The sequence below is a fragment of the Paenibacillus algorifonticola genome, from assembly GCF_050481745.1.
GTDB lineage: Bacteria > Bacillota > Bacilli > Paenibacillales > Paenibacillaceae > Pristimantibacillus > Pristimantibacillus algorifonticola_A.
In genome coordinates this window covers 1-57671 of sequence record NZ_JBCNGR010000012.1, presented here as the reverse complement: position 1 = coordinate 57671, position 57671 = coordinate 1, and the positions used below count along the sequence as shown (strand labels likewise).

The window sequence follows — 57671 nt, the reverse complement described above, 5'->3', positions numbered from 1 at the left end:
GCTAGCCTTGAATAATCGCAACGGCAAGAATGGCCCAGCCGATCAAAAAACAAAGTCCGCCCAGCGGAGTAATCGCGCCCAGCTTCTTCACACCACTCAAGCTAAGGGCGTAAAGGCTGCCGCTGAACAAAATAATGCCGGCAAAGAGAAACCAGCCTGCGGTTACGACGAGTCCGCTCGTCAATACCCCGCCCGCTAAAATACCGGCAAGCAGCAAGCCCAGCGCGTGGGCAATCTGGTATTGCACCCCCGTCTGAAAAATAGCCAGCATGTCGGCAGAAAGCTTCTTCTTCAAAGCATGCGCGCCGAATGCGCCGAGCATTACAGATAAAAACATATTGATGCTGCCAAGCAGCAGTAAGGTCGTCATTTTATCCTCCCGCATCTTCCTATTATTCGCTATAGCTTTGACTATTGTATCATTATTACAAGTAACAACCTAGATTAAATATTATGCACAGGCGACTGGCATGGCCACGTATATGCGAGCAGCTCAAAGCCCCGCCTCGCCAAAATCGGACGGCTCATTGGACTTGCATCCACCGTCATCAAACGAAAGCCCGCCCGCCAGGCAGCCTGTGCCCTAACAGCCAACAGAGCTGAATAATGCCCTTTGCCGCGGTATTCCGCAAGCGTAGATCCGCCCCAAATGCTTGCGAAGGACGTTCCTTCGTGCAAATACATCCAGGCGGCGCTGACCATTTGGTCTCCGTCATAAGCTGCGTAGATGTGCAGTCCGATTTGCTTATCCTGCAGATCCTGCTTCAATCGCTCGCCATGCTCGGCATGCGGCACGCCCCACACCGTTTCTTCCAGCGCGACCAATGCATCAATGCCCGCCGCATCCGTGACAGGGCGAATCGAAGTCGGAATTTCATACTGAAGCAGTTCATGTCCATCTGCAAGCTGAATGACCATCATAGCCTCTTCTTCACCGATATTGAAGCCATGCGCCAGCAACCGTTCTTTGAGATTACTAGGCTTGTCATCGCTATACACCTTCCACTCAAACGATTGCTTCAGCTCGCGGAAATATGCCAATTGCTTTACAATGGCCTCATCAACATTATTTTCGTTCAAATCTGTATGCAGGACGAAGCCGCCTTCGCTCTCATTTTCGAGTGCGATTTGCCGAATGACTCCGCCTTCCTGCTCACGACGATAGCCCGGAAACGTAATCTCGATTCGCTGCTCCTTCGTGAATAAAGCTATCAGCTGTTCTTGGTTCATCGTCCACCCCTTCTTCTTGCCTTGTCTTTATGCCATCATTGTTCAAAATCAATGACTTCATGCTTTATATATATCGTCTTGCGTTGTTTTCCTTCTTGGCCCAGCCGTATGTTGAACGAATCTGTTTTGGCAAGCGCCGCATATTGCGGCTCGCTAATTGCCCTTGGAATGGCGCTGCGGATTAGCCCGACCGCAAACTGATGAAATAAAACAAGCTCTCCCCGCATCATATCCTCAATATCGCCGCCCAATATTTTTCCCCCATAAGCTTTGCGCTGCTCGTTCAGATTCGTCATCAGCTTCGGAATGAACTGATACAGCCAGGCGGTATTATAATTCTCGAAATAAGGCTCCGAATCGTCGTATCCTTGCTCGCCATAAGCCTCAACCCGATAAGCAAATAATTCGTCCGCGTTGGAATATGCCTGCAAGCTATATTCTATGATGCTAATGGCTCCGATCAGCCGCTCCTGCTGCCTGACATAAAGCCGATGGCATAACTGGCGAAAAGAAGACAAAAACAGCTCAATCAGCTGTTCTTGATGAATGTGGTAATAACGATTTTCCTGAAACACCGTTTGCTCAAGAGCAGGTATAAAACAGTTTTTATAAAAATGACGGAGCATCAGCGCTTTCCGGGTATCCTTCCGCTCTCGCCGCCTGCACGACTCTTCCCGTCCAAGCCCTGTTAGCCTGATCCACTGGAAAGCTGCCCCCTCGGCATCTTTGCTGCTGTGGCCTGTACCGCCCAAAAGCATTCCCTCCTCCAACCATTTTCCCACGCGCCCTTGTTTATCGTTCTATTTATATGTACACGGCGCAGCCCGTCTAAAATGACATCGCAATATATCTTTTAATTATATCGGTGGGAAATGTTGGATTGTTAAGAGGATTTTTCAACAGATGCCAAGAAACCTTGTGTGGCGCAAAATATAGCAGCTCCCGAAACGGTTAATTTTTCTCGATTAAAGCTTGCAAATGATGATTAATCCGCAGCAGCAGCGAAATCATCAGCTCGTACTCCTCTGCGGAAATAACCTTCTTCACTTCATCGTTTACCGACTCATTAATAGCGGTTGTTTCATTAATAAGCTGCCGTCCCTTGTCTGTAATATAAACAGCAAAGCTGCGGCGATCCTGAATGCCAGGACGCTTATGAATCAGCTGCTCCTTCTCCAGATGGTCGATGATCCGGGTAACGGTTGGATTTTCCTTGCTTGTCCGCAAAGCAATTTCCTTCTGAATCAAGCCATCCGACTTGCTGATTTGAATGAGTACCGACCACTGCTCTGGCGTAATCGCATAATCTCTCAACCGTTGCTGAAATAAATTAGTCAGCTTGCGATAGGTCATTCCCATTGTAAAGCCAATCGATTGCTCAAGTCCCTGATAGGGCATATACCTGTCCTCCCACTCTAAAATAACTCCAGCTGCTCTACCGCTGGCGGTTCTGGCTCATTGCGAACAAAATAAGGCCCTTCCCCATCCGGACAGTTCAGTCCAAGCAGGTCCATCAGTTCTTTGGCATTATCAGCCGCGTCCCCGCCGGAGTTATTGTTAAAAATAATGCAAATATGCTTGCTCTGCTGCTGCAGCTCCTTGATATGGTCTACCCATTCTCGAAGCTCAGCGCTGTTATAGCGATACAAATAGCGAACCTCGCGCCAATTCGGCGCTCCGCTCTGATTCCAGCCAGCTACATTTCGGCCATGCAGCCTAACGAGCGTCAGCTCCTGATCGGTTGCTTGCAGCACGGTCGGCACTGAGCCAACACCCGCCTGCGGCTCATCGCACACACTGTGGATCCAGCCCTCGCGCTTCATGAATGCCAGCGTCTTCGCACGAAACTCCGGCATAAACCAGCTCTGATGGCGGAACTCCAAAGCGCAGCGAATGCTGCCCATTCTTAGCTTCGTCTCGCGAAGCAGCCGGACATTGTCCTGCGTGCAATCAAACCATGGCGGATATTGAAATAGCACGGCAGTCAGCCGCCCAGCCTCCATTACCGGCTCAATGGATTCGCGAAAAGCGGCGAACATCTGGCCCGTGTCATTTAATACCGCCGCAGCTGCTGCTTCACCGCGCTGATGCCCTGTCATGCCCTGATACGCTTTTATCATAAAATGGAGCGAGTCCGGCGTTTCCGCCACCCATTTGGCGAACCGTTCCCGTGATTGAATCGCATAGAAGGAGCTGTCTACTTCGACGACGGGATAATACTTGGCATATTGGCCCAGCCTGTCCTTCGCCTTTGTACCGGGAATATACAGCGAATCATGGTCGCCCCAGCCCGTAAGTCCGATTTGAACAGCCATCATTCGGCTCCTTTCTTATGTTCTTGGCATGTTGTAGGTCTGTTGTAGATGTCCTATTTATGATAAAGCAACTATACTTGCTTTGACAACTTTTGCGCGTCCCGTTCGCCTTGATACCCTAATTTACAATATGTAAAACAAAAAAAAGCCTGATTGCTCAGGCTTCCTGTTACTTAAATCAATCTTATTTCCCGCGCTTTCTATAGCGACGATAAACGACCACTCCTACCGCTACAACAAGCACCAATATTGCGATACCTAACACAACCCTGTTTGATGAGCTGCTGTCCGCTAGATCGCGATTATTCTCTGGAGTCCCCCCAGACACCAGCATCGCTTGCTTCTTAACGACCGATTCTTGAGTCAGCAGAACCACTTCCTTATCCTTCAGAAAAGCCGCCATTTCCTTCTTTCAGAAAAAAGAGATACTCCACGTCCTCTTCACTCGGTCCATTTATAGCTCCCCAGGTCGGGTCCTCCGATACCGTCATACCAATCAAAAGCCTCAGCTGGCGTTTTCATTTGGGCGCAAGACAGCGCAGATGCCGGTGACGGGAGCAGCCATAATAGCAAGAGCGACAAAATCAGCCATTTTTTCAAAGAGTACACCGCCTTTATGCGACAGACGGAAAAACCAGCTAAAGGTTTCAAATATTGGTAAAAAAGACGTCAGGTCGCCATTGTGCGCTGCGAGCGCCATTTGAAGCGTTTCAGCTCTGGCAGCAAAATGCCCGCTAGGACGACGGCGACGCCCACCCATTGCAGCATGCTCACATGCTCATTCAATATAAGTGCCGACATTGTGACAGCTACAGGAAGCTCGGCTGCGCCTAATACGCCAGCCATGCCTTCACCAATGTGCGGCACTCCGATGGCGAACAGGACAGGCGGGATAAACGCACCGAACAACCCTAGCAGGAAACCGAATACGAGCAACTGCCCCCAAATCAAACCATTAAACAGAAATATGGGCGGGAATAAAATAAACACGAGCAGCAATCCGCCAGTAATCATCCACGCACTGCGGTAAGCCGGGTGTACAGCTGGCACTGCTTTGCCGCTGAACAAAATAAACAAGGAATAGCTCACGGCGGATAATAGGCCGAAAATAATGCCGATCCAGTTGAACTGGGCAGCGCCCTCCTCCATAATGCCAGCAGCTAGCAGCGTGCCTCCGAACAAAACTATCAAAGCCAGCATCATAATGCCTTTAGGACGTTGACGCTTGCTGAAAGCTTGAATCAATACGCTGATCCATGTGAATTGAAATAATAATATAATCGCCAACGAGGCTGGAATATAACGAAGCGAGTGATAATACAACAAGCCCGTTATAGCTGTGGGCATACCCGAAAGCATCAGCAACACTCTGCTTTTCCACGTCAGCTTAGAGGCAAGCGTTTTGGCAGCCTCTGCCGCTCGAGTAATAGAAGAAACTGTGTTTGGGACTGTACGGACTTTGCGCTTCTCCCGCCATTTTGTATAAAAAGCCAGCATCCAGGCCAATATAAATCCCGTCAGCAGCTGCGTTCCAACCACTTCACCTAATTGGTAGCCTTGACCATAGGCCAGCACTACGATTGTAGATAACACACCGTAACTAATCGCACCGAATAAAACCGATAATAAATACTTCATTTGTGCCTTTAAACCTCCTTGATTGTCTCTCTAAACGTGCCCAGACAACACAAAAAATCCTAACCACATAGCAACGACCAATACAGCTTGATCCTTGTTATCGTAGTTAGGAAGTAAAGGCTTCCTGTAGATACCCCCGACCTGTTCTTATATCCAGCTGCAGCTGAATACGGCTTACGAGGTTATACGAAAAAATATATGGTTTGATGCCCTGCTGTCATCTGATGTTAGATCGTAATTCATTTTACATGTTACATGACAAGTAAGGTCGTGTCAATTGTTTTTCATTGAAATATTTTGGGAGACCGCTTCTGGCTTGCTCCAGCCCCGCTTTTTATTTTTTGCAGCCGCCGCCATGCTAATGATCATGTATACGAGCAAAAAGATAATCATGACGCCAGCAGCGCAGCGATACATCGTTTCATAGCTCGTTGCTGAGGCAATAGCTCCTAACAAAATAGCACCTGTAGCTACGCCGAGATCGGTTGCGTTGTAGAACATGCTGTTCACGGCACCATGCTGCTCTGGAGCCGAGCTGCGCAGCATCCAAGCTTGAATCGTTGGCTGGACAGCTCCGAATCCGAGACCATACAGAAGGGCCGATACGATCAACAGCGAAATGGAAGTCGTAAACGACAGCACCGTCAAGCTTGCAATGACACATAACGCTCCAGGAATCAGCACCGCAGCATGCCCTTTGCTATCAAACAGTTTGCCAGAAATCGGACGAACGATAATAATCGTCACCGCATTAAACAAGAAAAACAAACCGATTTGATTGATCGCTAGCTTTTCTCCGTACAAGGCGATAAAGCTTAATATACCGCTGTATGTAATCGACAGCAGTATATTTAGTAACGCTGGAATCACGAGCTTGAAATTAAAAGGCGGCTTGCTCGCGGCAGCCCGTTTCCGCTCTTCCTGATTAAGGCGCGGAGGCTCTGGCGGAAGCGGACGAAACACCAAAAGAATCGGGATAATCAGCAATATCGCTGCCGTTCCCGTTATGCTTAACGCCCCGAATCCGAATTGCTTCAAAATATTAAGCCCTATCATGGGACCAATGGACATCGCAATGCTGGTGGACAAGCCAAAATAGCCAATTCCTTCGCCAATTCGCCCAGCGGGAATAATTTGCGATACGAGCGTCGGTATAATCGTACTGGCTATGCCAAAGCCAATGCCGTAAAATACACGCATGATGAGCAAGGAGCCGACGGAATCAGCCGCGATATACATAGCTGTAAAAAGGGCCGCAAGCACAATGCCTGTGTACAAAATGACCGAGCGCGGCACTCTTTTCATCACAAATGCCGTCATAAAACGCGTCAAAATTGCAGAAACAGCAAAAACGCTCGTCACGAGGCTGACCGATACGTCACTGGCCATAAAAGTGTTTTTCGTATAAGCCGTAAGCGGAGAAAGCAGAAGCTGTAAATTAAAGAAAACTAAAAAAGAGCAAACGGTAAGCGTAATAAATGCAGTAGTCCATAAGCGCGGGCGTTGTTCCTGAGACAGCATGCCGTTCCCCCTCGTTGATGAAAAGCTAAAATAGTTGTCATAAGCAATTATATTTCAGACAACTATTACTGTCAATGAAAGAAGCATGGCTGGCATCGCTTGGCTCGCTTGGTTCGCTTGGCTTCTAAAACTTTGGCATAAAAAAATGGACAGAAGTGTGATTTCCGCAGATATCTGTCGGTCACACGCCTATCCTCTTAAAACCGCTTGTGTTAATCACTGGCTTACACATGTTAATTGTCCAGTAATTAATTATGCACCGTTAACTTTTTCACAAACCGATAGCCTGTAATATCAAAGCCGCGGGCCTCATAAAAAGCATGGGCCTTCTTGCGCGATTCCTTTATTCCGCTCGTTAAATATAGCGCAATCGCACCCCGTTCCCTCGCCCATTGCTCTATATAAGCAACGAGCGCCGTACCAATTCCGCTCCCTTGCTCCGATTGCTTCGTTACAAGCAGGCTGATTTGGATGACCATGCCATCTTCCTCATAATAAAAAATATCACGGCAGCCAATCAGCCCGACTGCTTGCCCATCTCGAACTGCAACAAATGTAAAACAGGACTCTATAGACGCTATTTTTTCCATACGGGCGTTGAGCGCCTCTATATTCGTTGGGTAGCCGAGATCGGCCATTAGCTGGACGACCGACTCCACATCCTGATGCTCATATGGTCGTATGAACATATTTGATTCTCCCCCTTCGCTAGTCAATAAACGGTTAGGCAACATTTTGCATAAAAGCATTTTCCAGCGCCATATTACGCGCGTCTGTTGGAACCTTATGACGCCGTGATGGAAGGCGGCCAAGTTCACGCTGCGCCATGTGGACGGCCAGCTCTGGATCATTTTCGCTAAGCTGCATTAACGACGCAACTGCTTTCATATCGCCGGACAAATAAGTGGCGGCCAGCGCCCTTACATAGGTTTTCATATGCTCCTCCTGCGGCTGGGGCAGCCCATCCTGAAGCAACTGCTGGCGCACAGCTATAAGCGCTTGCCTGGCACGGTGAAGCGCCGCTTTTACCGCCCCATCCGTCATCCCCAATATTTCCGCAGCTTCGATGCTTGAGCAGCCGTATACATCCCGCAGCATGAAAACAGCCCTTTGCGCAGCTGTCATATGCTTCACCAGCACATGAAAAACAATTTCAAGCTCGCTAGCCTCTTGATTGTTTACTGCGTTTCCCTGCTGTTGCAAATGCAGCATTTCTCCGCTTATTTTTTGCCAAACCGCTTTTCTGCGGCCTTGGTCGATCCAGCTATTTTTGGCAATGCGCCGCAGCAGCGCTTCGGGATTTTGATGGCTCGCCGCATCTGCAGCGAGGCTCGCTTTAAGCCATGATTCCTGCGCCAAATCATCGGCATCCCAGCTTGAGCCTGTCAGCGAGAGGCTGTACTTGCGCAGGGATGCCAGCTGCTGACCGGCATATTCATACGGTAAGGCGGCTTTATTTTTCAAACGCATAGGACACGCTCCTCTTAACCGATTCCGGGCGAAGACGCGGCAGAACCGTTTATTTTAAAATATAGGAAAGGATATGATTTTCTCATCCTTTCTCTGTATTTCTCGGGCTGAAACGCACCGCGCCGCCAAAGGACGGAGACAGCCGTTTCACTCTGTAAACGAATGAAGCCCCTATTAAGATACGCAGATGAACAAAAAAAAGCTTACAGCGCTACATATCCTTTTGGCCCCCGATAATCGTTTACTAAGTGAAAGTAAACATCAAAAGGAATAAATGGAGGTAAGCCTATGACCAATTATGTGCCTTACGTAGTGGAGCAAAGCGCGCGCGGTGAAAGATCCTATGATATTTATTCACGGCTGCTGAAAGATCGCATTATCTTTCTCGGCTCAGCCATCGACGACCAATTGGCGAACAGCATCGTTGCCCAACTGCTGTTTCTCGCGGAGGAAGACCCGACAAAAGACATCAGTATTTATATTAACAGCCCGGGCGGCTCTACTTCTGCCGGCTTTGCCATCTATGACACCATCCAATATATTAAGCCGGATGTCAGTACGATATGTGTAGGGCTTGCAGCATCCTTCGCCGCTATTTTACTGCTTGCGGGAGCCGAAGGCAAGCGCTTTGCACTGCCCAACAGCGAGGTAATGATTCACCAGCCTCATGGCGGCGTCCAGGGCCAAGCGAGCGATATTGCGATTTCTGCCAATCGGATTGTTCGCATCAGGGAGCATCTCAACCAGATTGCTGCCGCGCGAACCGGCCAGCCGCTGGAGAAAATTCAACTGGACATGGACCGTGATTATTTCCTCTCCGCAGAGGAGGCTGTAGCATACGGCATCGTAGATCGCGTCATTACGACCTTATAATAAAAAACAGCAACGCCCCTTCCGGCTTATCGGCTCGAAGGGGCGTTGCTGCTATTCTGATTGTGTTTAACCGCGCTGCCACTGCGTCGCCATGACTTTCGATCTCATCTGATTTATAATAAAGAAAGAATTGATGAAAGTTGGTGTCCATGTGAGCGGCAAAAAAGCAGTTTATATCGTTCTAGGCATATGTACAGGCCTCGCCTTGTTTGTATACACATGCATTCAGTACGTGCTGTCCTTGCGGCCTTAATCGCAGAAGCGATACAGACCGCAGGCACAATCTATACATTCTGGCAGCTATCATTTACACTCAGTCCCAAGGATGCTTTACCGTCAAAAATTCAGCAAAGCGCTTGCTCTGCTCGCGGCGGGTACGGCGCATTTCCGCCCGCTGCTCTGCTGTCTCAAACAGCTTAAGCTCCTCCTCCGTTTCCGGAACGACCGCTGGCACAGCTACCGGACGCCTGTCTGAATCAAGCGCAACGAACGTCAGAAAGGACGTTGCCGCCACTTCCCGCTCTCCACGCAGCAAATCCTCCTTCACCACTTTAACGAACACTTCGATGGAGGAACGGCCCGTCCAAGTAACGAACGCTTCTAGACATACGGAATCCGTTGGGCGGATGGGGTATAGAAAATCGACCGAATCCGTCGAAGCGGTAACGACGGAGCGTCGGCAATGCTTCGTCGCCGCAATGGAGGCAATATCATCGATATAAGCCATTAGTTTTCCGCCAAACAGCGTATTATGATTGTTCACATCCGTTGGAAACACCCTTGCTGTTTTATAACATCTAGATTCCCGCGAAAAACGCTGCTCCATCTGCCAAAATCCTCCCTTAATTACGTACACTTAACTAAGCTTTCATTGATCTAGCTTTATTCGCTCCAGAATACCGACAACATTTGGCGAATCGCTCTGGCCGAATCCACCTCAACGCAAAATTCCACACTTCTGCCCACAGATGGACGCGGTCTTCTATCTGTTACAATCATACCTGCTGTGAGCCCGCTGCTGCAATCAACGACGGCATTAAATTTTTGTGTCGTAACGAGCGACGGATTAAGCGCTACTAGAACAGCAAGCGCATCATGCATCGGACATTCCTCAATGAAATAGTTCACCTTGCGGTAAAACTCAAAATAAACGCCCAGCGATTCATTCAAAAAGCGGATGATCGCTTGCTTATGTTCCGGCGCATAGCGGACAAGCTTGTCCAGATCAGCTCCCGTAAGCCTTGTAGGCACAGTCACATCAAGCCCGACAATTGTGAGCGGCACATCGGAGGCAAAAACCACCGCCGCCGCTTCAGGATCGGCATAGATGTTAGCTTCTGCAACTGGCGTGACATTGCCGGGTGCAAACAGCGTCCCGCCCATCGTCACCACCTGTTTCAGCTGCCCCGCAAGCTCAGGCGCCTTTTCCAGCGCAAGCGCCAAATTCGTCATTCTGCCCGTCGTAACGAGTGTGAGCTCTCCTGGATTTTCCGCAGCTTTGCGAATAATGAAATCTACCGCATTTTCCTTCAACGGCTGCTGGGAGGAAGGCGGCAGCACCGCATCTCCAATGCCATTATGCCCATGAATATGCGCATCCGTTCCACGTGAAGGCCTTACCGTTGGTGCAACAGCCCCGGCGGCAACGGGAACCTCGTAGCCGCAATTGGCCAGCTGTACCACTCTTAGCGTATTGTCTGTAGCTTGTTCAACCGTCGTATTGCCATACCCTGTCGTTATGCCCTCCACCTTGATTTCAGGCGAAAGCAGCGCGTATAAGATCGCGATGGCATCATCAACCCCGGTGTCTACATCCAGCAAAATTCTTTTTTTGTCTGTCATCGCAAGTCACCCCTTACCCAATGTGGCGGAGCAGCCATGCCGAGTTCGACACCCGCTCCATTCCTCTTCATTGTAAACGATGAAAGCTGACACTGACAAAGCCAATCCGCACAAAACGACAGCATTTATTTAATCACCTAAAATAGATTGCCGATCAGCCGCCGATTTTGTCGATTTCGGTCATTAATGCCATTAATTATTGTCCGAAAATCCCATCGAAATTCGCCAAGGGGCGAACCAATTACTTATTTAACCTCATTAATCAAATTGATTGTGCAAGCTTATTCAAAATCTCCCATAATCATCTGATCCAATGTCGTTCCGGCTAAAACCATCGGATATACATTCTCTTCGGTCGGCACGACAAACTCAACAAGTACAGGTCCCGGTGTCTGTAATGCCTCTTCCCATACGCGAATAGCCTCTTCTTTATTGTTTGCTCTTAGCCCTTTAATGCCATACGCTTCAGCAAGTTTAATGAAGTCGGGGCTGCCAGCAAGATCGATCTGGCTATAGCGCCTTTCGTACATGAGCTCCTGCTGCTGTTTAACCATGCCCAGCACTTGATTGTTAATCACGACGATTTTAACGGGAATTTGGTTGATTGAACAAATCGCCATTTCTTGCGCACACATCTGCATGCCACCGTCACCATTTATTGAAACGACTAGACGCTCTGGATTTCCGATTTGAGCACCGATTGCAGCGGGGAAGCCAAAGCCCATCGTCCCAAGGCCTCCGGATGTAATGAGTGAGCGGGGATGCTTGAATTTGTAAAATTGCGCTGTCCACATTTGATGCTGCCCTACGTCCGTCGTAATAATCGCATTTCCTTGCGTCGTCTCATGAATCATTTCAATAACAAACTGTGGTTTAAGCTCCGTATCGGAATCGTTGTACTTCAATGGATACAACCTTTTATTTTGCTTCACTTCAGCAATCCAACTGCTGGAATCGGAAGCTACCGCGAGCGTATTGGCATATTGCAGCACTGCCTTTATATCTCCGATGCACGCAATATCCGTTTTAATATTTTTGCCAATTTCAGCCGGATCGATATCAATATGGGCAATCCATTTCGCCTGTGGAGCGAAGCCATCCAGCTTCATCGTTACCCGGTCATCAAATCGTGAACCGACGGAAAGGATCAGGTCGGCGTTTTGGATAGCCATGTTCGCCGCGTAAGTACCATGATGGCCCGGCATACCCAGCCATAAATGATGTGCACTTGGGAAGCCGCCCAAACCGAGCAAAGTCGTCGCAACAGGAATATTGGTTTTGTTCGCAAACGCGATAAGCTCCTCGGAGGCATTTGAATAAACGACGCCTCCTCCGGCTATAATAACAGGTTTTTGAGCTTGGGCAATCACCTCGATTAATCGATCTATTTCCGCAGGGTTCGTTGTTGGATTGCCATGATAACCGCGTATATGAATAGGGCTGGCGGGCTGAGCCGGTATTTTCTGATTGGATACGTCTTTTGGGATGTCGATTAAAACCGGCCCTTTCCTACCCGTGCTTGCGATATGAAACGCTTCATGGACAATTCGCGGCAGCTCCTTTGCGTCACGAACCAGATAGCTATGCTTTGTGATTGACATCGTCATGCTAACGATATCCGCTTCCTGAAAGGCGTCCGTACCCATTACCGCTGTTGATACATTGCCCGTAATTATGACTAAGGGTACAGAATCGTAATAGGCCGTCGCAATGCCGGTCACTAAATTCGTTGCGCCTGGGCCTGATGTGGCGATGCATACACCCACTTTCCCAGTTGACCTCGCATAGCCGTCAGCCGCATGAATGGCCCCTTGCTCATGCCTGGTCAAAATATGCTTGAAATCCCGATTATGAACCATCGCGTCATAGATATTAAGCACATTTCCACCCGGGTATCCAAATACACAATCCACCCCTTCCATCAGCAAGCCGCTTAATAGCATCTCCGATCCGGTTGCCCATTTCTGATTCTGCTGCTGTAATTCGCTCGTAAGTGTAGATGATTTATCCATGTGACTGCCTCCTTAAAATATAAATAGCCCCTCTCATCCGCAAGCGACGGCAAACTTCTGCCATGCTGAAGGGACGAAAGGGGCAATCATTTCGTGGTACCACCCTGATTCACTGAAATCCTGCGATTTCAGTCTCAAGAGGTAAGGCAATGCCTTACCTGCCGCACGGTAACGTGTGCCATTCCGTTTGAGTCTACTCACGGGTGCCTAATATATTCAGGCCCCGCTTTCCATCAAAAGCTCCGAGACGACAGCATACAAGGATTACGGCAAAGGTCTCAGCACTCCCCCTGCTCTCTGAACATAATCGCCTATGTATGTTTTCTCTTCCTCGCTTTTCCTATTTTTGAAAACAGAAAAACCCCTCTCATCCACAAGCGATGGCAAACTTCTGCCATGCTGAAGGGACGAAAGGGGAAAAATTTCGTGGTACCACCCTGATTCACTGAAATCCTGCGATTTCAGTCTCATGAGATAAGGCATTGCCTTACCTGCCGCACGATAACGTGTGCCATTCCGTTTGAGTCTACTCACGGTTGCCATGCATATTCAGGCTCAGGCTCCGCTTTCCATCAAAAGCTCCGAGACGACAGCATACAAGGATTACGGCAAAGGTCTCAGCACTCCCCCTGCTCTCTGAACATAATCACCTTCGTACGTTTTCTCTTCCTCGCTTTTTAAGATGGTTTTGATATTAGCATAGTTTCTAAAATGTTTCAAACAATAATTTTCTGATAAGTTTGATAACTAGCAAAACAGCCTATATTTGTTCCGTATTTTGTTCCATCACTCTACTCCGTTTTTTATGCTGTTTCAGGCAGGGCGACTAGCTTGCCGCCTCTACCAGGAGCTTGGTATAGGAATGCCTTTCCGGGTATGTCAACTCGGAGCTCGCAAACTCGTCAATCATTTCCCCGTCCTTCATGACGATCATGCGGTCGCTCATATATTGGACGGAAGCAATATCATGAGAAATAAACAAATAGGACATGCCTAGCGTGTGCTTTAAGCTTTTGAGCAGCTGCAAAATTTGCGCCTGAACGGAAACGTCGAGGCTAGAGGTTGGCTCGTCACAGACGAGCAGCTTCGGGTTCAGGCTGATGCCACGTGCAATGGCGACCCGCTGCCGCTGCCCGCCGCTAAGCTCATGCGGATAACGGTTCAGATGATCCAGCGGCAGGCCGACCAGCGCTAGCAGCTGCGCTGCCATACCAAGCCTATCTGAGCGATCCCCCGTCAGAAAAGGCGGCATCACCTCTGGAAAATTATCAAGAGGTTCCATAATCGAACGCCAAATGGGCATTTTGCTGTTAAGCGCGGCGTTCGGGTCCTGAAATACGACCTGCACATGCTGCCGCTGCTGTCTAAGCGCTGCCCCCTTTAGCTGAAGCAGCGGAATCCCATCCAGCCATACCTCACCGCTATCCGGCCGCTCCAGCGCCAAAATCACCTTGCCTAATGTGCTTTTGCCGCTTCCGCTTTCCCCTACAATGCCAACGCACTCGCCCCTTGCCATTTGCAGGGAAATTTCTTTCAGCGCATAAACCTGCTCCTTCGATTTCCTGAAGGTTTTACATAAACGCTCTACGCGCAACAAAGGCTGCACCGCTTCTCACCTCCTGATTTCTCATAGATAAATTTTTAATAAATAGATTATTTAAGTAATATATGGCCTTGCATTCAGCAGCTGCTGCGTATACTCATGATGGCAGTGATACAAAATATGCTCTGCTGTATCCAGCTCGACAATATGGCCGTCCTTCATGACGGCTATCGTCGAAGCTCGTTTCACAACATGCCTCAGATCATGGGAAATGAGCAGTACCGAGCAGCCCGTTCGCTTCTGAAGACTGGCAAGCACACCCAGCACCTTTTCGCCGGAAATGACATCAAGCGCCGTTGTCGGCTCATCGGCAATAAGCAGCGCAGGCTGCAGCATCATCGCCGCAGCGATGGCAGCCCGTTGCAGCTGCCCTCCGCTCAATTGAAACGGATAGCTGCTGTAGACACGCTTCGCGGGCAGGCCTACCTGCTCCAGCCATTCCAGCGCCTGTACCTTCGCCTGCCGACTTGTCAGCTTCTCATGAGAGCGCAGCGTTTCATTCATCTGCTTGCCAACCGTAATAAATGGCGTAAAGCTCTCCTGATAATTTTGAAAAATAAAACCGATTTCGCGTCCACGCAAACCCCGCCGCTTCTTATCGCTCCAATCCAAAACATTGTCGCCACAAAAGCGAATTTCCCCGCTGTTTATAGCGAGCGAACCGGACATCAAGCCAAGCACGGCGCTCGCCGTTACACTTTTGCCGCTGCCGCTTTCCCCTACGAGTGCAAGTGTCTCGCCTCTAGGGATGACGAAGCTAACGCCATGAACGAGCGGGCGCTGCTGCTTCCCCTGGCGCGAGAAGATTTGCAGCTGTGAAACCTCAAGCACTGGTGCTTCAACAGCAGCCAGTACTGAAGCGGCATTTTCCTGTTGCACCTTTTCCGTATGAGCTTTTTCCATATGCGCCATTTCCTTACCCTTTATTTGCGGCATCAGGTCATACGCCTCCCTTCCCTTACTGCCCTTACTGCCCTTTTAGCGATATTAACGGCTGCGGACATCCAGCGCCTCGCGCAGACCTTCACCGAGCAGATTGCAGGCAATGACGATGGCCATAATGGCAAGTCCCGGATAAATCATAAGCTGCGGCGCAGATTGAAAATAAGGCCGGCCATCATTGAGCATGGCGCCCCATTCCGGCGTTGGCGGCTGTGCGCCAAGTCCCAGATAGGAGAGCATCGAGATGATCATAATGATTTTCCCAATATCCAGTGCCGCAAGCACGACAACGGGAGAAATCATTTGCGGAAGCAAGTGGCGGTGCAAAATCGTCCAAGTGCTGCATCCCGCAACCTTAGCCGCCAGCACATATTCCTTCTCTCGCTCAGATAATGCGACACTTCGCACGACCCGGGCGTAGCCGATCCATTTTACAAGCACAATGGCAAAAATTAAATTAGGCAGGCTGGGCCCGAGGAAGCCGGCAAACGCGATAGCAAATATAAATTCCGGCAGTGCCCCCATTCCATCTACAAGCCGCATAATAATCGTATCGAAGCGTCCGCCGATATAGCCCGAAATCAGCCCGAGCGGTACGCCTAGCACGATTACTGTGACAATGACGATGGCGGAAATGCCGAGCGTAAGCTGCGCACCTATTACAAGCCTTGTGAAAATGCACCGTCCGAGATGATCCGTTCCTAGCGGGTATTGCCAGCTTGGCGAAAGCAGCCGCTCCCCCATTTGCACCGTTAAGGGATCATTTTGGACGATCATCGGCCCGAAGAGCGCTAGCAGCACGATGATTCCAAGCAAGCCCATGCCCAGCATCATCGTACGGTTTTGCAGCATTCGCCGCCCCGCATCGTTTCGTCTAAGCGGAAGCGAAAGCTCCGCGGTTATTTTCCCATCCATTAGGCAGCTCCTTTCCCTAAGTGAATGCGCGGATCTAGCAAGCTGTAGCTGAGGTCAACAAGCAGATTGACGACGACAACGAATAGCCCAGTCGCCAGTACGTACCCTTGAATGATCGGATAATCCCGTTCAAAAATCGCTTCAAGCGCCAAGCTTCCAAGGCCAGGCCAAGCAAATAGCGTTTCAATGACGACAGATCCTGCGAGCAAATTGCCGAAGCTGACACCGAACACCGTAATAACCGGAAGCAGCGCGGCACGCAGTGCATGTCCCATCAAGATGCGCCGTTCAGCCAGGCCGCGTGCCCTCGCTGCTTTAATATAATCCTGAGACAAGCTGTCCAGCAGCCCGGAGCGCAGCAACCTTGCATAGACAGCGGCCATTGCAAAGCCGAGTGTAATGGATGGCAAAATCATATGGGCGAAGCTGCCCTTGCCGCTTGTTGGCAGCCATCCGAGCTTTAAGGAAAATAAGTAAATAAGCAGCAGCCCCATCCAAAAACTCGGAATCGAAGCCCCAATGAGTGCCAGTACCCGGCTTACATGATCCGGCCAGCGGTTGGGATAGCGTGAAGCAATGAGGCCGAGCGGCAGTGCTATGGCTACCATAACGACCAAGCCGCTAGCTGTCAGCAGAATCGTCGCAGGCAGCTTATCCAGCAGCTCATCCAGCACCGGACGGCCTTTTAAATACGAAGTGCCTAGATCAAGCTGGATTAGCCCGAGCATCCATTTTCCGTATTGCACAAGTACGGGCTGATCGAAGCCAAGCTCCTCGCGAAGCGCAGCCTCATCGGCCTGTGTAATCGCCATTTCATCGGCATGCAGCAAAGTAAGCACAGGGTCGCCAGGAGCGAGCTTCATCAGAATGAAAATAACTAAAGATAAAATAAACAGTACAAATACGAGTTGAATCAAACGTTTTTTTATGAGCTGCAGCACATTAAGACACATCCATTTTATTGGTTACTAAATAATATTCTTCAGGTCCTGGCGCCCAGCCAGTCACCCTCTTGTTCATGCCTACAATTACGTTGGGATATACCGCATAAGAATGCATCGCCTGCGTTTTAATTACCTGAACAGCTGCTTGGGTCAGCTTGGCGCGTTCTGCTACGTCTCCCGTAGCATTCAGCTGCGCGATGATCGTACTCAGTTCATCGTTGCTGATATTAGCCGGATTAAGCGAACCGCCTACCATAAACGCCGAGTTAAGGAAAAAGCCCCCGTCTCCGCGCGGTGCCGTCAAATTGCTGTAAGTGGCCAAATCCCAATCGTTATTTTCGCGCAAATACGTATCTACATTTTCTACTGTTTTTATCGTTAGCGTTACACCGATTTTGGCGGCATCGGATTGCAGAAGCTGGGCAATGAGCGGAAGCTCTGGCCGACCTTTATAAGTAACGAGCTCAAGCGTCAGCGGCTTCCCATCCTTCTCCAGCTTGCCGCTGCTGCCTTGCGCATAGCCAGCCTGTTCGAGCAGCAGCTTTGCTTTTTCCGTATCGAGCGGCTGAACCGCTTCCTGGCTGCCGAAAGGCAAATTTGCATTAAACGGGCCATTGGCAGGAGAAGCGTTGCCCAGCATGACGTCCTTCGCCATGCTTTCACGGTCAATGAGCAAGTCCAGCGCCTGTCTGACCAGTACGTCTTTTAAAGCGGACTGCTGCTGATTATAAAGCAGGAAATGCGCTCGCAAGCCGGCAAGCGACTCTATCTTTAAATTTTGATCCTGCTTAATGACGTCGACCATTTCTGCTGGAAGCTGAAAAGCCAGATCAGCCTCCTTCGCTTGAAGCGCCAGCGCCCGAACATTGCCGTCCTCATTAAATTTGAACGTAATTTCCTCAAGCAGCGCTGCACCGTCCCAATAGCTGTCATAACGGGCAAGGTTTATTTCCATATTCGGCGTAAAACCTTTTATTTGAAAAGGTCCCGTACCAATTGGCGCCTTATTGAACGCTTCAGTACCCATCGTTTTTTCAGCAGCCACATCGATAATGCCGCTATATGGGTTAACAAGCTCAGAAGGAAAAGCCGGCAGTGGCTCCGTTGTCGTGATTGTAAGCTCTTGGCCTTCTGCTTTTATCGAAGCAATCTTTAGTGTTGTGTCCAGCGCCTTGTTCACGGCTATGCCGCGTTCGAGCGAAGCCTTAACAGCAGCTGCGTCAAGCTTGGCGCCATTATGAAAGGTAATGCCCTCGCGGATCGTAAAACGCCACGTTGCGGCATCTACCGACTCCCATTTGGATGCCAGCCACGGCTGAAGCTCCAGCTTATCATCCATACGCACAAGCGTTTCAACAACACCCGCTTTCAAAACAATATAATCATTATGCGGGTCAAGACTTCCGCTCTTGAAATGGTAGAGCAGCGTCAGCTTTTTTTTCGCCTTGCCTTCCGCAGCACCTGCTGATCTTTGACCCGTATTCCCCGCTTCTGATAATGAATTTACAGATTTTCCACAGCCTGCAATGACTATAGACAGGATGAGCAGCAGGATGGTGAAAAATAATAGTTTATTCGCTCTGTTCCCCTTCAACAATCGCATAACCAAACTCCCTCTCCCTTTCGGGTATGTATTTCTCGTTAAATATATGTAATCATTACGATTAGAGCTCAAATAAAAAACGAGCTGGAAAGCTCGTTTTTTATTCGTAATATTTACTATCAGAAATAATACCATGGCCTTCATTGACGTGTCAATCGATTGTCATCAACTTTTTTTAATGCAAAATAAAAAGCTGCTATGCATAATCGCATAACAGCTTCTCTTGCAGCTATTCATCAAGTCCAGAGTTAGGGTTATGTGTTCCTTGGCTCGAATGCCCCGGATTCACACTCTGGCTTACGGGATATATTGCTGAACAATTTTCACAATTTCCCCGTCTTTAATCGTAATGTGATAAGGGAAATTTTTCAGATGAAATGGATCATCGGAATTCATAATCGAGACGAATTTGTCAACGGTGATCGGCTCATTCCATTGAATGTCTGCTTCTGCTGCATTGCCCGTACGATTGTAAATTTGCATGAATACTTCAGCATCTGCTGCAATCGGCAGGGCGTGAAGCTGAGGATCGTCATTGACAATGTAGTAGCCATCTGGTGCATCCGTCATTTCAGCATCTTGCTCATGCTGGCGAAACTGAATGTTCGCCGCCTCTCCTTCGTACCACTGAATTTCATCATATGTAACGACGAAGGCATTATTTTGTTTCATTATATGATCCATGTAGACGGTCGTTTGATTAATCGGGCTGCTGGATGCATTACCTTTGCCATTATCTACGGCTAAACCTAGTGTTAATAAACAAGTGATGGCGAGTGCTGCGCTGAGAAATGCTTTTTTCATATTGTACCGCTCCCTTACTCGTTTCTATGCTTATAACTATACAACGTAGATGCGGCGAAAAGTGTTGCAAAAAAGAAACAAATTAATTTTTTTCTTTTCCTCTTTTGACGATTGGCGTGAATTGCTGCAGGGTTCGTCCGCTGGCGGAGTATTCAATCAAGGTGCGAAGCCGCTTGCTGCGCGTCTCCTGTCTTTTGGCGCTAATCACCCACCACAGGGCCGTTTTCTGATACGTTGCACGCTGCTCCTGAAAATAGCTCCATGCCGCTGCCTGCTCTCTGAAAGCTGCTTCTTCCGCTGGCGCCAAAGCAATATGCTCCGGCTTCTGCTCATATGCATAAACAGCAGATTTCGCTTCCTTGCGACGTTCATAAGCAGCAAGCCCTGCTGGCTGCATTAGTCCGCTTTCACTTAGCTCCGTAACACGCTGGATATTAACAGAGCTCCAGATACTGCCTTTTTTCCGCGGCGTAAAGCGTATTTTGTAATTTTCTTCATCTATGCTTTTGCGAATGCCGTCAATCCAGCCAAAGCATAGCGCTTCATCTACTGACTCGGGCCAGCTAATGGATGCCTTCCCGCTGCTTTTTTTACGAAAACCGACCCAAAGCATCGCCTCCTGCTCATGATTATGCTCCAGCCAGCTGCGCCATTCGTCAGGCGTTTCAAAAAACATAATTGGTTCTTCCATCTTAAGCCCTCCCCACTTGGAAAATACGAAAGAAATGATACTGTGGTGTCATAATTGTTGAGAAAGGTACCCTTGAGGTAGAGCTCCAGATTTCAACTAGGAGTTTTCTTGCTTGCAAAGGATTCAATTCACTGTCGTTGATACATCGGGGGCAATAAAAAAGCCTGCTGAGGTTTCTCAGCAGGTTGATGAACTTGGCTAGTAGCAATACTCTTAATCCTTGAATTATTCAGGTTTGAAGCCATGTCTGGAAGCGAATCCATCATGATGAATATGGTCATCCTGAATGCACCCGCTTTTTAATCAGCGTCTTCGATTAACCAAGTTTTTCAATGACCGCTTTTGTTACCGCCAGCGTAGACTGAGGATTTTGTCCTGTAATAAGGTTTCCGTCCACTTCATAATGCGAGGACCAATTCGGAGCTGCAACAAAAATAGCACCTAATTCACGAAGCCGGCTTTCCAGCAGAAACGGAAGATCAGGAGCCAATGAAGTCTCCGCTTCTTCTCTGTCCGTAAAGGCATTAACCCGTTTGCCGGCAACGAGCGGAAGCCCATTCGATAATGTAGTCCCAACCAATGCGGCCGGTCCATGACAAACAGCGGCAACCGTTTTATTTCCTTCATAGAATTCGCGCAGCAACGTCTGGAGCTTCTGATTTTTTGGAAGATCATACATCGCTCCGTGGCCGCCCGGCAAGAAAATTGCATCGAAATCATCACTAGCGACATCATTTAGACTTACGGTGTTTTCCAAATATCGTTCCGCATCTAAAATTTCTTCGGATGTGTCGGCCCCAATGCTGCCGGGATCAACCGGGGCTTTTCCGCCTTGCAGGCTTGCTACCGTAATTTCATATCCTTGTTTAAGGAATTCCAGGTATGACTCGGCAAACTCCGATAACCAAACACCCGTCGGCTTGCCTTCTTTAATTTCTGTATGACTGGTGATAACAATCAATACTTTTTTAGCCATATATTTGATAAACCTCCCGTTATTGGTTTGCGATACAACCCCATTCTACAGTCGAATATCCTATAAAACAAATTATAAAATGACTATGTATTTATAAATATATTTATAAGTTGGAATGATATACGATCAATCAATTTCTAAAGCTTACCTTCTACCTGCTCTTGAATGATTTTCATGATCTCTCTCAATTGAATCAGGTGACCGTGCTTAGGCTTATAGGCGAAAAATAAATCGTTGCTTACTTTTAATTCGCAAAAAATAACCTTTGATTGGGCCGTATACGCCGATTTATTCAAGATGTACGTGGGAATGACACCTATGCCTGCTCCATTTTCTATCGCCTTGAGCATCATGTGTAAATTCGGAATAACATGAGTGGGTTGAATAAGCGGCCGTTGTTTAAAATGCTCTCGCCAAATTCTTCTGATCATCGGCAATTCCAGCCCGTAACTGATCCAGCTTTGGGAGGAAAGCCACTGCTCTTTAAGCTTTAAGTTCTCTGTATGTAGGACCTCATAATGGTTAGGAGCAACAATGACAAATTGTTCTTCCATCAACTTTACATAATCAATTCCCGGAATTTGAAACTTTTTCGAAGTAATGATCAGATCCAATTGATCTTCTTTCAGCAAATTCAACAGTTGTTCGGCCGTTCCGAAATGGGTAATGGAGCATGTCTTCAACTGTTGAAGCTTAGTAAGGATGTATTCGCTATAAAATTCATGCGCTGATCCAATTTTGATGACGGACAGCGTAGGGCAAGAAGCGGAGGTGAAACTTAATGTGCTTTCCTCTAGCGCCTCAATCAAAGGGGCCAACTGCGAATATAATTGTTTCCCACGTTCCGTTGGCACCATTTTTCTTGAAATACGGAAAAATAGAGCTTCCCCCACCTCCGCTTCCAGCGCAGCTAAGTGCTGACTCATGGCTGGTTGTGTCATGATCCGAATTTTTGCAGCCTCCGAAACGGAATTATGCTTGTAAATATGGATAAAACTTCTGTACCATTCAAAATCAGCCATGTTCCTTTACTCCTTTGGTTTCATATACCTCTTACTTTCTATCATACCATTTACCCTATGGCTGAATCCCTGATCTCATCACTGCTAGGTAACACTCTCCCAAATTGTAATGGAGAGCCCGCCTGAATGGATTTCACTCCGCTCTGAGGATTATCTCATAGACAGTGAAGGAACGCAGGTGGGGAGGACCTTACGCTTACTTATTTTCTTCCATATAAAAACGGCATCTTGTTTTAAGCTGCCGTTTTTGTTCATATACCATACAAATTGCTTAATAATCCCATTGCGTTAAGTCTTGCATTAGGTTTCTCGCAAAATTGAGCTGTTCATCTGTGTATTTATCCAAAAACTTCATAAATCGCTCTTCAATTTCATGATGGATACGATTGTGAATAAGATGAACTTTTTGGCCTTTTGGAGTCAATCTATAATAAACTTCTTTTTTATTATCGTTAATCTGCTGTCTTTTTACCAATTCAAGCTTCAACAGCTTTTTACTAATTCTTGTGATGGAGCCTTTCGTTAATCCGGTTTTTTCGGAAATGGAGGTTACATTGATCGGGGAGAAATTTCCGATGCATGCGATTAGGTGAATATCCGACAGAGTCAGTTTGTTCTTTTCACCAAATTCCTTTTCGAAATTTTGCATTTCTTCGCGCATTCGGACTGCGAACTTGCTATCCCTCATCTCCTGTTGGCTAACAAGTTGTATAAAGTTTTTGAATATCCACTGTTTAGATAGATCTGTTGGCTGCATCCGTTTCGTCTCCTCTATGCATGACGCTCCTCTCCATTATACATGATTGTTTTGCACAAAACATTCATGGCGGCCTGATTTCGGAGTCCTCGTCGACAAGATAATTCCGCAAATGGTGACAAGGGCGCCAATTAGCTGAGCCGTTCCTATTTTTTCGCCCGATAAGGCAGATATGGCCATCGTTGAGATGGGAACGATATTAAAAAACAACGACGTTTTATTAGCGCCGATACGTGATATACCTTGATTCCACCATAAATAAGCTAGTACAGAACAGAATAAAGCCATAAAGATCACGGCTAGCCATGCTTCCATGACCTTAGCTGAAGTGGCTTCCCCCGTCGTAATAGAAGAGTAAGGCAGAAAGAACAATGCACCTACTGCCATTGTTATGGCGGTTGTTGCAAGAGGCGAGCCGTTACCGACATATTTTTTGCCGAGGATTCCATACAAAGACCAGAGTGTAGTTGCAAGCAATACGTATAAGTCACCTTTCGAGATCAGTCCCAGTTCAGTCAGCAAACCATTCGTAAGAACTAATAACACTCCCAAGAAAGAGATCACGATTCCTCCAAGTTGACGAAAGTTTATTTTCTCCTTTAATAAGATAACAGATAGGCAAATCGTGAGCATTGGATTGGTAGCTGTTATTAATGATGTGTTGATGGGGCTTGTAGCCTCTAACCCTTTAAACAAGAAAATATTCATTAAAAAGATCCCGACGATCCCCATTAGGAGATAAATCAGAGCATAGGGCTTGATCAATGACCAGGTGGGTCGCTCCTTTACCCAGTACAAAGCGAGAATGATCACACCAGCTATAATAAATCGCCAAGCTGCCACTTGTGTCGGGCTCATCACTTCTATAGCAATCTTTCCGGCGTTAAAGTTTGCTCCCCAAAAAATGGCTGATAATGTGAGCGTAATATAAACAACTGGAACTTTCTTCATATGGCCTCCCCCAATTAAAAAGCTTCTGCCCGGAAAGCTTTGGTTAAAATGCTTCCGGGCAGAATATTGTTTCGCCAAAAACAATATAGGCAAAGAAAGGCTTAACCTCTGCTTATTTGCTTAATTCCTTGCTCCATTCGGTTAATTAAATCAGCTTCGGTTGCAGAAATTGCCCATGCAATATATCCGTCCGGTCTAATCAATACAGTGTGTACATTTTCCCAGCCTTTGGCTTGTTCAGCCAAAGTTGCACTTACGAATTTGAAATGTTGGTGCTGCAGATGACTAACGATGTCTTCTGTTACTTTATCCGAAGCTAGATTCAATAATATATATTTACCATCACGGAATAGCTCATAACTACTGAAGACATCGCCATTCTGTGAAAGTAATTTAATCTCTGCAAGTCGGCTGCCATTCAGAAGATGTGACGATACATTCTCTTGTTCATTGTAATGAACATCCACGGCCGCAATTTGACAGGCTAAGCGATAGTTTGCATCCGGACTTTGCAACAAATCCGAAATCATTTTGCGAAGGTGAATTGTTGTAGGTGAAAAATCGGTGCCGAACAATAGGGTTTGTACTCTTGTATTCCGAAGTAATGCCGTATTAACAGGGAACCGTTCCGCATGGTAACTGTCCAGCAGCACCTCGGGAGCCCATCCTTTCACTTCGGCAGCTAGTTTCCATCCAAGATTCATGGCTTCTTGCAAGCCCACATTCATTCCTTGTCCGCCGGCTGGGAAATGAATATGAGCGGCGTCCCCCGCAAGGAACAGCCTTCCTTCCCTATAGCGCTCCGCTTGACGGGTTGCATTGCCGAATCGAGTCATCCAGTAGGGATCAGAAATCCCGTAATCATCCCCTAACATGCGGATCATACCCGAGCGCAGTTCCTCCAAAGTAACGGGCTCGTCCTTCGGTATTGCATTTCTTTCCGGATCGATAAAGACGACACGGTGCATCTCCTTCGTGACGGGGACAATCATAATCATTCCTTTTTCATTAAAGCTGGAAACGACGCTCGTTTGCGGCGGATTTTTTAATATGACATCTCCTTGAACCGCAGTAAGTGTTGCATCCGTTCCGTTAAAGGCAATGTTGGCCTGCTTTCTTACCATACTGCCTGCTCCGTCGGCGCCAACCGCATAAGCTGCCGTTAATGTAATTTGACCGCTAGCTCCGGAAGCAATAACCTCGACAGAATCAGAGCTCTGAGTTACCGATAATACTTCCATTCCGCGGCGAATATCAGCACCAAGTTCCTTCGCTCTCTGTTCTAGCACCTTTTCCGTTTCCGACTGGGCGATAAACAAGGAATAATTAGAGGAAGAGTCGATGACTGTAAAGTCCAATCGAGTTTCCAAACCTGCAAAATGGCCTGTAGGGAGAGGTTTGCCAATCTTCAACAATTCCGATTTCAATCCCCGCAAGTCCAACATCTCCAATGTACGGGGATGGATGCTAAGCGCCCGCGAATAAGGCGAAGTGTCCTCTAGTTTTTCCAATACGCAAACCTTAACATCAGCCAATGCCAGTTCCTCAGCCAACATCATTCCAACGGGTCCTCCACCAATTACAATAACGTCATAATTCATTTTTATTTGCTCCTCTCTTAGTGTGAAATGGATACGATTGCATCGACTTCGACTAACCATTCTTCAAAGCCAAGCGCCTGAACGCCTATAAAGGTACTTGCCGTAAGCGGCCACTGATCGCCGAATGCTTCAAAGCCTGCCCTAAAAATCGAATCAACCAATTCGGGCTTATGGTTCACGACATGGATTTTCATTTGTACGATATTTTCCGGCCCGGTCGCAATTGCTTCCAATGCGAGCTTTACGTTAGTAAACACTTGCTTGGCCTGCAGCCCGTAGTCCCCCTTTCCGATAAGCTCTCCCTTTTCATTTAACGCGACTTGCCCGGAAATAAAGGCTAGCTGAGAAACGGGAGCAACGACGATTTGAGATATCAGACTCGTCACTGTACTCGTAAGGGTATCGGGGTTTATTTTCTTCATATGAAATCCTCCAATTTTATTTTGCGCAAAACAAAATTCTTTCAATAGATTCTCATTTATCCATCCAGAGAGCGATCGAGTACATTAGAGCGCATATCTCGGAGTACCCAGGTTAAGGAATCATCGGGGATCAGATATCCCCCCACTCCGTCTGTAAACAAGATGTCGTAGATACGGCGGCAAGCAGCATCCAATGCCTCATTGTTCGTATCTTCCTCTATGGGCGATGGAAGAAGGATCGTAATGGTATCCGGTTCTTGGGATATAATTTCAATTCGAAATTCCCCTTCAGGTACCGTGCCTGATCCAAAATACTCATCCAATCCTGCTTTTGGATCGGTCATTAAGCGCTGGCGGGCAGCTTGATCTTGTTGAAGCAATCGGTAATGCCCAGTAAAAATATCATGTTGATCCATTAGGGGTTATTCCTCCTATAGCTTTGTCGCATCGCCAAAAGTTGTACTTTCAGCCTCTGAGGCATGATCCAGACGAACAACTCTGCACTCTGCCACAGATCCATTTGATTAATGACCGTATCGGCTTTTTTCGGCTCCTCTGAATAAGGCGGAATAACGTAGTATAAGGTGTCTCTCCTTTGCCTCCGAATGTCAAGCTTAACATTTCCGGGCACTTCTACCCCTATTTGCAGCAGCGCTCGATGCGGATCCGTTTCAATCATTTCAGCAAACAAAGGGTCTCTCCATGCGAGTTCGGTAATTTTCCGTTCAAGACTGCTATTCATGATTTTAATTAATCCTCTCCGACAATTGTTGTTAGCTATTTTGAATAGCTTCGTATCCGAAAACATTGGGTTTTGATTCGCCGATCACCTTTACGGGCTCATGAACGGATTTATCGAAAGTTAAGCTTAAGAAGCCGGGAGTGGAATAATGTCCCGCATGATCGATCAGGAATTTGCCGGGAATGATTTGTTTGAGATCAATGTCCGCATACACGATACCTTCCTCGTCATGCTCTAGCGTATTGCTGATCACATGACCGTTCGGCGCGATGATCTTCGCGAAGCCGTATCCAATCTTCATATAGTTTCTTTGGTACTCGGTTTCTCCGAGCATATCTCTCATTTCTTCTGTCCAAATCTGGGAAGCCAACAGACAGAAGGTTTGATTAGATATCGCGTAATACTTCGTTGCAATTTCACACGCCTCGATGCTGAACAAATGACCATCATATGGTAATCCTGTTGGCCATGATGCAACATGCACCTGTTCGTTCATGGAAGCCATTGCCGAGAGATTTAGTGGGATGAGGTGCTCCCAACATTGCAATCCGCCGAGATTGCCATACTCCGTCTCGAACACGGACATCATGCTTCCATCGCCATCGCCCCAAATCATCTTCTCCGCATTCGTTGCTTTTAATTTACGGTGTTTGCCGATTAAGTCGCCTTTCGGATTAAACCATAACTGCGTCAGATATAAGGAACCCCGATCTTTCTCGGTGACCGATACGCAGAAATAAACCTTGTTGCGTTTGGCGGCTTCAGATAACTTCCGAATGGATTTGCTTGGGATTTCAACGGAGTTCTCGTACAGCCTAATGTAGTGCTTCATTCCATAGTCGGCATTGCCAAGCCATATCCACCAAGGGTATCCCGGTACGAACGCTTCCGGAAAAGCAATAACCTTAGCACCGTTAGCTGCGGCCTCATCCACAAGCCTGCACGTTTTGTCGATTGTAGCATCCAGATCCAAATAGACGGCTGCAGCTTGAACGGCAGCTGCTTTGAAAGCTTGAGTCATTTTTGAACAACTCCTATTCTTTAGTTTTTAATTAGTTCACTATTAGTGTACGATATACACTATTAGTGATTTTAGCTCATTATAATTCAACTTTGTTTCTCATGCAAGGAAAAGTTACATAAAAAAAAGACACTGCGGTCGATGTCGACGAGCGCAGTGTCTTTTTTTCCTATGTCAGTTGATTGGTTATTTGATTCGCTTTCTCCCTAAGCTTAAGTAAATCAATTGAGGATGGACTAGTGTCGATTTCTCCAGTAAATCCAATGAGACAAAGTGCGGCAACCATGTTTCCCGTATAGTCAAAAATCGGACTTGCTACTGACATGCTCCCAGGTATTCCGCCAAACAGCGTATTGCGAAAGGAAACTCCTTCCTCTCGAATCGTCTGCAATTCCTGCTTCACCATCTGCTCGTCAAGTTGATAATTCTCGATCTCCCGTTGTATTAATGGCTGAACCTGCGAGAACGGAAGAAAAGCGGCAAAACACTTACCAAGGGCCGTCATCAACAATGGAAAACGATAACCAGCTTGAATTTCGACCTGTATCGGTTTATCGCTTCGTTCATATTCAGCAATTATGGGCCCTTCCTCGCTCCAGATGGCAAGCGCTACGGCGTGATTGATTTGTTTGCTGAATTCGCGGATATGAGGTTTGGCGATTTTGACAACATCGAATTGTTGGAGCGCGACCAAGCCCAACTCGATTAGGGATGGCCCCATGGCGTAAGACGAGTCTTTTTTATTCTGAATAAGAGCGCCGACTCTTGTAAAACTAACCAGGTATTTATGAATTTTATTCTTCGGCATATCCATTCTTTTGGACAGCTCCGATACGGACAAGGGAACCTTCGCCTCTTTAAAACATTTCAATATGGAAAAAGCGGTCTCAAGAGATTGGATTCCCTGAGAGGAGGAAATTAATCGAGTTGGAGCTTCCATCTCTTTCATGCATTCACCCTGCCTTAAAGTAGTGTTCTAGCCCATACATTTGTTGATGTTGTCTAAATAGTAATAGATTTGATATTATTTCGCAAGGAAGGGATAAGGACGTTTATCTAGGCCACACGCGAAATGTTTTTCACCCCCTCCCCTTTTTTTGTGAATTAAGCTGACATATCTCCTGAAAATAGTTGCAAAATAGATAATCATCGTTATAATGATGTTAAAATCATTCACACATAGTGAGAGTATACACTAATGGTGAACAATAATAGGAGGGTGAACGTACTATGTTTTACGATGCAGAGATTTCAGAAAATCCATCGGTCGTCCTCATTCATGGTTCTTGGTTAGGGGGATGGAGTTGGAGAGAAGTCGCCAATCAATTGGCTGCCAAAGGGTATCGTGTTCTGGCTCCGACTTTAACTGGGCTTGGCGAACGCAAACATCTGCTGACTGGGGACATTAATTTATCCGTGCATATTGAGGATATCGTAAATCTTATATTGTTCGAGAACATTACGAACGTTGTGCTGGTCGGTCACAGCTATGGAGCAATGGTTGCTGCGGGAGCCGCAGATCGTTTGTTCGATCGAGTCAGTTGCGATATCGTAATTGTAGACGGTTTTATTACCGATACAGGCGAGTCTGTCGTAGACCATTATCCAGAGGTATATTCCCTCATGCAGCATTACTTGTCATCGAACCCCTCCTTAGTTGAGCCTCCGCCTGTAGCGACATTTGGATTAAACGATACCGAAATCTCTGCAGCCATTACTCCCCTCCTAACCAGAATGCCGCTATTAACACATACGGAGAAACTCAACTACTCCTTGGATAAACAAGCACAAATGTCCCGTTCTTATATTTGTTGCATGGAATTTCCCATGTTTCATCAAACGGCTTCTGAGGCAGCCGAACATGGTTGGCGCAGTTTTGAAATTAGCGCAGGCCATCTGGCTCCACTTACTCATCCGAAACAAATTGCTGAATTAATCATTGCTTCAATCCATTCATAACATTAATTTTATTGGATTAGAATCACATAAAGCCCGTTTAGCTTTACGTCTGACGCTTGTCAATAGGACATTGTCCTCAAGCGAGGACCTTCGTCGACCACCCCAATCGATGCAGCGTCTCTAGTTGTCCACGTTCAATTATACTAAGATGGGAGTAGCTCATGTTGGATTCACCTGTAAATGATGGTTGTGTAGTAACTTCCATTTTACACGAATCCATTCATGGGCTTTTTTGTTTTATTCAAACCCATTCACTTGGCAATGGCAAGAGGATTGATTCTGTACGCTAGTCCAATCAAGCTAACCTATAATCTCCCTTTTTCTCATCTGACGAATTCATTACATAAGGACTGGTCTTATTTTATGCATACAGATGTATTCTGAAACTTTTCTCAAAAATTATGATGTCGCACAGATACGCACCCTTGTTCCCTTCGGCTATTTCTTGTATAATAACATAGCGAACATACGTTTGAATACATAACTGGATAAAAGCCAGGCAATAGGAGGAACAATGAAAGGCACGACACATCTTACGATTGGCATGGTTATTGGAGCCGGTGCAGCAGCTTATTATTCCTTCTCCCCTGCGAATGCGGCTGCTTATGTAGCCGTTGCCGCGATCTCCGCCTTAAGCGCGGATCTTGATGGCCCTAGTATTTTGAGCAGCAAGCTTGGCAAAGTATCCAAGCTCATTCATGATTTGCTCATTTGGGGCGGCGTTATTATGATTGCGATCGTCAGCTATTTGTATGTGGTGAATCATACGGTGGGCTGGAAGCTGCTTGTCGCTTCCGTTGGCGTTGTGCTGCTAGGGCTCGTCGCGAAGCGCGGCGTCATCCGCAATGCACTTGTCAGCGCTATCGGCGGGGCCTTTGTGTATGGCGGTTTCTATTTCGGTATGAACTGGCTTATCGGCCTTGGCGCTTTCGTCGCCTTGGCACCTTGGCTCAAGCATCGCGGCATGACCCATACGGTATGGGCTACAGCTGCATGGGGCGCGATCGCCTGGGGATTGGAGCAGCAGCTTCATCTGGAGGGCATTATGCGAGTTGCAGTCATTGGATATTTATCCCATTTATTTGCAGATACGTTGACGCCGAGCGGGGTCAAATGGCTTTATCCACTATACAAGAAGCCTTTTAAGCTTAGTATTTTTTAATTGCCGGCTTCTATTCCAGAGATGCGCCTCTGATTTCAGGGGGCGCTTTAGAAAGGAGCAACCATCCATTGATGACAATAAAGCACAACATTTACTTAAAACCTCTTGAGCTTCCTGATGCAGAGGCCATGCTTGTACTTAGATTAAGCAATCAAGCCTTCCTCCAGCCTGTAGATCCCGTCCACCCCAACAACTTCCTGACCCTGGAAGGCCAGCAGGAGCATATTGCTCTAGGCCTACAGAAGCAGGCTGAAGCTGCAGCTTATCCATTCGGCATTATGCTGGGGCAGCAGTTAATCGGGCGAATTGAGTTGTCTAATGTGATACGGGGACCCTTGCAAAATGCCAATGTCGGTTATTTTCTCGATCGCGCCCATCAAGGCAATGGTTATGTATCGGAGGCCGTTCGTTTGGTCATCACCTTTGCTTTCGAGCAGCTTGACCTCCATCGCCTTCAAGCTGGGGTGATGCCGAGAAACACGCCGTCCATTCGTGTTCTGGAGCGTGCTGGCTTTCGCCAAGAGGGGCTCGCCCTTCGCTATTTGAAAATTAATGGCGTGTGGGAGGATCACCTCCTCTTCGCCTTAACAGCCGAGGAATATACGTCCTAATACACGGGATATTCCCCGAACAAGCGAGACGCATCGTTTATTCTGCTTCTTTTAGCGAGCATACGATGCGTTTTTTGCAATAGAAAAAAAGCAGCTCGTTTTCCTCATAAGGATAAGCTGCTTACCGTATTTTTTATTTAGCTAATCAGCCATTAGTGATTTGAATTCAAACGTTCTATAGTCCCCATTAGCTGATGAGTACTTCGTAATATTTCCATCATCCGGTATGCCATTGAAGTAAGCACCGATACAGCCCGTTGTACAAGCATGTCCGGATATTAAAATATTAACCTCCTTGCCTTCATTCTTCGCCTCAAGCTCACCCATAAAACTAAAAATTCGCTCAGCAAAATGCTCGGTCTCTTCGACTCCTTTATAGACGCTAGAATCAGGAGTAAAGCCTTTCATTTTCACTTCGCTTGTCTTTAATCTATCCGCTTCCCCTAAATCGAAAGCATCGAGCCTCGCATCAATAATGACGGTGGCACCGGTTGCTATTTCAGCTGTTTGCACAGCTCTTTCTTGCGGAGAGGAAAATACAAAATGAAAGGTGACGTCCTGCAGCCTCTCTCTTAGCTGCTCCGCTTGCATTAATCCATGCTCATTTAAAGGCAGCCCCGACCTTCCTTGCATTCTTTGCTCCTTGTTATAATCGGTTTGTCCATGTCTAACGACATAAATCATCGGTATGGTCCCCCTTTGTTATAGCTGTTCTACAGCTGATGCATCGTTACTTCACTGCGAATGAGGAATCTGGCATTGGGCTCGGTCTGGCTAATACCTTTGGAAATATAGAAGGTGCCGTTGCTCCATTTGTGCTGGCCTTTATAAATGCCGGAAGCAGCAAGCTTGCCCTTGTTAATAAACCGGAACAGGAACGGAACATTAAACTGCATGCCATGAAAATGCCCCGCCATCAGATAATCATAGGAATGCTTAATATGCAGCACCGTATTCGGATCGTGTGCGAGCACAATAATAGGCTTTGACGGGTCAACGTGGAGAAAAGCTCGTCCCGGCTTGCTCTTATTGCTGCTCCAATCGTCAATGCCAACCAGTTGAAATGCGCCTAAATCGATGCTCTCATTAGTCAGAACGATAACGCCTTCCCGCTCCAGGAGCTTCTTCAGCTCGCGCACTCCGGAAGGCTTTATTCGATGGTCATGATTGCCATACACCGCATAAACCGGAATGCCGCCCGCGCAAATCTCCTTCACATACTGCCTAACCTTCGGTAAATAACGCAGCTTCTGGGTAAAGTCTCCGGTGAGAAATATGTATGCCGGCTGTTCCCTTGCAATCAGCTTCTGGATTCGCCTTGGGCTGATGCGAATATTTTCAACATGCAGGTCACTAATTTGCAGCACCTTGAGCCCTAGTCCCGCCGGATAATGGTATCGCTCCACTTTAAACCACTGCGTCGGCAATATCAAAAATAAATAAAACAGCAGCGCAAGTGCTGCAATTCCAATAACAACGACCATGCAACCCCTCCTTACTGCTAAAACCGCCAACAAGGTGAAACGGCTGACTCCGTCCTTTATCGGCGCAGCGCGTTTCAGTCCGAGAAATGTAGAGAAAGGATGGCGACATCATATCCTTTCCTATATTTTAAAAATAGCGGCCCGCCTTCATCATGGGAGGCCATAAGCCGGAACAACCGAAGGCATCACCTTCGGCTGTCGCAGCATTTTTGACATAAGATGTTGATTCTTGCTTATAGCCTGCCGATTGCTTTGCTTACAGCTGATTGTCACCTGTGCTTTGGAAAAACTCAATGATTTCGCCATTCAAGCCTTTAACGAAAGCAATTTTCACTGGAGTTGGCGGATTGTCGCCGAGTACAACTTCCTTCGTCTCTACCGTTACTACTGCGCCAGCTGCTACTGCCGACTGAACCGCCAGCTCTATATTTTCGGAGCGGTAAGCTAAATGGAAATAGGAGCCTTCGTCCGCCACCGGCGCTTTGCCGCCAGCGAATACTTCGAGATAGTTGCCATCGCCGCTATCCAGCATAATAACGCGGCCATCTCCTTCACCCCAGCTATGTCGTGGCGTAAAGCCAAGTCCTTCTGTATAAAATTTCACGGTTGCTTCAAAGTCAAATGCGCGCAGCGCAATATGATGAAGGCCGCCGCCGCCAATTTTAGCATTTTTATTCATTGGATGTTGTCCTCTCCCAGAAACGAAATGAAGTACCCTTTTAGAATACCCGATTTTTAGGCGGCTGGGCAACCCTGCCATTAGCATCAGCAATGAAGAACAAACATAAATACCTAAACGCAAAAAACTGACATAGCAATCAACTGCCATACTTCCTCGATATCACAAATCTGAATTACAAACTGATGAATATCACCTAATAAAAACTGAGGAGTGGACTTTTCGCCTCTCAGTTTATTTATTTTTTCCTTTACTGTAGGTAACTGTATACCGAAATGATTTGGCCGTTCAGGGCTAACTACTAATTCTATGGAAGCGATCGACAGGCTGATAATGTGATTATCGAAATCTTCGGACATGTAGTGAAGAAAGGGGAGAGTAACCGGCACATAAATATAATCTTGAACCCAATCAATCCCGCCTTGTTTAAACTTGAGTATCATCCATACTGGCACGAGTTCTGCTTCTATATAATCAAAATAATCAAAGAAAACTGATCATTTAGCCTTCACACGTCAAACTCAACTTTCTTAACTTGACCTGTTGTAAACCCGTTTTAAAGTCCCCTCGTCTCCACTTACAATAACAACCCCTATTTTCCCATGCTCACAATGGTTTTGGCATTTAACCAGAACACGCTTACCCTCACGGATACCTTCATCGAGCATGGAATCATCTTTGACAATTAAATAAAAGTAATCACCATCCTTAACGGATTCTTTGGATACATCTTTATATTCAATAATTCGTTGCTCTGTTATTGAATCATAGCCAGCACAATTTCCCTTCCTCCAAATTATAAATATTAGCATAGCCACCGACCTGTATATTTTCATCAACCAGCACAGTTTGCTTTAGCCTGTCTTTTGTCACCTCTTTTAGTTACTCAGCAGTAAGTGGGTACTGTAACTTTTGAGACATAAAGAACACCACTTCTAGATCACGAGGAAAAGTACAAATTATGGAGTAATTATCTGGACTAGGACGGCATTTATACATAGAATGTCACTACCTTCTTAATTTGTTCTATAACTAAGAGTCACTTTGATAATAACATTTAACTCCACATATAATTGCCCATTAGTTCAGCAAATGGATATGGACGTTATATAACGAAGTTGCTGCGCCTGTGGAATACAGAGGTCCACAAAACTAAAGTCTTATTTACTGGCCGTAAACGCAACATTAAGTGTGCCAACTTCGTTTATAAAGCATATAAACTCATCAGCCCAGGATATACCTATATAGTATCACAAAACTAAATTTTTACTTATTTTATAAATTATGCAAAAATCACCAGTAATTTAGCGAACTCTATATTAATATGAAAAGGCGATAAAAAACATATAAAGGAAGATTAGTTTAGTAGTCAATTGATAATCACAATTAATTAACTCCTTTAATTAGGAATTGTGGTTCGAATATTTTATATGAGGAGATGTTATTTATGGTGAAAAAAGTAAAAAAATTGTTTTGGGGATAACTATTATCTCATCGTGCGCAGTGTTACCTTTTACAGCAAGTGCTGCACCATTAACAAATGCTGATGCTTTCTGGCCGGGTGGATATGCATCTACTGTATATTCTCACATTGATTATTGGGAGGATCCAGGGGTAGCATCACTTGGGTATGATTATTTTGCAGCTAATTCTAGAGCAGATTATGCGGGTATAGCTAATGCTACAATATCTTTTTATAGACAATCCACATCACCTGGAGCAGACATGCGGTTCTTTGCTGGAAGTTACGCTGATGATTGGTATGGTTATTGCCAAACTTATAAAGCTGATGGAACAATAGCAGACATTGACGAAAATTTTGTAAGTGCACACGTTAGAATGAATGATCGAACATTGGATTTAGATAATTTCTCAAATTCTGAGCGCCACTATAATATGCTTCATGAATTGGGTCACGCTTTATCGTTGGCTCATCAACCTAAAGGTGAAGATACGGTCATGAAACAAGGACAGCATAGTTATACCGACCCAACATCCGTTGATAAATCGAATATTGCTTGGAAATATTAATTGAGAGGTAGTGGAAAAAATGAAAAAACAAGTTCTTGTAACATGCAGTCTAATTACTGCAATAAGCTTAATGTTAATGGGCTGTGGATCTCAAATTGGAAATTCCTCGCACAATAATTCTAATTCAGTTAAAAATGGGGAAGTTGGAGACGTTCAACTTAATACAAAAGTCAATGATCCTGAAGTTGAAATCACAAAAATCGCTGTTGGAGAAGCGAATCATAAAATTTATAATGACCTTAGTGAAATTGAAGATCGTGCGGATCTTATTGTCAATGTAAATTATACTGGAGATTCTAAGACTCATAATTACCTAGGAGAAAGTGGAGAAATTGCTTATACCAATACACTTTCTACAGTTGAAGTGAAAAAAACTTATAAAGGTGATGTGCAAGAAAAGTCAGTAATTGGAGTGTACCAACCAGCCTTCATTGAAAATAGTACACTAAGTACTGTTGAAGGGTACAATTTGATGAATCAAAAAGGCAATTATATTTTATTCTTGAAAAAGCTTGATAACGAAACTGCGTATTCAATTATTGGTATGTATCAAGGTAAATTCGACTTAAGTATTAGTGAAAAAGTTGTTGAAAATGTTACCAATCTATCAAGTTCCGAGAGAATTCAGAGCGAATATATGGGAAGTAATGTCGATCATTTTAATAAACTAAAGGAACAAGTTGAAAAAAAATATAAATAATCTTGGTATCAATTTAAAAAGCAAAAAAAGGGCATCATTATACTCTTTTATTTAACTAACGGTTAACGATGGACTGAAAACAAGCTGCCAACAATCGGGAGCTTGTACTCGAAAAAACAATCTAATGAAAAGGGGCTGTCCAATAAGTCCCCAAAATAAAAAGTTGGGCGGAAAAACGCAATGTTTTCCGTCCAACTTTTTTGTGCGAATGCTTTTGCAGAAAGGTAGCGAGGCGGATGCCTGTTACTTTCAGTAGATTGTGGGCCAAGGCGACAATTCCAAACTCGGTGTAAACCTTTTCCAGCCTCCGCAAGGAGAACCGACGGAACGACCGATTGCCCTTGATGTGACCGAACACGCCTTCTACCTCGACTTTACGCTGGCATAGATCACGGATTTCTCGTCATCCTCAAGGCTCTCTTGGCCTTTGCTTTTAACTCTTCCCCTACGTGTTCCAATGCATCTGGCGGTTTCCTTTTGCTTTCGTGCAAGAGGGCTTAAACGGACAATCGCTGCAATCTTCACATTCATAAATCTTGAAGCTTTGCTCTAAACCAGATGCCGTTTTTTGGGTCTAGTACTCTTAAAACGAACGTACCGGCCATTTGAGCAAACAAAACGGCCATCCCGCTCTTCATACGTCCAGTTGGATGCATGCTGGATGTCCTACTTGTACCGCCGAGTTTGCTCCTTCCTGCAGTTGCCGTAAGGAATGAGAAAATCAAAGCACGTCTCGTTTTCTTCGCCCACCGAATACAAATAATTTTCTTTACTGCCATAGCCCGCATCGGGGCAAAGAAGTCGCGGCCAATTGCTCCATATGCGGGATGAAGCAACGCGTCTCCGTGGGTCGCTGATGGAGGCTGTAAAACAAAATGAATTGGTTTTCCATGGCCATTTACATTGTAGCCCGGCTTCAGTTGACCATTTTTCATATGGTCTTCGTTCACCCGCATAAACGTAGCATCCGGGTCCGTTTTGGAGTAGCTGTTGCAATCGCCAAAGCAAGCCTTCTGCTCCGCATATCTTGCCTCGGCTAGTTGTCCCGTCACCCCCTCGACCTTCTCCTCCAACACGACCGCTGCTTCTTTGAGTCTGGCAGGGAGTTCCTCTGGATCGGCCGCAGCGTATTCGCCAGCTTCTTGTTGCGTGAGTATACAAATATGTGCCAGGGTCGCCTGCACCTTTTCCTTGAGCTTTTCTTCGAGGTGCAGCGTAGATTTTTTTCACACAAACGAATACTTGTTAGCGTCTGTTTCGATCTTCGTGCCATCGAGTAAGTAGCTCTCCATCGTAATGTGATTGTCCGCGATTAGCTTTTGGATCATAGTTTCAAACAGCTCGTCCATGAACGCTTTCATACGAACACCGCGGAAACCGTTCAAGGTACATTTAACAAAAACGGGGCGTCCAGTAGTCAGGTTATTGACTTTCTGGACAGCCCCTTTCGCAGAGATATATAGGGTCAGCCTTTGATTTTCATCCGCTGCAAGCGCAGCGCATTGAGTACGACCGATACGGAGCTAAGCGCCATTGCCGCCCCTGCCAGCCAAGGAGCAAGCAGGCCCGCTGCCGCTATCGGAATGCCGATGACGTTGTAGGCCAGCGCCCAGAACAGGTTTTGCTTAATGTTGCGCATCGTCTTTTTGCTCATCGTTATGGCGTCGACAATGCTATTTAGATCGCCGCGCATAAGTGTGACATCTGCCGTCTCCATGGCGACATCCGTTCCTGTCCCCATCGCCATGCCGATGTCTGCTGCCGCCAGCGCCGGAGCATCATTAATGCCATCACCAGCCATCGCTACTTTCATGCCAGCCGCCTGAAGCTTCTTAACCTCCTCGGCTTTTCCTTCCGGCAGCACGCCAGCAATGACATGCTCGATACCCGCTTCGCTCGCAATAGCCGCCGCCGTACGCGGATTATCTCCTGTAATCATCATGACCTGAATGCCAAGCTCCTTGAGCCGATCAATCGCTTGCTTGGATGAAGGTTTAATCGTATCGGCAACCGCAATCATGCCTGTATATTGGCCATCAACAGCCGTCAGCATAACCGTTTTCCCGACTTCCTCCAGCCTAGCCATCGGCGCTTCGCTGTTGTATGCAACATCGTAACGCTCCATTAAAGCACGGGTTCCGACAACAACATCGCGGCCCGCTACCGTTGCCCGAATGCCAAAGCCCGGAATGGCTGTAAATTCAGTCGCTTCGGGAAGTGCAATGTTACGCGCTTCAATTGCAGCTACAATAGCTTCTGCTAGTGGATGCTCCGAGCCTTTCTCGGCTCCGCCAACGAGGGTAAGCAGTTCCTGCTCCGGTATATTACCTTCGACAATAACATCGGTCAGTGATGGTTTGCCTTCCGTCACCGTACCCGTTTTATCGAGCAGCACCGTTGTAATACGATGGGTCGATTCTAAATGTTCGCCGCCCTTGAACAAAACGCCGACTTCTGCTGCACGGCCCGATCCCGCCATAATAGAGGTCGGTGTCGCAAGTCCTAGCGCACATGGGCAAGCGATAACGAGCACCGCGATTGCTTTCTCCAGCCCTTCAGCGAACATGCCTGGCTCGAGCCAGAAGTACCACAACGCGAAGGCGAGTAGGGCAATTCCTACAACGATGGGAACGAATATGCCGGAAATACGGTCAGCTATTCGCTGAATCGGCGCTTTGGAGCCCTGCGCCTGCTCGACGATGTGAATAATTTGCGCAAGCGTCGTATTTTTGCCAACCTTCGTAGCCTGAATGCGCAAGACGCCATTTTTATTAATAGTCGCCCCAAATACTTGATCACCTGACTGCTTGTCAACAGGCAGGCTTTCTCCGGTCAGCATCGATTCGTCGATCGCCGAGCTGCCGTCCAGCACAATGCCGTCGACCGGAATTTTGCCGCCCGGCTTCACAATAAGCTGATCGCCAATGATTACCTGTTCTACCGGGATGCTCACTTCGGAGCCGTCGCGCACGACGAGCGCTGTTTTCACTTGCAGTCCCATGAGCGAGCGAATCGCTTCCGATGAACGGCCTTTAGCGAGCGCTTCGAACCATTTTCCAAGTAAAATCAACGTAATGAGCAAGGCACTTGTCTCATAATACAGCTCCTGCATTACGGGCATATTAGCCATCCCTGCATGCTCATCGGGCTTCAACGTCAAATACAGGCTGTAAAAATAGGCGGCCGAGGTTCCAAGCGCTACTAAGACATCCATATTCGCGCCCCCACTCCGCAGCGCATTAAATGCCCCCTTGTAAAAGGGCCAGCCGATTATGAATTGCACAGGGGTTGCCAGCGCTAGTTGAAACCACGGGTTGAGCAATACATCCGGCACCCATATAAACGACGTAAATGAAAAATGGGCTGCCATCGCCCACAAAAGCGGCAGAGACAGTATCGCCGATAAGATGAACTTCAACTGCTGCTTGCGAATCTCGTCACGCCGGCGATCCCCCCCTTGCTTCTGCTCTACCTTCTCCTCGGCTGTAAAGCCAAGCTGCTCTATCCGCTTGATGACCGCAGCTAAATCGATCGTATCCGCACGATATTCGACATGGCTCGTTTCCATCGTAAAGTTGACCGTCGCTTGCGATACGCCTTCCAGCTTATTTAAGCCTTTCTCTATGCGATTCGCGCATGCCGCACATGTCATACCCGAAATTTCCAGCGTAGTCTGCCTGTTCTCCATTGTAGCTACCACCTTTTCATACCCTATGGGGGTATCTCTTGTTGCTTTCATCATATAATACCCCATGGGGGTATGTCAAGGGTTGACCCAATCTATTCCAAAAAAAACGACCCAAGCGCTGCGCGCCTGAATCGGTTTAGTTACAAATTGCAATTTAAAGTTCGTATAATACGATAAGTACGCTTATGTAACGCTCGCATCCATATGTACCGTTTGCCATTCATCCTGATCTTCAGCCGTAATAGCAAAGCCTTGCCGCTGCCAAAAATCGACGGCTCCCTTTAGAAAACGATGCGTATGCAAATACGCTACGCTATAGCCCTGCTCTGCAATAAAACGTTTGGCCTCTGCTGCAAGCAGCGAGCCCACACCGCTTCTGCGGCTGCTTGCAGCTACATAACATTTCACTATTTCTGCGGCTGGCTGGTTCGCTTCATACTTAGCCGTCTCAATTCGGTTATCATAGGGCTGCACACCGATGCACCCCCATATTTCTCCACGCTCCGAAAGTGCCAGGAAAAAACCAGCTCCCTCCTGGTGCAAATAATACTCGGAGAAATTCACGAGATCCGGCGACAATCCATTTATCGCAAACATCGGCATAACCTCTTCTCGTACTAGAGCTGCAAAAGCGACAGCATCCGCAATATGCTCCTCGCGAGCCTGTATAATAACTGGCGACACTACTGTCACTTCTAGATCCTCTCCTTAATATGGACGCAACACCTAGCTGTGATGCAAATGCTGAAGCGTCTGGATGAAAATTTCCTTTACATGATCATCGTCAAGCGAATAATAGACGGTTTTCCCAACTTTGCGGCGCTTAACAATTCGCACATTGCGCAAGTAACGCAATTGATGCGAAATAGCCGACTGTGCCATATCCAGCACGACGCATAAATCATGCACGCACAGCTCTTGCGACAGCAGCGCATAAATCATTTTAACCCTCGTCGGGTCGCCTAGCGCCTTGAACATTTCAGCCAGATCAATGGCCGTCTGCTCCTCGACCTTGGCGGTCAGCAGATCTGCACCCTCCTGCTTCGTTCCCATGCATGTGTCGTCACATTGCTCATCTATCACTTTGTCCATTCAGCTACACCACCCTCTAATCGTAATGCTTATGATCTTATTATAGCAGACAAAAGCGCAGTTCCTCTATCATTTGCAGGAACCGCGCTTTTCAAGCGTCTATAAGGCCTTAAATGATCGTTTATAAAAAATACCAACGCTACGCCATGCGGGCGCACCATTGCACACAGGCATTTACCAGCTCGCCCAGCACCGGATGCAGCAGGCTTTCACGATTATGCGCAGGCGTCAAACAACATACGCGGCCTTCTCCATAGGCATGAGACCACCCCCCAATCGACTGCCCATCCTCGGAATACGTCCGCATAAATACCGTTGTCGATGCTTCTTCACAGTGGACAAAATAATGCTCATCGACCGTTTCGAACGCTTGGTCTGCCGCTATATGGACATGCTCTTCTCCAGAACGCCCAGCAGGCTCAACCGTTAGGGAACGCACAAGCTTCTGCTCCGGATGATGTTGAAAATAACCCCGCGTCATCTGTGCATAACCACCTTCTGACGGATACGAAGCAAGCCCGGAATGCCAGGCGAACCAGCCTCCGCCCGCCCTGACATACTGCAAAATCGCCTGCTCCGTCTCGTCGCCAAGCCATTGCTGCACTTGTTCATCAGCGGGATTGACATTATTATCTTTGTACAAAATGACGGCATCCGGCTTCGCCGCCAGTTCCTCCGCCAAATATTTGACCGTCGTATAGCTGAGCTCGATGTCCCCTGACACCATTAATGGCGCCAAGCTTTGCTGCAAGCCTTCGGCAATCGCCTCCGCAGGATGATAATAATCCCCAATTACGGCTAAAATGGTTCGCATACGTCATTTCCTCCATTGTTTCCGAATCAGGGACTCTCCTTATCCGGCAGGCTTCACTCCCGCAGCTGCAAGCCCCTGTTCTATGTCGGCAATCAGCTGCCGTTTTTCATCCTGCTCCAAAAAGGCCGCATGGGCGCTGTTCAAAATCAGCCTGCCGATTTCCTCCAGCGTCACGCCGCATTTTTCCATCAACAGCTCATATTCCAAGCCAATCGTCGTGCCCGAAACCGTCAGATTATCCGTATTAATCGTCGCCCGAATGCCTGCTGCCAGAAAGGCTTTAATCGGATAAGCGTCCCAGCCGCTAACCGCCTTCGTCTGTATGTTGCTCAGCGGGCATAGCTCCAAAGGCGTGCCTGTACGGCGTACCATTTCCATAATAGCAGGATTTTCCGTAATGCGCACGCCATGGCCGATACGTGTGGCGCCCAGGCTTTCAATCGCCTCCTGTACATTTTCCGCACCGCCTGCTTCTCCAGCATGAATCGTAATCGGCAGCCCCTTGCTAGCAGCAAGGTTAAATAAGGAACGATGCAGCTCTGGCGGGAAGGAAGCTTCATCACCAGCCAAATCTACCGCTGCGATTCCATCGCCATGCAGCCTGGCAGCGGCCAGTATGACTTGTTCATTGCGCTCATAGGCGTCATGGCGCAGGCATATGGCAATTCCCCGCGCTTTCACGCCGAAATCCCGCTCTCCACGCCGCAAGCCATGAATGGTGTGGCGCATCGCCTCCTCCAGCGACAAACCTCCTTTAATATGCAGCAGCGGCGCAAATCGCACCTCGATATAACGGCAGCCTTGTGCTGCCGATTGCTCAACAATTTCATAAGCTACGCGCTCAAGCGCCTCTGGCGTTTGCAAATAGGGCTCCACAAACGCAAATTTGCTCAAATATTCTTTTAAGCTCGTGCAGCTCTCATCTGCAAGCATCCACGGGGTAAGGTCGCTGCCTTCCTCAACGGGCAGCTCCTTGCCTTGCTCCTTCGCCAGCTCGCGAAGCGTATTTGGCAAGACGCTGCCATCCAGATGCAAGTGCAAATCGATTTTGGGCAGTTTTTTCAATTGCTCCCGCACCACTATATCTTTCATCGTAAGCACTCCTTTAAATTTAAAATAAAAGCAAAAGCTATAGCAAACCGCCGAACCAGGTTAAACGGCCGAAAGCCGTCCTCTGGCGGCGTGGCGCATTTCAGTCCGAGAAATAAGAGAAAGTATGGCGAAATCGTCTACTTTCCTATATTTCCAGGAAAAACCCGGGCGGCGGTATAAAATAGCATCAGTTTAACGATCGTACGAATCATACACAGCCAGTGCCGCCTGCAAGCCTTCTCCAGCTGGCACTACTGCGCCATGCCGAATCAGCACAGCTTCAAGCGCACCGAGCACATGCAGCACATTTTTTTGGCTGCAGCTGTAGCCCATCGTGCCAATGCGCCAAATTTTCCCTTTTAGCTCACCGAACGAACTGGCGATTTCGATGCCAAAGCTGTTTAGCAGCATGCTGCGAACAGCTTCACCATTCACGCCTTCAGGAATTGTCACGCAGGTGACAACCGGAAGCTTGCAAGCCGGATTGCCATACAAGGTTAATCCCATTGCTGCAAGCCCTGCCACTAGCGCCGCCTCATGTCTGCGATGTCTCGCGAATCGCTCCTCAAGTCCTTCAGCGAGCAAAATGCGCAGCCCTTCGCGCAAGCCATACAGCATCGAGGTCATCTCCGTATGGTGATTGAGCCTTGCTGGCCCCCAATAATCCTGAAGCTGGCTCAAATCCAGATAATTGCTCTGGATTGCTGGACGTCGGTTACTGCTTGCGTTATCGCCGTGAACAAGTAAGCCCCGTTCGACCTTTTTACGGGCGGCAATTTTCCGCTCTGCCCTGTCGTTGTACGTAATGGGGGCCATGCCCGAAGGAACGGATAAACATTTTTGCGTGCCGCCAATGACCGCATCGATACACCAGGCATCCGTCTCAACGGGAACGCCGCCGATGGTCGCAACCGCATCAACGACAAACAGAATGTCTTGCTCCCTGCACGCTTTGCCAATCGCGTTCAAAGGCTGAATCCGGCCTGTGGACGTTTCCCCGTGAACCATTAGCACAAGCCCCGGACGCTCTTGCGAAATAGCGGCGATAACTTCATCCGGCTCAAAAACTTCGCCCCATTCCTTCTCCAGCGCCACAACCTCTGCGCCGCAGCGCTCGGCAATTTCATAAAGCAAATTGCCAAAACGGCCATAAATCGGAACCAGCACTTTGTCACCCGGCTCAATTAAGCTATTAAGTACCGCTTCAATGCCAGAACGCGACGTTCCATCTATCGGATAGGCCCAGCGATTGTCCGTTTGGAACAAGCTGCGCAGCATTTCCATCGTATCATTCATAAGCGCCGTAAACTCAGGGTCAAATTGACCCAGTATAGGATAAGATAACGCACGAAGCACACGCGGGTCAACCTCAACGGGGCCAGGTGTCATAATCGTGCGGGGGGAAGGCGACAGTTCTCGGTAGCTCTTCATCATCATTGCTCCTCGTATGCAAGTTCATATAACAAAGCGGACAGCATCTCCGCCCCTGCTGCCAAGTGGTCCTGCGACGTATATTCCTCTGGGGAATGGCTGATGCCGCCGCGGCTCGGGACGAATAACATCGCTGTAGGACATATGCCTGACAGCAGCTGGGCATCATGCCCCGCTCCGCTCGGCATGACCATATAAGGCAACGACAATCGCTTCGCAATACGTTCCAGCCAGGCACGCAATTGTCCGTCCATCGGGGCAGGCGCGGCCTCCATCCATTGATCAATCGTCACTTGAAGCTCCCGCTCGCCGGCGATTTCTTGAAACTGCTGAAATACCGTTTGGCAAAATTCACGAATGGCTGGCTCATCAATATGGCGTACATCGACTGTAAAGCTAACGGAACCAGCAATAACATTCGGCGTATTTGGCGTTGCCGTCAGTTTCCCAACCGTAGCAACGAGCGGCGAGCCCGTTAAAATCGCTTCCGTCTCCAGCTGCAAAATCATCGCAGCCGCTCCAGCCAGTGCATCGCGGCGCAGCGGCATCGGCGTCGTCCCGGCATGATTGGCTGTTCCGCCCACCGTTACCGTATAACGATGCTGCCCGACGATGGCCTCGACAATGCCAACGCTGAGCTGCTGCCGCTCCAGAACAGGCCCTTGCTCAATATGCAGCTCCACAAACGCGGCAATATCTGATCGGCGGGCAGCACGCTGCTCCGCTTTGCCGAAGCCGCAATTAAGCATCGCCTCTTGCAGGCTAGTTCCGGCTGCATCATAGCGGTCCGCACCTTGCTCTATATCATATAGCCCGACCATATTGCCCGAGCCCCAATACGTAAGCGGAAAACGGCTGCCTTCCTCTTCGCAGAGCGAAACTACCTCAAGCGTTTTTACAGGCAGTCCATACGTTTCCTTCAAATGCGCCACAGCGGCAATTCCCGCAGCGACACCATAAGCCCCGTCATAAAAGCCGCCCGATTGCACCGTATCGATATGGGAGCCCGTCATAATAACCGGCCCTTCTCCCGAACTGCCTTGCAGCCGGCCAAATAAATTGCCTACACGGTCAAAATAAACGTCCATGCCCAGCTCTTGCATCTGCTCAGCTAAATATTGCTGCGCCTCCAGCCACTCTGCCGTATAAAGCAGCCTGGTCACACCACCTCGCGCATCAGCGCCGAACTGCGATAATTCCTCCAGCAGCTTAGGGACGAAGGAGGCGAGCTGCGATTCGCTTGCCATTGTCATATCAAACACACCCCTTCATCATACCTTTTCCGAGCCTGCCTCAAACGGTAGCAGCGACTTGCCTGAAGCTGGCTGTGCAAGGCCGCCGTCAGCTGTATATACAACGCTTCCTCGAACGAGTGTCGCCATAACTCGGCAGGCCAACTCTTTCCCCACATAAGGGCTATGCTTGTGCCGATAAAATAAATGTTCCTCCAGCAGCTCATAGGCCGCATTAGCGTCTATAATAGCCAGATCAGCGTCAGAGCCGATTGCGATAGCTCCCTTGCGCGGATACAGCCCGAAGCGCTGCGCAGGTCCTGCCGACAGCAAAGCGGATAACAATGGCAGCGGCAGCCCACGCTTGATCCATCCTTCACCTAGCACCAGCTCCATGCTGCTCTGTGCCCCGGATATGCCTCCCCATGCCTCGAAAAACGTTTTGGAAGCATCCACCTTCATCGAAGTCGGACATGGCGAATGATCGGAAGCGATGACATCGAGCTTGCCTTCGCCAATCATTCGCCACAATCCCTCGCGCTGCTCCTCGCTTCGCAGTGGAGGCGCGCATTTCGCAACTGCTCCAAGCTCCGCCATCTCCTTTCGCGTCAGCAGCAAATAATGCGGACAGGTTTCCACCGTCACCAGCAAGCCGCGCCGCTTCGCCCGATCAATCAGCTCCACCGCGTCATAGCTGCTTATATGGACAAAATGCACTTTGCAGCCTGTCTGCTCCGCAAACAACAGCGCCTTGTTCACCGCCTCCAGCTCGGCAATAATCGGACGCGAGGCTGCGAATGCCTCAGCATCAAGGCGGCCAGCTGCCAGGGCTGCATCAGCCAGCTGGGACGTAATGGCGTCGCTCTCGGCATGAAGGGCGATAAATCCGCCGAGCGCGGCGATTTTTTTCATCCCCTCATATAGCGTCCAGTCATCAACCTCGCGAAATCGCCCTTCCCCTTCGCCGCCGGGATTGGACATAAACGCTTTAAAACCGACGACGCCGGCTTCGAACATAGAGGCAAGCTCATCCAGCTTCCCCGGGACGAGTCCGCCCCAGAACGTATAATCAACAGCCGAATGCCCTTCTGCTTGGCCCGCTTTCAGCGAAAGCGCCTCGGTCGTTACAGTCGGCGGATTGCCATTGAGCGGCATATCAGCGTAACAGGTTGCTCCTCCAGCAGCTAATGCGGCAGAGCCGCTCACAAACCCTTCCCAATGCCCCAAATTCGGCTCATTGAAATGCACATGAATATCGACCATGCCGGGCAGCACATACTGCCCCTCCGCATCGATTATAGAGCCAGCCTCGGCACCTGCTAGAGACGGCTCCAAGGCGGCAATGCGGCCATCGCGAATGCCAATATCCAGCTTTTTCACTTGGTCAGACAGCACAACAAAACCATTCATCACGATACAATCATAGTAGGAATCCATGCGCATCACCCCTTTTTACAATCACATAAGCCCGCCTGTTCATTCTGCTCTTCTAAGTACCTCGATAAGTGCTATAACCCCCCGGCGCAACCAGCAGCGGAATATGATAATGCGCCTGCGCATCCTTAACGCGAAAGCGAATCGGTATTTGCTGAAAAATAAATTCAATAGACGCCTCCCTCGCAGCGCCATTATCGCGTGACAAAAAGCTTCCGGCATCAAACACAAGCTCATAGACGCCCGGCTGCATACCCTCACCAGCAAGCATGGGCGCATCGAGCCGTCCATCCGCATTCGTGGAAGCAGCCTGAAGCAGCCGCCGTTCCCCAGTCTCCTCGCTCAACTGCCACAGCTCCAGCTCCATCCCTGCCGCAGCCCTCCCCGTAGAAATGTCGAGCACATGCGTCGTTATTTTGCCGCTCATGACGAAGCTTCCTCGTTTTCCAAATCGTCGCGGGTAAGCGTGAAGCCTTGGAAGCCGAATGGCGGACGCGGCTCGGTGTAGACAGCGGCTGCATCCTCCTCCGTATGGTCAACCACCGTTTCCCATGTCCGGTTATTCGATTCAAACCGCACCTCCGCCAATTGCGGGAAACGGGTCAAAATACGCAAGCCGACTTGATAAATTAAATATTGAATCGATGGCGTTTTATATTCGTGGAACACATTATGGGTAATATCCCGGATATGCTCAGCTGCAACGTATTGCCTTGAGGCCGTATCTACCGCATGTTCAACGTCTGCATAGCTCCAATAAATGTTTAGAAAAATAAAGAGCGGCCGGTCATAGCTTTCCGGCAGTGTCGTATATTCATCACGGACAAATCCATAGAAAGAGCTGCCGCTTACTTTAATCAGCTGCAAATCAGTAATAGCGCACTCATGCTCGACTATAACCGGAGCGCCCTCTTCGCCGTCGCGGACAAGCTTCAACGAAGCACTCGCATGATCATTATGGGAACGGCGGTACACAAGCGGGCTATCGACCAGCCCATCGCTGCCGTCTGCCACTTCAAGCGTATGGAACGGGATGCGGTCCGCACTCAGCTCGATAGCCTCTATATGCGGATAGCGGCTAAGAAATTGCTTGCTGATGAACGCAAGCAGCCCTTCTGTCGTGCTCCCCTCAAAGTCGGCCGTTTGCCGCAAAATAAAATTTTTCATCGAATCTGTCGCCACGACCTGCGTATTGTCACCTTTAGTGAAGGAGGACAGCAGCGTCTCGCCGCTTACGGCAAATGTAATATTATGGGCAAAAATAACGTTCGTATCGCCGGTAAAAGCCGATTCCGGGATGGACTTTACCGCCAGTGGCGCTGCATAGGTCCGATAAGTCAATACATCCCCTTTGCCATAATAAAGTGTACGTCCGCTGCCAAGTTTCAGCATGTTTACCCTCTCCCTTTGCTCTATATCAATTTTGGTATGCTTTTTTAGTCTCATTCTTCTATTAAATCGTTCAGGCGCAAAAAGGTGATGCGGGCGATTTGCCATTTTGACTCCACCAGCTCTTCCTGAAGGCTGTTGCCGATTCTCGCCGCCATCGCTTCCTTGATGTCTGCTTTGCTTTTGCCACGAACAGCTAAAATAAATGGAAAACCAAACTTCTCCGTATACTGGCGGTTCAACGCAGCAAACTGATCAAATTCCTCAGGCGTCAATCGGCTTAGTCCCGCCCCCTGCTGCTCCTTTGTGGAATATTCGCCAATGCTGATTCGAGTTGCCAGATCGGGATGCTTGCGAATAAGCAGCAGCACACGCTCCTCTCCCGCCGTATAAGCCGCGTTTACCATGCTCTCATGCAGCTGCTCCACTGAGCGGAAGGGTTTATTCTCCCATGCCAGCTCCGCCACCCAAGGCGAATGTTCAAAAATAGCACCAAGCGCTTCCGTAAATGCCTCACGGCTCATCGTATTTAATAAGTCCAATTTCATGGCGCGTTCCTCCTCCACTCTATCGCCCGCCCTACAGCCCGTTTAATCCCTCCGTAGCCAGTGCAGCGGCAAATATTGCCGGATAGTGCTTCTTCAATTTCATCCTCACTCGGATCAGCATTTCGATCCAGCAGCGCCTTGACCGAAATAATCATGCCAGGCGTGCAATAACCGCACTGAAAGCCTCCCTCTTCGAGAAAAGCGCGCTGCACAGGGTCAATTCCACCATCAGCCGCCCCTATACCTTCAATTGTCGTAATCTGTTTGCCCGCGCATTGGTAGGCCATCGTCAAGCAAGCGTTAATTGGCTTCCCATCCACCAGTACCATGCAGGCGCCGCAGCGGCCAATTTCACAAGACCGCTTCGTCCCTGTAAGGGCCAAGTCGTCGCGCAGCATATTCAGCAGCCGTTTGGAGCCTGCAACTTCAAGCTTCATTTCTTCGCCATTAATGGTGCAGGCCAGCTCCGACTGCTCAGCGCCCTGCGTCACTCCCATCATTTCATGCTTGCTCATCTTTCGCCCACCGCCTCTCCAGCAAAAGCAAAGGCAGTTTGTAGCAGCTCTGGCTCAATTGGCAGCTTCGTCACGCGGATACCTACCGCCTGATGAATGGCAGCTGCAATAGCCGGAGCCAGCGTAACCGAGCCTACTTCGCCAATGCCGCGCGGACCGTAGCTATCTCCTTGCGGCAAATGCTCAATCGGCTCAACGGTGACCGTACCACGATGCTCCGCAATCGTTGGCACTAGATAAGTATCTAAATTTTTCGTCATATATTGCCCCTGCTGCATGACCGCATCTTCCGTTACCGCAAAACCAAGCGCCATGCTGCTGCCACCTTCGATTTGCCCAAGAAAGCCTTGGGGATTCATGACAGGCCCAGCCGCTACCGCATGGTACTGGTCAAGCACCTTCACCCGTCCTGTCAGTTGATTGATCTCTACCTTCACAACAACGGCCGCATACGTATATAGGAAATGAGCTCCTGTTCGCGGGGTATCTGATGTAGGGAACTGAAAGGCAGTCGAACAGCTGATCAGCTCCCCTTCCGCCTCCGCCAGTTCCTTATACGTCAGCAGCATGGAATGGCCTTCTGCCTCATAAATGCCTCCTGCTCCCATAACGAGCATGTCGGCTGTTTTTCCCAGCAGCTTCGCCGCCCGCTCCAGCATTTGCGATGTAAACGGCGCTTTCAGATTTTGCAGCGTCTTCCACATCATGCTCGTTGCTCTTGAAGCTGTTGTAGAGCCGCTGTCGGGCACAAGATCGGTATCCCCGATAATCATTCGGATATCGGTTTCAGCCAAGCCGAACTGCTCAATCAGCATCAGCTCCAGCGTAGCAAGCAAGCCTTGCCCAAATTCCTCGTAGCCGAATACGGCTTCAATTCGGCCATCGGCCGCCAGCGAGAGCCTGCCGCCTGCCGGATCAGGAATACCTACACCAAGCCCGCCGCCGTGCATGGTAAAGGCTGAACCAATGCCCACCTTTATCCACGGCTCGCGCTCCTCAGCCCCATCCGGCATCCCTCTTTCCTGCCACAAGCCGCTCGCTTCAGCTGCATTCCACACCTGCATGGCACCTTCGGTTACGACGATCGGCTGGCCGAACGGGCCTGGATCGTCAGGCATACGCATATTGATCCGCCGCAGCTCCCAAGGGTCCATGCCAAGCTTTTCTGCCAGCCGGTCAAGCTGCCCTTCCAATGCAAAAATCGCCTGATTTCCGCCAAAGCCACGGAATTCACCGGACATTCCGTTGTTCGTATAGACGGAATAACCATCTACTTCCACATGCTCATAGCGGTATGGTCCAAGCACATGCTCAACGGCAAAGTTAAGCACCTCCGCTCCCAGCGTAGCGTATGCGCCCGTGTCGGCGATAATCCGCACTTGATGGGCAAGCAGGCGGCCACTGGCGTCTGTACCGGTTTTCATCGAAATTTTCATCGGATGTCGCTTCAGACCGGCGCGGACCGATTCCCATCTGGAATGATGTAGCTTGACGGGGCGGTTTGTTTTTAGCGCCAGCAGCGCGCCATAAGGCTGCACATTCAATTCATCCTTGCCGCCGAAGGAGCCGCCAATCGGGCTTGAGACGATGCGAATTCGCTCCTGCTTCATCGCGGCAATCCGCGACAATTGCAAACGATCCATAAATCCATGCTGAGTAGGCGAATATACCGTCAACCGCCCATCCTCCTCGGGCACGAACAAGCCGCCTTCGGTTTCCATATAGGTGTGCATCTGTCTCGGCGTGAAATAAGTATCCTCTACAATGTGCGTGCAGGCGGCGAACCCGCTGCCTGGCTGTCCTCTATTAAACTGGCTGCGGTGAAGCACATTGCCCTGCGGATGAAGCAGCGGCGCATCCTGCAAAAGCGCCTGCTCGGCATCGTCAACAATCGGCAGCAGCTCATAATCGACCTCAATAAGAGAAAGAGCATATTCGGCTAGTTCAGCCGTCTCTGCAGCTACAGCTGCCACCGCGTCACCGACATAACGAACTTTATTTTCACAAAAGACAGGCTGATCCTGATGGGCAATGCCATAGCGATTCAAACCGGGCACATCGAGATGGGTCAGCACGGCATGAACACCTTCGAACTGCAAAGCCTTCTCGGTACAAATTCTGAGGATAAGGGCATGAGGATGGGGACTGCGCAGAACTCGGCCATAGAGCATGCCTGCTGCCGACATATCCGTCAAATACGCAAGGCGGCCTGTTGCTTTCCCCAGTCCATCCGGCCGGATTCGCCACCGCTTTCCACTTGACTCACGGTTCAACAGCATCGCTATCACCTCTCCCCTATGAACACTATGCTTGCTTATTTATTTATTTATTTATGATTTGAGCTGCATCGCTTTCCACAGCTCTGACACAATCAGATTGGCAGCGGTTTTCTGACGATAGCTTACCGAAGCGAACACGTCGCCTGCCGGATGAAAATGTTCCAAGACTGACGTATAACAAGACTGGAGCAGCGAATGGTCAAGCTTGCTGCCCTTAAGCAGCAGCTCTGTAAGTTCAAGCCGCCTTGGCATCGTCTGCCCGCCCCCTACCGCAAGGCGTACATCAACGATATGCCGCTCGGCACTTACAACGGCGCTTATCGCAACAGTCGCTATCGATGGCGTGAATACTTCGCGGCGGCCAACCTTGTGATAGACGTCCAGCCTGCTGTTTCCCTCCTGTTCCGCTAGATCAACTGGCGGCAATATAATAGCGAGCAGCAGACGATTTTTCCATGCGTGATTGGCCTGCGCTTCCAACAGCCATTCAGCAAGCGGCTGCTCAAACGCTCCTTGCCCATCGTGCCAGAGGAGCATGGCCTCATATACGAGCAGTGCTGGTAGTGCATCGCCTACGCGGGACAGCACATTGCCGCCTAGCGTAGCCAGGTTCCGAATCGATGGAGCAGCGATATTTTTCATCGCAGTTGCCAGCAGCGAATAATAAGTGCTTATATGAGAGTCATTTCGGACCTCTGACAGCAGCGCCACTGCTCCGATCTGACAAATTTGCCGATCGTCACTGCTGAAAGCAAGCGCAATCGGCTTATGCATACTGGAAATACCGCTAACATCGATCAAATGGCCAGGCATACGGGCAGTTCCCGCTTCCCACCACGTACGAAGCAGCGTACCGCCAGCAACGAAAACACCGTCCTCGCCAAGCTGCTGTTTAAGCGTGCAAGCCTCCGCCGCATTACGCGGCTGCCATACGATGGGAGACTCCGGCTTCGTTTGTTTATTCATGGCCATCGCTCTCCCTCCTGTTCCAAACACCAATAGCAGCCTGCAAGCTGTCCTCATCATCTATATCATGAAGCGCAAAATCTTGTTCGCCGTTTAAATCTAGTACTGCCCCTTTATACTTGCCTGTGGCAAACAGGCGTCTTGCTCCTTGGTCACCCTCCAGCTCCTCCAGAGCGGAAAACATCGTTGCTCGCAGCAACGCCGGAGGCATCGTTGCCGATCCGTCGCTGTATGCCGCATAATCAAGCGTGGAATTGTGCTCCAGCGCCTCAACCAGGCGCTCTGCCATCCTTGCCGTCACAAAAGGCTGGTCAGCTAACGCAATAAGGACGGCATCCGTATGTGGATATAGAGCAAGCAGCGCTTCAAGACCACTGCGCAGCGAGCGGGACATCCCCTGCGCCGAAAGTGGGCTATCTTGCTTGTGCAGCTGTCCTGTGCGGCAAGCCCGCTCCAGCTCAGGAGCGTCCAGCCATTCCAATTCATCGTTGCTGCGGTGAACGACGATCCAGCTTTTAATGGCGCTATTTAATAGAGCAAGAAGCGCCTGGCTGCCAAGCATAGCTCCCGGCGATAAAGGGAGCCGCAGCTTCGGCCGTTTCATCCGGCTGCTGAGGCCAGCCGCCAAATAAATGCCTGACACCTTCATCGCCAGTCGCCTCCCTACTTTTCGAACGATGCGCTGCCCGTACTTGTATGAGCTCGGAAGCGATGCTTAAAGCAATTTCGTATGGACTCTCCGCCTCTATCGACAGTCCAATCGGTGCATAAACATTTTTAGGAAGCACCCCCTCGCCAAACAACTGCTTGATCCGCTTACGCGAGCCCATAACGCCGATATATATAGGTCTTGCTTCCAGTGCCAGCTGAATCATTTGATAATCGTAGTGGAGCTGATGGCTGCATATGATGAAAAAGTCATTTCTATTAAATTGCAGCTTGGAAGCTAGCTCATCAGGCTTTCCAATTACTCTCGCCACGCTAAACCAGCTATTATCCTCATTTTCCGGGCTTATCTGCGTACGCCAATCCGCCACAACCACATCAAATCCGCAGCCTGGAAGCATCGTGCAAAGCGCCTCTGCATCCGGTCCTGCGCCAAACACAATCGTCCGTGGACGCGGCTCCAGCTTCGTGAAAAACGTCCCCGCCTCTCCTTCCAAAGCCGCATCAGCTTGCCAGCTATTGCGAGATTCCCTTGCCGCTGAGGCAGGCCCCAATCTATAAACGATACCTATGCCATTGCCAGCCTTCGACCAGCTTCGATCCAAAACAACCGACTCTCCTGCCCGAAGTCTCTCTCTTGCATGAAGCAGCTGATTTCGGAGCGCTGTCGTTACAGGCTCCAGCAGCACATGGATAATGCCGCCACACCCGATCGTATCGCCCCACATGATGTCCTCTTCCGGCTGCATATTATAGATAATGATTTCAAAAGCTTCGGCAGAGCACACGCGGCTAACCCGCTCCTGTAGATCTGCCTCCAGACAGCCTGGGCTGATACTGCCCGTCTTCGTTCTATCCAGCCTCAGCAGCATAGCTGCCCCTTCCTTGCGGTAAGCATGGCCCTCTACTCGTATAATCGTTGCAAGCGCGGCCGGCTGCTCAAGCTTCACAATTGAATCTAGCACTTCGTGCATATCCACAAGCAGCCACCGCCTCTTTTTTAAACGTTATGATGAAATGAAGTGCTGGCCTACAGCCTAAATGCTACAGCCTGGCCAGCAGTCCCCGAAGCGAACGGTCGGCTTCCCGCAGCACTAGCGGCTTGTCAATCGTCTTCATTATGCGTTTATCCATGACGATTTGTCCGTCAATGATGACGGTATCCACGTCGCCGCGGGTTGCCGCATAAACCACACGCGAGAACCAGTCTGCATCGTAGGACGGATACACATGGAAATCTTCCAAATCAAGCATTTGCAAATCTGCCAGCTTGCCTTCCTCCAGGCTGCCAATGTCATCTTCCATGCCAAGCACCTTCGCGCCACCCATCGTAGCCATCCGCAGCACGGTGCGCGCATCCATGACCGTTGGGCCATGCTTCACCTTCTGAATAAAAGCGGTCAGCCGCATTTCCTGATACATATCCAAATTGTTGTTGCATGCCGCGCCATCTGCTCCGATGCCAATATCGATGCCTTCGCGCAGCAGCTCGGGAATTTCCGCAATGCCGGATGCCAGCTTCATGTTGGAGCCAGGGCAATGGGTAACCTTAACGCCTCTCTCCTTAATAATCCGCTTCTCTTCCTCATCAAGCCAAATGCTGTGGGCCAAAATCAAATTCGGCCTTGCCAGCCCGATATGATCCAAATAAACGACGTTGCGCTTGCCGCGTTCCGCTTCTACAATCGCAATTTCTCCCGTATTTTCGGAAGCATGGGTATGCACCTTGACCTTATATTGCTCGGATAAATCGCGTACCCCAATGAGCAGCTCCTCTGTACAAGACACTACGAACCTCGGGCAAAAAGCATATTGGATTCGGCCGTCGCCAGCGCCATTCCATTTCTCGAGCAAATCCACGCTTTGCTGAAGCGATTGCTGTGTATTTTCCTGAAGCGCCAGCGGCACCTCCGTGCCATGGTCCATCATCACCTTGCCGGAAATGGCACGAATGCCGCTCTCTAATATCGCCTGAAAAGCAGACTCGGTATGATGCACCGTCTCCATATCCAAAATCGTCGTCGTCCCGCTGCGGATCAACTCGCCAATGCCCAGCATCGCGGAATAATAAACCGAATCGGAGCTGTGAGCTGCCTCTAGCGGCCAAATCCGCTCACGCAGCCATTCAATTAAAGCCAGATCATCTGCACGCCCGCGAAACAACGTCTGGCATAGATGTATATGTGTTTGTACGAAGCCCGGCAGCACAACTTTGCCATCAGCCTCAATGATCCGATCTACTCCATCCGCCGCGATCTCCCCGCCAATCTGAGCAATACGCTTGCCGCGAATGAGCAAATCACCCGTTAAAATATCGCCTCGTTCATTCATCGTCATTATCGTTGCGTTGCGAATAAGTATAGTTGTCATTGAATTGCCCTCTTTCAAGTTTGAGTCATGTTTTATAACATAATAAAGCACTAAACCCGATTTATCAATAGTATATGTAATTAAACTTAACATGTTGTCGTAGGTGAATGCCTGAAATACACTAAATACACCGCTTTCAAAGTAAAATATGACATGAGCAAGCTTCTATCGTTCCAAATTTCCCTTACAATTAACTGAAAAACACATGCTATCGTTCGCCTTTTCAAGTATAATCAGTTCCCACCCTGAATCCTTATACTACTGTACGAACTCTGAAAGCCGATGATAAAGCCGATTGCGAACATACGTACTGTTTTGCCGAATGATTCTCTCGTTTCTTTATGTCTACTCTATTAACTGAGATACAATGCTTATGTTAAAATAGGATGAAAAAGGGGGCGTCACTGCTGGAAAAACAAAAAGTAGTAATTATAGGAGCAGGAATTGTCGGAGCCTGTATGGCCTATCAACTAGCAAAACGAAATCAGGATGTAACCGTTATTGAACGACACCCTAACGCAGCCCATGAAGTTACAGAAAAATCATTTGCCTGGATACATACAACACATAGGGTAGCTCCCCAGTACAGACATTTGTATGACAGTGCTTCAGAAGAATACCTTGCACTGCAGCAAGAGCTATCCGAATTACAAATTCAATGGCACGGAGCATTAACGTGGGGCGATTCGAGCCTTAATGAGCAAATCTACCTTCAAAAATTAAACCGAGAGCAAATTGAGGCATTGGAACCGAATCTGAAGGAGTATCCGAACGATGCGATGTTTGCCAATGAAGAAGGAGCGATAGATCCGATCGGATTAACGGAACTATTGTTAAGAAAAGCACAGGAATACGGAGCAAAGGTACAGTTTGATACCAACGTTACACAACTGCAGCAAGAAAATTCACGCTTAATAGGCGTACATACATCAAAGGGATTTATGGAGTCGGATGTTGTGGTATTAGCCGCGGGTACAGGCGTATCCGAACTTTGCAATTCGTTAGGTTGCCCTATACCAGTAACGCCGTCACCTTCCATTCTGATCCGAATGAAGACCTCGAGTAGACTAATACACACATTAATCTCGAATGCGCAGTTTGAAGCGCGTCAGCTAACCGATCATTCATTGCTAGCTGCGGAAGATTATATCGATGATTCGGAGGAAAATGGACCCGAGGCCGTGGGCAAACGTGCCTTCGAGACGCTGCGTCGCAGCCTGAAGGGTGGGGAGCAATTGGAGCTGGAAAGCATCAAAGTTGGGTTGAGACCAATGCCAGAGGATGGCTATCCGATTGTAGGCTTTCATAATCAGATGAAGGGACTTTATGTGACGGTGATGCATTCTGCCATTACTCTGGCTCCGCTAATTGCGCGTCTAGCTGCAACTGAAATAATCAATCGAGAATCAAGATGCGAACTAGAGTCTTGTAGGCTCTCCCGATTTAAGCAGTAGGGCTGTAAAATTGCCAACTTAAATTCATTTACGAATTCAACATCAAGACTCATTACCCAAAATCGACGAGCTATCATAAATAATTCACATTCCATAACAAAAACTTTTAATCCTCTGATGGCTCACTGCCTAATGTTCGGAAATTCCCGATCGCAATAAAAAAAGCATCATTGTGTTCAC

Annotated in this window: 61 protein-coding genes and 1 pseudogene; 7 read left to right on the top strand and 55 right to left on the bottom strand. The window is 48.5% G+C overall.

Features of this window, described 5'->3' with window-relative positions; translation table 11 throughout:
• Window position 1: 1 nt before the first annotated feature.
• The 11 genes from ABEW34_RS13770 to ABEW34_RS13720 all read right to left on the bottom strand — a co-directional run bounded on the left by ABEW34_RS13770 (window position 2) and on the right by ABEW34_RS13720 (window position 8174).
• Entirely contained in the window at window positions 2–370 is a 369-nt protein-coding gene (locus ABEW34_RS13770; protein ID WP_430159612.1) for a DUF423 domain-containing protein, read from the bottom strand.
• Between the two features lie 74 nt (window positions 371–444).
• A complete protein-coding gene (locus tag ABEW34_RS13765) occupies window positions 445–1230 on the bottom strand; it encodes a GNAT family N-acetyltransferase (protein ID WP_430159610.1) in 786 nt (261 codons plus the stop codon).
• A gap of 35 nt (window positions 1231–1265) precedes the next feature.
• Window positions 1266–1982 carry a hypothetical protein gene (locus ABEW34_RS13760; RefSeq protein WP_430159608.1) on the bottom strand — a complete coding sequence of 239 codons (717 nt, stop codon included), beginning with the start codon at window positions 1980–1982 and terminating at the stop codon, window positions 1266–1268.
• A gap of 199 nt (window positions 1983–2181) precedes the next feature.
• Entirely contained in the window at window positions 2182–2628 is a 447-nt protein-coding gene (locus ABEW34_RS13755; protein WP_430159606.1) for a MarR family winged helix-turn-helix transcriptional regulator, read from the bottom strand.
• A gap of 17 nt (window positions 2629–2645) precedes the next feature.
• Window positions 2646–3548, bottom strand: coding sequence for a DUF72 domain-containing protein (locus tag ABEW34_RS13750; RefSeq protein WP_430159603.1), 903 nt, complete (start codon window positions 3546–3548; stop codon window positions 2646–2648).
• Window positions 3549–3729: 181 nt separating this feature from the next.
• Complete coding sequence (locus ABEW34_RS13745) at window positions 3730–3948, bottom strand: hypothetical protein (RefSeq protein WP_430159602.1); 219 nt, start codon at window positions 3946–3948, stop codon at window positions 3730–3732.
• Window positions 3949–3986: 38 nt separating this feature from the next.
• Window positions 3987–4145 (bottom strand): hypothetical protein, encoded by a 159-nt coding sequence (locus tag ABEW34_RS13740; RefSeq protein ID WP_430159599.1) that lies wholly within the window; start codon window positions 4143–4145, stop codon window positions 3987–3989.
• Between the two features lie 69 nt (window positions 4146–4214).
• Window positions 4215–5183, bottom strand: coding sequence for an EamA family transporter (locus ABEW34_RS13735; RefSeq protein ID WP_430159596.1), 969 nt, complete (start codon window positions 5181–5183; stop codon window positions 4215–4217).
• 273 nt (window positions 5184–5456) lie between these two features.
• On the bottom strand, window positions 5457–6704 hold the full coding sequence (locus ABEW34_RS13730) for an MFS transporter (protein WP_430159593.1): 1248 nt from the start codon (window positions 6702–6704) through the stop codon (window positions 5457–5459).
• 248 nt (window positions 6705–6952) lie between these two features.
• A complete protein-coding gene (locus ABEW34_RS13725) occupies window positions 6953–7393 on the bottom strand; it encodes a GNAT family N-acetyltransferase (protein ID WP_430159591.1) in 441 nt (146 codons plus the stop codon).
• Between the two features lie 34 nt (window positions 7394–7427).
• The gene (locus tag ABEW34_RS13720) at window positions 7428–8174 is read right to left on the bottom strand and encodes an RNA polymerase sigma factor (RefSeq protein WP_430159589.1); all 747 of its coding nucleotides are present in this window, start codon (window positions 8172–8174) and stop codon (window positions 7428–7430) included.
• Window positions 8175–8462: 288 nt separating this feature from the next.
• On the opposite strand from ABEW34_RS13720, the gene clpP reads away from it, so the two are divergent.
• Entirely contained in the window at window positions 8463–9047 is a 585-nt protein-coding gene (clpP, locus tag ABEW34_RS13715) for an ATP-dependent Clp endopeptidase proteolytic subunit ClpP (RefSeq protein WP_099520556.1), read from the top strand.
• A gap of 313 nt (window positions 9048–9360) precedes the next feature.
• Here the strand turns inward: clpP and ABEW34_RS13710 are convergent, their stop codons facing one another.
• The 20 genes from ABEW34_RS13710 to ABEW34_RS13615 form a co-directional block, all read right to left on the bottom strand.
• Window positions 9361–9873, bottom strand: a complete 513-nt coding sequence (locus ABEW34_RS13710) for an acyl-CoA thioesterase (RefSeq protein WP_046233197.1) — start codon at window positions 9871–9873, stop codon at window positions 9361–9363.
• Between the two features lie 56 nt (window positions 9874–9929).
• Window positions 9930–10889, bottom strand: a complete 960-nt coding sequence (locus ABEW34_RS13705; RefSeq protein WP_430159585.1) for a nucleoside hydrolase — start codon at window positions 10887–10889, stop codon at window positions 9930–9932.
• Between the two features lie 281 nt (window positions 10890–11170).
• Window positions 11171–12901, bottom strand: coding sequence for a biosynthetic-type acetolactate synthase large subunit (gene ilvB, locus ABEW34_RS13700; protein WP_430159582.1), 1731 nt, complete (start codon window positions 12899–12901; stop codon window positions 11171–11173).
• An 826-nt stretch (window positions 12902–13727) separates the two neighbouring features.
• On the bottom strand, window positions 13728–14507 hold the full coding sequence (locus ABEW34_RS13695) for an ABC transporter ATP-binding protein (protein WP_430159580.1): 780 nt from the start codon (window positions 14505–14507) through the stop codon (window positions 13728–13730).
• 51 nt (window positions 14508–14558) lie between these two features.
• On the bottom strand, window positions 14559–15440 hold the full coding sequence (locus ABEW34_RS13690; protein ID WP_430159578.1) for an ATP-binding cassette domain-containing protein: 882 nt from the start codon (window positions 15438–15440) through the stop codon (window positions 14559–14561).
• Window positions 15441–15491: 51 nt separating this feature from the next.
• Window positions 15492–16361, bottom strand: a complete 870-nt coding sequence (gene nikC, locus ABEW34_RS13685) for a nickel transporter permease (protein ID WP_430159576.1) — start codon at window positions 16359–16361, stop codon at window positions 15492–15494.
• On the bottom strand, window positions 16361–17299 hold the full coding sequence (nikB, locus tag ABEW34_RS13680; protein WP_430159695.1) for a nickel ABC transporter permease: 939 nt from the start codon (window positions 17297–17299) through the stop codon (window positions 16361–16363). The genes nikC and nikB overlap by 1 nt, the downstream gene beginning before the upstream one ends.
• A gap of 4 nt (window positions 17300–17303) precedes the next feature.
• Window positions 17304–18908 carry a nickel ABC transporter substrate-binding protein gene (gene nikA, locus ABEW34_RS13675; protein ID WP_430159573.1) on the bottom strand — a complete coding sequence of 535 codons (1605 nt, stop codon included), beginning with the start codon at window positions 18906–18908 and terminating at the stop codon, window positions 17304–17306.
• A 297-nt stretch (window positions 18909–19205) separates the two neighbouring features.
• On the bottom strand, window positions 19206–19712 hold the full coding sequence (locus ABEW34_RS13670; RefSeq protein WP_430159571.1) for a hypothetical protein: 507 nt from the start codon (window positions 19710–19712) through the stop codon (window positions 19206–19208).
• 82 nt (window positions 19713–19794) lie between these two features.
• Window positions 19795–20403, bottom strand: a complete 609-nt coding sequence (locus ABEW34_RS13665; RefSeq protein WP_430159569.1) for a YdeI/OmpD-associated family protein — start codon at window positions 20401–20403, stop codon at window positions 19795–19797.
• Between the two features lie 316 nt (window positions 20404–20719).
• A complete protein-coding gene (locus tag ABEW34_RS13660; RefSeq protein ID WP_430159567.1) occupies window positions 20720–21379 on the bottom strand; it encodes a type 1 glutamine amidotransferase domain-containing protein in 660 nt (219 codons plus the stop codon).
• Window positions 21380–21516: 137 nt separating this feature from the next.
• Window positions 21517–22401 carry a LysR family transcriptional regulator gene (locus ABEW34_RS13655; protein ID WP_430159565.1) on the bottom strand — a complete coding sequence of 295 codons (885 nt, stop codon included), beginning with the start codon at window positions 22399–22401 and terminating at the stop codon, window positions 21517–21519.
• 271 nt (window positions 22402–22672) lie between these two features.
• Window positions 22673–23158 (bottom strand): MarR family transcriptional regulator, encoded by a 486-nt coding sequence (locus tag ABEW34_RS13650; RefSeq protein ID WP_430159563.1) that lies wholly within the window; start codon window positions 23156–23158, stop codon window positions 22673–22675.
• A 36-nt stretch (window positions 23159–23194) separates the two neighbouring features.
• Window positions 23195–24109, bottom strand: a complete 915-nt coding sequence (locus ABEW34_RS13645) for a DMT family transporter (protein WP_430159560.1) — start codon at window positions 24107–24109, stop codon at window positions 23195–23197.
• 101 nt (window positions 24110–24210) lie between these two features.
• The gene (locus ABEW34_RS13640; RefSeq protein ID WP_430159557.1) at window positions 24211–25710 is read right to left on the bottom strand and encodes a monooxygenase; all 1500 of its coding nucleotides are present in this window, start codon (window positions 25708–25710) and stop codon (window positions 24211–24213) included.
• A 17-nt stretch (window positions 25711–25727) separates the two neighbouring features.
• Window positions 25728–26132 (bottom strand): RidA family protein, encoded by a 405-nt coding sequence (locus ABEW34_RS13635; protein ID WP_430159555.1) that lies wholly within the window; start codon window positions 26130–26132, stop codon window positions 25728–25730.
• 56 nt (window positions 26133–26188) lie between these two features.
• Window positions 26189–26548 carry a hypothetical protein gene (locus ABEW34_RS13630; protein ID WP_430159552.1) on the bottom strand — a complete coding sequence of 120 codons (360 nt, stop codon included), beginning with the start codon at window positions 26546–26548 and terminating at the stop codon, window positions 26189–26191.
• A complete protein-coding gene (locus ABEW34_RS13625) occupies window positions 26548–26874 on the bottom strand; it encodes a hypothetical protein (protein WP_430159549.1) in 327 nt (108 codons plus the stop codon). The genes ABEW34_RS13630 and ABEW34_RS13625 overlap by 1 nt, the downstream gene beginning before the upstream one ends.
• A gap of 31 nt (window positions 26875–26905) precedes the next feature.
• Window positions 26906–27895 (bottom strand): carbon-nitrogen hydrolase family protein, encoded by a 990-nt coding sequence (locus ABEW34_RS13620; RefSeq protein WP_430159546.1) that lies wholly within the window; start codon window positions 27893–27895, stop codon window positions 26906–26908.
• 169 nt (window positions 27896–28064) lie between these two features.
• Window positions 28065–28844, bottom strand: coding sequence for an IclR family transcriptional regulator (locus ABEW34_RS13615; protein ID WP_430159543.1), 780 nt, complete (start codon window positions 28842–28844; stop codon window positions 28065–28067).
• Between the two features lie 281 nt (window positions 28845–29125).
• Here ABEW34_RS13615 and ABEW34_RS13610 point away from each other — a divergent pair, with 281 nt between their 5' ends.
• The 3 genes from ABEW34_RS13610 (at window position 29126) to ABEW34_RS13600 (ending at window position 31627) form a co-directional block, all read left to right on the top strand.
• A complete protein-coding gene (locus ABEW34_RS13610; RefSeq protein WP_430159541.1) occupies window positions 29126–29854 on the top strand; it encodes an alpha/beta fold hydrolase in 729 nt (242 codons plus the stop codon).
• Between the two features lie 514 nt (window positions 29855–30368).
• Window positions 30369–31016: a metal-dependent hydrolase gene (locus ABEW34_RS13605; RefSeq protein WP_430159539.1), complete on the top strand. Its 648-nt coding sequence runs from the start codon at window positions 30369–30371 to the stop codon at window positions 31014–31016.
• A 71-nt stretch (window positions 31017–31087) separates the two neighbouring features.
• Window positions 31088–31627, top strand: a complete 540-nt coding sequence (locus tag ABEW34_RS13600; RefSeq protein WP_430159692.1) for a GNAT family N-acetyltransferase — start codon at window positions 31088–31090, stop codon at window positions 31625–31627.
• Between the two features lie 141 nt (window positions 31628–31768).
• Here ABEW34_RS13600 and ABEW34_RS13595 read toward each other — a convergent pair whose 3' ends face one another.
• The 5 genes from ABEW34_RS13595 to ABEW34_RS13575 form a co-directional block, all read right to left on the bottom strand.
• Window positions 31769–32311: a histidine phosphatase family protein gene (locus ABEW34_RS13595; protein WP_430159536.1), complete on the bottom strand. Its 543-nt coding sequence runs from the start codon at window positions 32309–32311 to the stop codon at window positions 31769–31771.
• Between the two features lie 29 nt (window positions 32312–32340).
• Window positions 32341–33111, bottom strand: coding sequence for a metallophosphoesterase (locus tag ABEW34_RS13590; protein WP_430159533.1), 771 nt, complete (start codon window positions 33109–33111; stop codon window positions 32341–32343).
• Window positions 33112–33367: 256 nt separating this feature from the next.
• A complete protein-coding gene (locus ABEW34_RS13585; protein ID WP_430159530.1) occupies window positions 33368–33790 on the bottom strand; it encodes a VOC family protein in 423 nt (140 codons plus the stop codon).
• 113 nt (window positions 33791–33903) lie between these two features.
• Window positions 33904–34245: a hypothetical protein gene (locus ABEW34_RS13580; RefSeq protein ID WP_430159528.1), complete on the bottom strand. Its 342-nt coding sequence runs from the start codon at window positions 34243–34245 to the stop codon at window positions 33904–33906.
• Between the two features lie 75 nt (window positions 34246–34320).
• On the bottom strand, window positions 34321–34602 hold the full coding sequence (locus tag ABEW34_RS13575) for a LexA family protein (RefSeq protein ID WP_430159525.1): 282 nt from the start codon (window positions 34600–34602) through the stop codon (window positions 34321–34323).
• Window positions 34603–35263: 661 nt separating this feature from the next.
• Here ABEW34_RS13575 and ABEW34_RS13570 point away from each other — a divergent pair.
• Both ABEW34_RS13570 and ABEW34_RS13565 read left to right on the top strand, forming a co-directional pair.
• Window positions 35264–35821, top strand: a complete 558-nt coding sequence (locus ABEW34_RS13570) for a hypothetical protein (protein WP_430159523.1) — start codon at window positions 35264–35266, stop codon at window positions 35819–35821.
• A 19-nt stretch (window positions 35822–35840) separates the two neighbouring features.
• Window positions 35841–36521, top strand: a complete 681-nt coding sequence (locus ABEW34_RS13565) for a hypothetical protein (protein WP_430159521.1) — start codon at window positions 35841–35843, stop codon at window positions 36519–36521.
• A gap of 121 nt (window positions 36522–36642) precedes the next feature.
• Here ABEW34_RS13565 and ABEW34_RS13560 read toward each other — a convergent pair.
• The 19 genes and pseudogenes from ABEW34_RS13560 to ABEW34_RS13470 form a co-directional block, all read right to left on the bottom strand.
• Window positions 36643–37056 (bottom strand): annotated as a pseudogene (locus ABEW34_RS13560) (transposase).
• On the bottom strand, window positions 37049–37705 hold the full coding sequence (locus ABEW34_RS13555; RefSeq protein WP_430159518.1) for a hypothetical protein: 657 nt from the start codon (window positions 37703–37705) through the stop codon (window positions 37049–37051). Before ABEW34_RS13555 ends, ABEW34_RS13560 begins: the two are co-directional and overlap by 8 nt.
• A gap of 281 nt (window positions 37706–37986) precedes the next feature.
• Window positions 37987–40209: a heavy metal translocating P-type ATPase gene (locus ABEW34_RS13550; RefSeq protein WP_430159515.1), complete on the bottom strand. Its 2223-nt coding sequence runs from the start codon at window positions 40207–40209 to the stop codon at window positions 37987–37989.
• 183 nt (window positions 40210–40392) lie between these two features.
• Window positions 40393–40902, bottom strand: coding sequence for a GNAT family N-acetyltransferase (locus tag ABEW34_RS13545; protein WP_430159512.1), 510 nt, complete (start codon window positions 40900–40902; stop codon window positions 40393–40395).
• A gap of 33 nt (window positions 40903–40935) precedes the next feature.
• Window positions 40936–41301: an ArsR/SmtB family transcription factor gene (locus ABEW34_RS13540; RefSeq protein WP_056037911.1), complete on the bottom strand. Its 366-nt coding sequence runs from the start codon at window positions 41299–41301 to the stop codon at window positions 40936–40938.
• A gap of 139 nt (window positions 41302–41440) precedes the next feature.
• A complete protein-coding gene (locus ABEW34_RS13535) occupies window positions 41441–42115 on the bottom strand; it encodes a ThuA domain-containing protein (RefSeq protein ID WP_430159509.1) in 675 nt (224 codons plus the stop codon).
• A 39-nt stretch (window positions 42116–42154) separates the two neighbouring features.
• Complete coding sequence (gene add / locus ABEW34_RS13530) at window positions 42155–43207, bottom strand: adenosine deaminase (protein ID WP_430159506.1); 1053 nt, start codon at window positions 43205–43207, stop codon at window positions 42155–42157.
• Between the two features lie 192 nt (window positions 43208–43399).
• Complete coding sequence (locus ABEW34_RS13525; protein ID WP_430159503.1) at window positions 43400–44638, bottom strand: pyridoxal-phosphate-dependent aminotransferase family protein; 1239 nt, start codon at window positions 44636–44638, stop codon at window positions 43400–43402.
• 2 nt (window positions 44639–44640) lie between these two features.
• Window positions 44641–45891, bottom strand: a complete 1251-nt coding sequence (gene allC / locus ABEW34_RS13520; RefSeq protein WP_430159500.1) for an allantoate deiminase — start codon at window positions 45889–45891, stop codon at window positions 44641–44643.
• 18 nt (window positions 45892–45909) lie between these two features.
• Complete coding sequence (locus ABEW34_RS13515) at window positions 45910–47307, bottom strand: allantoinase (protein ID WP_430159497.1); 1398 nt, start codon at window positions 47305–47307, stop codon at window positions 45910–45912.
• A gap of 52 nt (window positions 47308–47359) precedes the next feature.
• Window positions 47360–47731 (bottom strand): hydroxyisourate hydrolase, encoded by a 372-nt coding sequence (gene uraH, locus ABEW34_RS13510; protein ID WP_430159494.1) that lies wholly within the window; start codon window positions 47729–47731, stop codon window positions 47360–47362.
• A complete protein-coding gene (gene pucL, locus ABEW34_RS13505) occupies window positions 47728–48696 on the bottom strand; it encodes a factor-independent urate hydroxylase (protein WP_430159491.1) in 969 nt (322 codons plus the stop codon). Before pucL ends, uraH begins: the two co-directional genes overlap by 4 nt.
• Window positions 48697–48746: 50 nt before the next feature.
• Window positions 48747–49241: a 2-oxo-4-hydroxy-4-carboxy-5-ureidoimidazoline decarboxylase gene (gene uraD / locus ABEW34_RS13500; RefSeq protein ID WP_430159487.1), complete on the bottom strand. Its 495-nt coding sequence runs from the start codon at window positions 49239–49241 to the stop codon at window positions 48747–48749.
• Complete coding sequence (locus ABEW34_RS13495; RefSeq protein ID WP_430159484.1) at window positions 49238–49756, bottom strand: (2Fe-2S)-binding protein; 519 nt, start codon at window positions 49754–49756, stop codon at window positions 49238–49240. The genes uraD and ABEW34_RS13495 overlap by 4 nt, the downstream gene beginning before the upstream one ends.
• Window positions 49753–52035, bottom strand: coding sequence for a xanthine dehydrogenase subunit D (gene pucD / locus ABEW34_RS13490; RefSeq protein ID WP_430159481.1), 2283 nt, complete (start codon window positions 52033–52035; stop codon window positions 49753–49755). The genes ABEW34_RS13495 and pucD overlap by 4 nt, the downstream gene beginning before the upstream one ends.
• A gap of 51 nt (window positions 52036–52086) precedes the next feature.
• The gene (locus ABEW34_RS13485) at window positions 52087–53007 is read right to left on the bottom strand and encodes an FAD binding domain-containing protein (protein ID WP_430159478.1); all 921 of its coding nucleotides are present in this window, start codon (window positions 53005–53007) and stop codon (window positions 52087–52089) included.
• Window positions 52994–53644, bottom strand: coding sequence for a nucleotidyltransferase family protein (locus ABEW34_RS13480; protein WP_430159689.1), 651 nt, complete (start codon window positions 53642–53644; stop codon window positions 52994–52996). The genes ABEW34_RS13485 and ABEW34_RS13480 overlap by 14 nt, the downstream gene beginning before the upstream one ends.
• Window positions 53526–54641 (bottom strand): XdhC family protein, encoded by a 1116-nt coding sequence (locus ABEW34_RS13475; protein ID WP_430159686.1) that lies wholly within the window; start codon window positions 54639–54641, stop codon window positions 53526–53528. The genes ABEW34_RS13480 and ABEW34_RS13475 overlap by 119 nt, the downstream gene beginning before the upstream one ends.
• Window positions 54642–54711: 70 nt before the next feature.
• Complete coding sequence (locus ABEW34_RS13470; protein ID WP_430159475.1) at window positions 54712–56037, bottom strand: 5'-deoxyadenosine deaminase; 1326 nt, start codon at window positions 56035–56037, stop codon at window positions 54712–54714.
• A gap of 386 nt (window positions 56038–56423) precedes the next feature.
• On the opposite strand from ABEW34_RS13470, the gene ABEW34_RS13465 reads away from it, so the two are divergent.
• The gene (locus ABEW34_RS13465; protein ID WP_430159472.1) at window positions 56424–57491 is read left to right on the top strand and encodes an NAD(P)/FAD-dependent oxidoreductase; all 1068 of its coding nucleotides are present in this window, start codon (window positions 56424–56426) and stop codon (window positions 57489–57491) included.
• Window positions 57492–57671: the final 180 nt, after the last annotated feature.

Excerpts from the sequence above, each read along its gene's own strand:
- ilvB (WP_430159582.1), bottom strand. The coding sequence starts at position 12,901 with ATGGATAAATCATCTACACTTACGAGCGAATTACAGCAGCAGAATCAG.
- ABEW34_RS13620 (WP_430159546.1), bottom strand. The coding sequence starts at position 27,895 with ATGACTCAAGCTTTCAAAGCAGCTGCCGTTCAAGCTGCAGCCGTCTAT.
- ABEW34_RS13465 (WP_430159472.1), top strand. The coding sequence starts at position 56,424 with ATGAAAAAGGGGGCGTCACTGCTGGAAAAACAAAAAGTAGTAATTATA.
- ABEW34_RS13745 (WP_430159602.1), bottom strand. The coding sequence starts at position 3,948 with ATGGCGGCTTTTCTGAAGGATAAGGAAGTGGTTCTGCTGACTCAAGAA.
- ABEW34_RS13705 (WP_430159585.1), bottom strand. The coding sequence starts at position 10,889 with ATGACAGACAAAAAAAGAATTTTGCTGGATGTAGACACCGGGGTTGAT.
- ABEW34_RS13730 (WP_430159593.1), bottom strand. The coding sequence starts at position 6,704 with ATGCTGTCTCAGGAACAACGCCCGCGCTTATGGACTACTGCATTTATT.
- uraH (WP_430159494.1), bottom strand. The coding sequence starts at position 47,731 with ATGAGCGGCAAAATAACGACGCATGTGCTCGACATTTCTACGGGGAGG.
- ABEW34_RS13585 (WP_430159530.1), bottom strand. The coding sequence starts at position 33,790 with ATGAATAAAAATGCTAAAATTGGCGGCGGCGGCCTTCATCATATTGCG.
- ABEW34_RS13710 (WP_046233197.1), bottom strand. The coding sequence starts at position 9,873 with ATGGAGCAGCGTTTTTCGCGGGAATCTAGATGTTATAAAACAGCAAGG.
- ABEW34_RS13535 (WP_430159509.1), bottom strand. The coding sequence starts at position 42,115 with ATGCGAACCATTTTAGCCGTAATTGGGGATTATTATCATCCTGCGGAG.
- ABEW34_RS13755 (WP_430159606.1), bottom strand. The coding sequence starts at position 2,628 with ATGCCCTATCAGGGACTTGAGCAATCGATTGGCTTTACAATGGGAATG.
- nikC (WP_430159576.1), bottom strand. The coding sequence starts at position 16,361 with ATGGATGGGAAAATAACCGCGGAGCTTTCGCTTCCGCTTAGACGAAAC.
- ABEW34_RS13615 (WP_430159543.1), bottom strand. The coding sequence starts at position 28,844 with ATGAAAGAGATGGAAGCTCCAACTCGATTAATTTCCTCCTCTCAGGGA.
- ABEW34_RS13630 (WP_430159552.1), bottom strand. The coding sequence starts at position 26,548 with ATGGATCAACATGATATTTTTACTGGGCATTACCGATTGCTTCAACAA.
- ABEW34_RS13475 (WP_430159686.1), bottom strand. The coding sequence starts at position 54,641 with ATGCACGAAGTGCTAGATTCAATTGTGAAGCTTGAGCAGCCGGCCGCG.
- ABEW34_RS13595 (WP_430159536.1), bottom strand. The coding sequence starts at position 32,311 with ATGATTTATGTCGTTAGACATGGACAAACCGATTATAACAAGGAGCAA.
- allC (WP_430159500.1), bottom strand. The coding sequence starts at position 45,891 with ATGACAATGGCAAGCGAATCGCAGCTCGCCTCCTTCGTCCCTAAGCTG.
- ABEW34_RS13610 (WP_430159541.1), top strand. The coding sequence starts at position 29,126 with ATGTTTTACGATGCAGAGATTTCAGAAAATCCATCGGTCGTCCTCATT.
- ABEW34_RS13665 (WP_430159569.1), bottom strand. The coding sequence starts at position 20,403 with ATGGAAGAACCAATTATGTTTTTTGAAACGCCTGACGAATGGCGCAGC.
- add (WP_430159506.1), bottom strand. The coding sequence starts at position 43,207 with ATGAAAGATATAGTGGTGCGGGAGCAATTGAAAAAACTGCCCAAAATC.
- ABEW34_RS13565 (WP_430159521.1), top strand. The coding sequence starts at position 35,841 with ATGAAAAAACAAGTTCTTGTAACATGCAGTCTAATTACTGCAATAAGC.
- ABEW34_RS13470 (WP_430159475.1), bottom strand. The coding sequence starts at position 56,037 with ATGACAACTATACTTATTCGCAACGCAACGATAATGACGATGAATGAA.
- ABEW34_RS13605 (WP_430159539.1), top strand. The coding sequence starts at position 30,369 with ATGAAAGGCACGACACATCTTACGATTGGCATGGTTATTGGAGCCGGT.
- ABEW34_RS13720 (WP_430159589.1), bottom strand. The coding sequence starts at position 8,174 with ATGCGTTTGAAAAATAAAGCCGCCTTACCGTATGAATATGCCGGTCAG.
- nikA (WP_430159573.1), bottom strand. The coding sequence starts at position 18,908 with ATGCGATTGTTGAAGGGGAACAGAGCGAATAAACTATTATTTTTCACC.
- ABEW34_RS13575 (WP_430159525.1), bottom strand. The coding sequence starts at position 34,602 with ATGCTAATATTTATAATTTGGAGGAAGGGAAATTGTGCTGGCTATGAT.
- ABEW34_RS13750 (WP_430159603.1), bottom strand. The coding sequence starts at position 3,548 with ATGATGGCTGTTCAAATCGGACTTACGGGCTGGGGCGACCATGATTCG.
- uraD (WP_430159487.1), bottom strand. The coding sequence starts at position 49,241 with ATGAAATTGGACTTATTAAATACGATGAGCCGTGAGGCATTTACGGAA.
- ABEW34_RS13495 (WP_430159484.1), bottom strand. The coding sequence starts at position 49,756 with ATGAGCAAGCATGAAATGATGGGAGTGACGCAGGGCGCTGAGCAGTCG.
- ABEW34_RS13600 (WP_430159692.1), top strand. The coding sequence starts at position 31,088 with ATGACAATAAAGCACAACATTTACTTAAAACCTCTTGAGCTTCCTGAT.
- ABEW34_RS13765 (WP_430159610.1), bottom strand. The coding sequence starts at position 1,230 with ATGAACCAAGAACAGCTGATAGCTTTATTCACGAAGGAGCAGCGAATC.
- pucL (WP_430159491.1), bottom strand. The coding sequence starts at position 48,696 with ATGCTGAAACTTGGCAGCGGACGTACACTTTATTATGGCAAAGGGGAT.
- ABEW34_RS13485 (WP_430159478.1), bottom strand. The coding sequence starts at position 53,007 with ATGGCCATGAATAAACAAACGAAGCCGGAGTCTCCCATCGTATGGCAG.
- ABEW34_RS13725 (WP_430159591.1), bottom strand. The coding sequence starts at position 7,393 with ATGTTCATACGACCATATGAGCATCAGGATGTGGAGTCGGTCGTCCAG.
- ABEW34_RS13660 (WP_430159567.1), bottom strand. The coding sequence starts at position 21,379 with ATGGCTAAAAAAGTATTGATTGTTATCACCAGTCATACAGAAATTAAA.
- ABEW34_RS13645 (WP_430159560.1), bottom strand. The coding sequence starts at position 24,109 with ATGAAGAAAGTTCCAGTTGTTTATATTACGCTCACATTATCAGCCATT.
- ABEW34_RS13735 (WP_430159596.1), bottom strand. The coding sequence starts at position 5,183 with ATGAAGTATTTATTATCGGTTTTATTCGGTGCGATTAGTTACGGTGTG.
- ABEW34_RS13635 (WP_430159555.1), bottom strand. The coding sequence starts at position 26,132 with ATGAAGAAAATAAACCCCGATACCCTTACGAGTACAGTGACGAGTCTG.
- ABEW34_RS13770 (WP_430159612.1), bottom strand. The coding sequence starts at position 370 with ATGACGACCTTACTGCTGCTTGGCAGCATCAATATGTTTTTATCTGTA.
- ABEW34_RS13515 (WP_430159497.1), bottom strand. The coding sequence starts at position 47,307 with ATGGATTCCTACTATGATTGTATCGTGATGAATGGTTTTGTTGTGCTG.
- ABEW34_RS13540 (WP_056037911.1), bottom strand. The coding sequence starts at position 41,301 with ATGGACAAAGTGATAGATGAGCAATGTGACGACACATGCATGGGAACG.
- ABEW34_RS13640 (WP_430159557.1), bottom strand. The coding sequence starts at position 25,710 with ATGAATTATGACGTTATTGTAATTGGTGGAGGACCCGTTGGAATGATG.
- ABEW34_RS13550 (WP_430159515.1), bottom strand. The coding sequence starts at position 40,209 with ATGGAGAACAGGCAGACTACGCTGGAAATTTCGGGTATGACATGTGCG.
- ABEW34_RS13590 (WP_430159533.1), bottom strand. The coding sequence starts at position 33,111 with ATGGTCGTTGTTATTGGAATTGCAGCACTTGCGCTGCTGTTTTATTTA.
- ABEW34_RS13690 (WP_430159578.1), bottom strand. The coding sequence starts at position 15,440 with ATGCCGCAAATAAAGGGTAAGGAAATGGCGCATATGGAAAAAGCTCAT.
- ABEW34_RS13655 (WP_430159565.1), bottom strand. The coding sequence starts at position 22,401 with ATGGCTGATTTTGAATGGTACAGAAGTTTTATCCATATTTACAAGCAT.
- pucD (WP_430159481.1), bottom strand. The coding sequence starts at position 52,035 with ATGCTGTTGAACCGTGAGTCAAGTGGAAAGCGGTGGCGAATCCGGCCG.
- ABEW34_RS13650 (WP_430159563.1), bottom strand. The coding sequence starts at position 23,158 with ATGCAGCCAACAGATCTATCTAAACAGTGGATATTCAAAAACTTTATA.
- ABEW34_RS13525 (WP_430159503.1), bottom strand. The coding sequence starts at position 44,638 with ATGAAGAGCTACCGAGAACTGTCGCCTTCCCCCCGCACGATTATGACA.
- ABEW34_RS13670 (WP_430159571.1), bottom strand. The coding sequence starts at position 19,712 with ATGAAAAAAGCATTTCTCAGCGCAGCACTCGCCATCACTTGTTTATTA.
- clpP (WP_099520556.1), top strand. The coding sequence starts at position 8,463 with ATGACCAATTATGTGCCTTACGTAGTGGAGCAAAGCGCGCGCGGTGAA.
- ABEW34_RS13625 (WP_430159549.1), bottom strand. The coding sequence starts at position 26,874 with ATGAATAGCAGTCTTGAACGGAAAATTACCGAACTCGCATGGAGAGAC.